Here is a 57072-nt window from a genome sequence, read left to right on the forward strand (position 1 = left end):
GGTCAGCGCCGCTTCCATCAGGATGTCCTTCACGCCAGCGGCGTCGGTCTGGCCGATCGGGCTGGCCGGGTCGATCTGGATCTCGAAGTGGATGCCGTTGTTCTTCAGCAGCACGGCGATCGGTGCGCTGGCTTCGCCCTGGAAGCCCTGCAGCTGAGCCGGGTTCTTCAGGCCAGTGGTGCTGCCGTCCTTCAGCGAGACGACCAGCTTGCCGCCTTCGATGCGGTAGCCGGTGGAGTCGACGTGCGAGCCGGTTTCCAGCGGAGCGGCTTCATTGAGGAAGTTGCGCGCGTAGGCGATGACCTTGTTGCCGCGGATCTCGTTGTAGCCCGGGCCCTTGGTAGCACCATCTTCTTCGGAGATGGCGTCGGTGCCGTACAGCGCGTCATACAGCGAGCCCCAGCGAGCGTTGGCCGCGTTCAGGGCGAAGCGCGCATTCATGATCGGCACCACCAGCTGCGGGCCGGCCATGCGGGCGATTTCTTCGTCGACGTTCTCGGTAGTGGCCTGGAAGTCTTCGGCTTCCGGCAACAGGTAGCCGATTTCCTGCAGGAAGGCCTTGTACGCCACGGCGTCGTGGGCCTGACCGGCGCGAGCCTGGTGCCAGACGTCGATCTTGGCCTGCAACTCGTCGCGCTTGGCCAGCAGGGCGCGGTTCTTCGGCGCCAGGTCGTGGATGACGCTGTCGGCGCCAGCCCAGAAGGCGGCGGCATCGACGCCGGTACCGGGAATCGCCTCGTTGTTCACGAAGTCGTACAGGACTTTGGCGACCTGCAGGCCACCGACTTGAACGCGCTCAGTCATTACTCGCCTCACTTGGTTCTTCTAATTTCGCCGGACGGTTTCGCTTTTGTAGTCCGAGGTCGCCGGATACTACATGAAGCGTCGGGGAAAATCAGTCCGCTGAAAGCGCAGGTTGCGTCGGCCTTGCGAGCATGCCGGTACAGGCGGTGCTGTCATCGCGAGTGGGGCCTGCTATACCTATTGGGCCGTCGCCATCGGGCGCGCGAATCCCGCCACAGGAGCAGTCCATGGATCACCTCGTTCTCACCGTCATTGCCAAAGATCAGCCCGGTCTGGTCGAACGACTGGCCAAGTGCATTGCCGATCATGGCGGCAACTGGCTGGAGAGCCGCATGTCGCGCATGGCCGGGCAGTTCGCCGGCATTCTGCGGGTGGCCGTGCCGGCAGACGCCCATGCCGAGCTGACTGCCGCGCTGGAAAGCCTGCAGACCCAGGGCATTCGCGTGTTGCTGGCCCACAGTGGCGCGGAGCCGACAACAAGCTGGCAGGAGATTCAGCTGGAGCTGGTCGGCAACGACCGGCCGGGCATCGTCCGCGACATCACCCACCTACTCGCCGAGCACGGCGTCAATCTGGAAAGCCTGGATACCGAGGTGCTGCCGGCGCCGATGAGCAGCGAACTGCTTTTCCGCGCCGAGTTGCGTCTGGCGGTGCCCAGCGAGCTGTCGCTGGAGCTGCTGCAGCAACGCCTGGAAACCCTTGCCGACGACCTGATGGTCGAGCTCAAGCTGCAGCCGGCCGAGCAGGTATAGTGCTCAGCCGGCGCTTTTGCGCATGATGCGCCAGGCGTCCAGGCTGTACACCGCAAGTCCGGCCCAGATGCAGAAGAAGGCCAGTTGCCGGTCGACCGGGAACGGCTCGCCGAACAGCTGCACGGCGAGGATCAGCAGCAGCGTCGGCGTCAGGTACTGCAGGAAGCCCAGGGTCGAATACGGCAGGTGGCGCGCGGCGGCGTTGAAGCCGAGCAGCGGGATCAGCGTCACCGGGCCGGCCGCCATCAGCCAGAGCGCGTCGGTGCTGGTCCAGAATGCAGGTTCCGTGCTCGTGCCGCTGCTGAACCAGAACAGCCAGACCAGCGCGACCGGCAGCAACATCCAGGTTTCCACCACCAGTCCGGGCAGCGCGGCCACCGGTGCCAGCTTGCGCAGCAGGCCGTAGCTGCCGAAGCTCAGGGCCAGCACCATGGAAATCCACGGGAATTCGCCGAGCATCAGCAACTGCAGGCTGACGCCGACGGTGGCCATCGCCACGGCCAGCCACTGCAGCGGGCGCAGCCGCTCACGCAGCACGATCATGCCGAGCAGCACATTGACCAGTGGATTGATGTAGTAGCCCAAGCTCGCCTCGACCATGCGGTCGTGGTTCACCGCCCAGACGTAGATCAGCCAGTTGGCGGCGATCAGCACGCTGGAGATGCCGAGCACGCCAAGCCGTCGCGGATGTGCCAGCAGTTCGCGCCACCAGCCGGGGTGGCGCCAGACCAGCAGCACCAGCGAACCGAACACTGCCGACCAGATCACCCGCTGGGTGACGATCTCCAGCGCGCCGTACTGCTCGAGCGCCTTGAAGTAGAGCGGGAACATGCCCCAGATGCTGAAGGTGGCCAGCCCCAGCAGATAACCCTTGCGCAGATTGGCGGTAGCCATGACTTCCTTCGTCGAGCAGCGGAGAGCCGGCCATTTTGCGCCTTTGGCCAGAGGAGAGAAAGGTTAGTCAGCTAACAGAGCGATCCCGCGCGACGGACTGTCCGATCGATCAACAAAGGGGAACACTCGGGCGCTTGCCCTCGTCTCATCTGCATCGCTAATCGAGACGGCAGCGCGCGGGTCAGCGCGAGCGGAGGACGGCAATGCGCTTGCACAATCAGGTCGCTCTGGTCACCGGCAGCACTCAGGGCATCGGCCGCGGCATCGCCGTGCGCCTGGCCGAGGAGGGTGCCGATATCGTCATCAACGGCCGCAAGGAGGACGACGAGGCCCGCGAAAGCCTGAAGCAGGTGCGCGCCCTCGGTCGACGGGTGTGCTTCATCGCCGCCGATGTCGGCGAGGTCGCGCAATGCCGCCGGCTGGTGCGCGAGAGCATCGCGCAGATGGGCAGGCTGGACATCCTGGTCAACAACGCCGGGGTGCAGAAGCACGCGGCGTTCCTCGAGGTACAGGAGGGGGACTACGACCAGGTTCTGGACGTCAACCTGCGCGGGCCGTTCTTCCTCGCCCAGGCCTTCGCCCAGTACCTGCGTGAGCAGGGTCGTGGCGGGCGCATCATCAACAACAGCTCGGTGCACGAGGAGTTGCCGCATCCCAACTTCACCGCCTACTGCGCGAGCAAGGGCGGGCTGAAGATGCTGATGCGCAACATCGCCATTGAGCTGGCGCCGCTGGGCATCACGGTGAACAACGTGGCGCCCGGCGCGGTGGAGACGCCGATCAACCGCGAGTTGATGAACCAGCCAGATAAGCTCGCAAACCTGCTGCAGAACATCCCAGCCGGCCGTCTCGGCCGCCCGCACGACGTCGCTGGAGTCGTCGCATTTCTCGCCTCACCGGATGCCGAATACATCACCGGGACTACACTGGTCGTCGATGGCGGCCTGCTATGGAACTACAGCGAGCAATGACCGATATCCCCCCGAGCCATCCGTTCAGTCATGACACCAGCGCCATCTCGCGGGCCGACACGCTCAGCCCCGCCGATCGCTACCAGGAGCTGTTCGTCGCCGTGCAGATGCAGCGGGTGTTTGCCGACAGCAAGACCTTCGTCGACTGCGCGCCGCGGCGCCATCCCGAAGCCATCCTCGAGGCCTACCGCGCCGGCTGCAACGAGCCCGGTTTCGATCTGTCCGCCTTCGTTCACGAGCATTTCAGCCTCTACGAGATGCCCGCCAGAGAGTTCGTCGCCAACCCCGACGACAGCCTGGCCGAGCACATCGACCGGCTCTGGCCGGTGCTGACCCGCCATCCGCGTGAACATCCGGCGCATTCCTCGCTGCTGCCGCTGCCGTACGACTACGTGGTACCAGGCGGGCGCTTTACCGAGCTGTACTACTGGGACTCCTATTTCACCATGCTCGGCCTGGACGAAAGCGGACACTGCGATCTGCTGCGCTCGATGGCAGACAATTTTGCCTACCTGATCGACACCTACGGCCACGTACCCAACGGCAACCGCACCTATTACCTGGGGCGCTCGCAGCCGCCGGTATTCGCCCTGATGACCGAGCTGTTCGAGGAAACCGGCGTCCACCGCGCCAGCGACTACCTGCCGCAACTGCGCAAGGAATATGCCTTCTGGATGGACGGCGCCGACTCGCTGCGCCCGGGCGAGACGCATCGACGCTGCGTCTGTCTGGCTGACGGGGTGGTGCTCAACCGCTACTGGGACGAGCGCGACACACCGCGCGAGGAGTCCTATCGCGAGGATGTCGAGACTGCGCGGGCCAGCTGTCGGCCGCGGCACGAGGTCTACCGCGATCTGCGCGCTGGCGCCGAGTCGGGCTGGGACTTCAGCTCGCGCTGGCTCGATGACGCCCACCGGCTGGCGACCATCCGTACCACCGGCATCCTGCCGATCGACCTCAACGCGCTGCTCTACAAGTTGGAGCGGCAGATCGCCGAGCTGTCGGCGGTGAAGGGCCAGCACAGCTGTGCCGAGACCTTTGCCCAGCGTGCCGAATCGCGCCGGGCGGCCATCGACCGATACCTGTGGAACCCGCGTTGCGGTGCCTATTTCGATTACGACTGGCAGCGTGGCCGGCCGCGCGACAACCTCACCGCCGCGACCCTCGCGCCTTTGTTCGTGCGCATGGCCGGCGCCGAGCAGGCTGCGGCGGTGGCGGCGACGGTACGTGAGCGCCTGCTGGCGCCGGGCGGCCTGGCCACTACCGAGATCAGCGGCAGCGGCGAGCAGTGGGACCGCCCCAATGGCTGGGCACCGCTGCAGTGGATGGCCATTCGTGGCCTGCAGCACTATGGCCATAAGGCCCTGGCGCTCGAGATCGAGGAGCGCTGGCTGACCATCGTCAGTCACCTGTTCGAGCGCGAGAACAAGCTGGTGGAAAAATACGTGCTGCGGCCCTGTACCGAGCACGCCGGCGGCGGCGAATACCCGTTGCAGGACGGCTTCGGCTGGACCAACGGCGTCACCCGCAAACTGATGCAGGAAGATCCCAATCACGAGGCCAACCGCTGTCGTGCGGGGCACTGTCGCAGCGCGCCGGCTTAACGCAGCTGGCAATCGCACGGGCGCTATTTCCACACGGATGCCATGGATCAATAGTTATCGTACAACTGCTGGGCTATGATAAGCGTCGCTTCCGCTTTCAGAGATTGCCGCCCATGGAAAACCAGAGCGCTCAACCGCGTGCCCGCCGCAAACATCGCAGTCTTGCCCAGGAGCTGGTCGCCGAACTGTCGCAGCAGATTCGTGATGGGGTGATCAAGCGTGGCGACAAGCTGCCGACCGAGTCGGCCATCATGCAGGCACAGGGCGTCAGCCGCACCGTGGTGCGCGAGGCGATCTCGCGGCTGCAGGCCTCGGGGCTGGTGGAAACACGGCACGGTATCGGCACGTTCGTGCTGGATACACCGAGCACCACCGGACTGCGCATCGACCCGGCGACCATCGGCACATTGCGCGATCTGCTGGCGATTCTCGAATTGCGCATCAGCCTGGAAGTGGAGTCGGCCGGTCTGGCCGCGCAGCGCCGCACGCCCGAGCAGCTGGCGGCCATGCGTGCCTTCCTCGATCAGCTGAACCAGAGCGCGGCGCACTCCAGCGATGCGGTGGCCTCGGACTTCCAGTTCCATCTGCAGATCGCCGAGGCCACCGGCAACCGCTACTTCACCGACATCATGAGTCACCTGGGCACCACCCTGATTCCACGCAGCCGGGTCAACTCCGCACGCCTGGCCCATGACGATCAGCAGCACTACCAGGCCCGCCTGGGCCGCGAGCATGAGCAGATCTACGAAGCCATCGCTCGGCAGGACCCGGAATCGGCCCGCGCCGCCATGCGTCTGCATCTGACCAACAGCCGCGAACGGCTGCGCCAGGCCCATGAGGAAGCTGAGGCGAGCACGGTCGGCTGACCGCCGCGCCTCGTCAGCCAGCTGCCGCGCCCGGCGGCGGGCGACGCTTCTACACGAACCCTAGCGGCGGTACGCCAGCAGCACGATGCCGCCGACCACGATCAGCCCGCCAACCACTTGCATGGTCCCGAGTACCTGCCCGAGGATCAGCCAGCCCAGCACCATGCCGGCCACCGGCTCCATGTTCATCACCGGCGCGTTACGTGCGATGTTCAGCCGCGGCATGCAGATGAACAGCGTCGAGAAGGCCGCACCATAGAGCAGCACCAGGCAGGCCAGGGCGATCCAGCCGGCAGTGGCGCTGGGCAGGTCGAGCCCGCCGGGAATCAGGCCGCTGCTGCCGAGCAGGGCGGAGGCGGTGAATACCACGATCAGCGTCAGCATGCTGCGCACCGAACCGGCCATGCTCGACAGCTTGTGTTCGGTCACCCACAGCGCCACCGCGAACACCGCGGCGGCCGTCAGGCTGAACAGGATGCCGGCGACCCATTGGCCATCCGGTGCCTCGGCGCTCAACAGGCGCGTCGGCACATCCAGCACCAGCACCAGGCCGAACAGGATCAGACCCATGATCGCCAGCGCCTGACGGGTCGGCCTTGGGCCGCCGAGGAGCCAGGTGAGCAGCGCCAGCAGGATCGGCGAGAGGTTCACCACCAGCAACGCCAGCGCCACCGGGATGCGCGCCACCGCCGAATAGATGCAGAAGCTCTGCACCGCGATCAGCAGGCCGAGCAGAAGCTGCCAGCGCCAGGTGGCCGGGCTCAGGCGCAGCGATTCACGCCGCCAGAACACCAGCGCCGCCAGCACCAGCAGCGTCACGCCGGCGCGGCAGAGCATGGCCAGCAGCAGGCCGGTGCCGTGATCGAAGGCGATCCGCGCGGCGATGTGGTTGGCCGCGAACGAACAGGCCAGGGTGGCCAGGACCAGTACAGCGATGTGGCGTGGAAACGGCGTGGCTAACATGGCAGGGCGATACGTCCTTAAACGAGGCGCTGCCCACAAGGCGGCTTTGCTTGGGCGAGTATCTCGGCAAACGATGCAGCGAAGCAGGCAGTGTGTGAGATCTTGCGAGCTAGAGCCCTACAAGGCAAAAACAGGCGAGGAAGCGGAGTTTACTTTTGTAAATGAGCGTTCCGAGCCTGTTTTTAACGCAGGAGGGCCGACGCGCAGCAGATCGTGAGCTGGATCAGAGCACTACGCTCGGCAGCCACAGCGAAATCATCGGGATATAGGTCACGGCCATCAGCACGGCGAACAGCGCCGCGTAGAACGGCAGCAGCGCCTTCACCGTGTTCTCGATGGTGACCTTGCCGATGGCGGCACCGACGAAGAGTACCGCACCGACCGGTGGTGTGATCAGCCCGATCCCCAGGTTGACCAGCATGATCATGCCGAAGTGCACCGGGTCGACGCCGAATGACGTCACCACCGGCAGCAGGATCGGCGTGAGGATCAGGATCAGCGGCGCCATGTCCATCAGCGTGCCCAGCACCAGCAGCATCGCGTTGACGCACAGGAGAATCACGTAGCGGTTGTCCGACAGGGTCAGGAACGCGGTGGTGATCTTCGCCGGAATCTGCATCAACGTCATGATGTAGCCGAAGCTGGCGGCGAAGGCGATCAGGATCATCACGATGGACAGCGTGCGCACCGTGCGGTGCAGCATCTTCGGCAGCTCGCGCCACTTGTAGTCGCGGTAGATGAACATGGTCACGAAGAAGGCCCACACCACCGCCACTGCGGCGGACTCGGTAGCGGTGAACACACCGGAGAGAATGCCACCAAGGATGATCACCATGGTCATCAGGCCCCAGAGCGCCTCGACGCAGATCTTCAGCGCCTGGCGCAGCGGCACCACTTCGCCCTTGGGGTAGTTGCGCTTGCGCGCGAACAGCAGGCAGAGCGTGGCCATGGCGGTGCTGAGCAGCAGGCCCGGGCCGATGCCGGCGACGAACAGCGCGGAGATCGACACGGTGCCGCCGGCCGCCAGCGAGTAGATCACCGAGTTGTGGCTGGGCGGAGTCAGCAGCGCCTGCACCGAGCCGCTGACGGTCACCGCGGTGGAGAACTCGCGCGGATAGCCCTTCTTTTCCATTTCCGGAATCAGCACCGAGCCCACCGAGGCGGTATCAGCCAGCGAGGAGCCGGAGATGGCGCCGAAGAAGGTCGAGGCGGTGATGTTGACCAGCGACAGCCCGCCGCGGACGAAGCCGACCAGCACCCCGGCGAAGGCGACCAGGCGGCGAGCCATGCCGCCTTCGGCCATGATCGCGCCAGCCAGAACGAAGAACGGAATGGCCAGCAGGGAGAATTTGTTCACACCGCCGGCGATCTGGATCATCACGGCGTGCAGGGGAATATCGATCCACCAGGCGCCGGCCAGGGTGGCCAGGCCGAGGGAGTAGGCTACCGGGACGCGTAGCAGGATAAGGACGATGAAACTGCCCAACAGGACGACGGCATCCATTACACGGACTCCTTGGACTCTTCGCGGGCTTCGTAATCGACGACCGGGCGCTTGCTCTGGTCGCCGTACAGCAGTTGCTCGATGACGAACAGCAGGGTGATGAAGCCGCCCAGCGGAATCGGCGCGTAGCTGACACCGACGCGCATCCAGGGCAGGGTGCTGAGGTACTGGTTCCAGGTGGCAATGCACAGCTTGTAGCCCCAGATCAGCATGAACAGGCTGATGGCCGCCATGGCCAGGCGCACGAACAGGATGATGAAGGGCTGGGCCATCGGCGGCAGGCGATCGCTGAGCACCTGCACGGCCATGTGCGCGCCGGCGCGGTAGCTGGCGGCGGCGCCGACGAAGGTGAACAGCACCATCAGCAGGATGGCGATGGGCTCGGGCCAGCCGAGGCCCTGGCCCAGTGCGTAACGGCTGAACACGCCCCAGGGGATGATCGTCGCCATGATCACGATCGCCAGGGCGGCAACGATGACGCAGGCACGATAGATGGCGTCATTGACGCCCAGAACCAGGTTTTTCATGAGATTCCACCGGTTGCATCGCGACGGCACGGGCCGTCGCGATGCGCTTGCACGAGGATTACTGAACGGCTTCGATGCGCTTGATCAGTTCGGCGTAAGGCGCGCCGTACTTCTCGCGAACCGGAGCAGTCGCATCGTAGAAGGGCTTCTTGTCGACCTCGATGAACTCGACACCCTCTTCCTTGAGCTTGGCTTCGCTGCTGGCGGTCTTCTCGTCCCACAGCTTGCGCTCTTCCATCTGCGCTTCCCTGGCGTACTTCTTGACGATGTCCTGCTGTTCCGGGGTGAGCTTGTTCCAGGTGGTCTTGGAGATCACGATCGGCTCGGGCAGGATCAGGTGCCCGGTCAACGAGTAGTGCTTGGCGGCCCGGAAGTGGTTGTGTTCGAGCATGGTCGGCGGGTTGTTCTCGGCGCCATCGACCACACCGCTCTGCAGTGCGCTGAAGATCTCGCCGGTGTCCATGGCCACGCCCTGGGCGCCCATGGCATTGAGGGTGTCGATGAACAGCGGGTTGCCCATGACGCGGATCTTCATGCCCTTGAGGTCTTCCAGCTCGCGAACCGGCTTCTTGGTATAGAGGTTGCGCACGCCGCCATCCATCCAGGCCAGGCCGACCATGTTGAATTCGGAGTTGGTGATCTTGTCGAGGATCTCCTGGCCGATCTCGCCGTCGATGACCTTGCGCATGTGTTCGTTGTCACGGAACACGAAGGGCATGTTGAACGCGTTCCCGTCCGGGACCACCGGGCCCAGGGTGCCGAGGCTGACGCGGGTCATCTGCACCGCACCGATTTGCACCTGCTCGACCACTTCCTTCTCCGAGCCGAGCACACCCCCGGCGAACATGCGGAACTTGAGTTCTCCGTTGGTGGCCTCTTCGATCTTCTTGCCCATGTTTTCCTGCGCGACCACCGTGGGGTAGCCGGCCGGGTGGATCTCGGCGATCTTCAGCGTCATCTCTGCATGGACGATGCCGGACAGGCAGAAGGCCAGGGGAAGGGCGGTAACGAGCAGCTTGTGTTTGAGGTTCATGACACTCTCCATCTTGTTTTTGTAGGTGTGCGGCGTTGCGAGTAGCGAGGTCGGGCAAGCGGCCCTTCCCTGGTTGTTCAGCTGAAAGCGGGTTCCTCCAGGCCGGCCACGCCGGGGTGGAGCGCGAAGACGCCGCCGGCCAGCGGCTGGTCGCTCAGATCGCCGCCGGGGCGGATCGAGGTGACGAACAGGGTGTCCAGGCGCGAGCCGCCGAAGGCGCACATGGTCGGTTTCTTCACCGGCACGGCGAGCGAGCGGTCCAGGCGGCCATCGGGGGTGAAACGGTGGATCAGCCCGGCGTCGTTGCCGCAGATCCAGTAGCAGCCGTCGGCATCCACCGCGGCGCCGTCGGGTCGGCCGGGGTGGTCGAGCATGTCGACGAACAGGCGTCGGCCGGTCGGCGTGCCGCTGTCCGTGTCGTAATCGAAGGCCCAGATCTTCTGCACGCTGGGGTGCGAATCGGACAGGTACATGGTTCGCCCGTCCGGGCTGAAGGCCAGGCCGTTGGGCACGATAAAGCCGTCCAGCTGCGGCACCAGCGGGCCGCGCGCAGCCTGGTCATCGAGCCGGTACAGCGCGCCGACCGGATGCCCGGCGGCCATGTCCAGCGCCATGCTGCCGGCCCAGAAGCGGCCCTGGCGGTCGCAGCGGCCATCGTTCATGCGCATCGCGGGCAACTGGTGATCGATGGTCGCCAACGGGCGGCTGTCGAGCCGGCCGTCCGGGCCTGTCTGCAGGGCGAAGAAGCCGCTCTCCATGCCGGCCACCCAGCCGTCGCCGTGGCGGGCGATGCAGGCCAGCATCTGCTCGCCCTGCCAGCGGGAAAGCTGGCCGTCGGCAGCGCTCCAGCGCAGCAGCTCGCGGTTGGGGATGTCGACCCAGTACAGCGCCTGTTCGGCGGCGACCCAGACCGGGCTTTCACCGGTGGCGCAGCGCAGGTCGGCGATGAGTTCAGCTTCACTGGCCATTGCGTTTCTCTTTGTTGTTGTACGCGGGCGAAGGGGGGCTATCAGTCGAAGGGGCCGGCCGCGACGAAGGCGCCGCCCTGATAGATGCCGGCCGGGTCGTCAGCGCTGTACGGCGGTTGCTGCTCGACCTTGTCGCGGAACGCTTCGGAGCTGTCCTGCGCTTGGAAGCCCAGGTGCGCCGCCAGATGGTTGTCCCACCACACGTCACGGTTGGCGGACATGCCGTAGACCACGGTATGGCCGACCGCTGGCGTGAACAGCGCACAGCGCATCAGCTCGGTGAGGTCGCGGAAACTGAGCCAGGTGCTCATCATCCGGCGGTTGGCCGGCTCGGGAAACGAGGAGCCGATGCGGATGCTGACGGTCTCGATGCCGTAGCGGTCGTAATAGAAATTCGCCATGTCCTCGCCGTAGGACTTGGACAGGCCGTAATAGCCGTCCGGGCGGCGGGGTGCGTGGGCATCCAGGGTTTCGGTCTGCGGGTAGAAGCCGATCACGTGGTTGGAGCTGGCGAAGACCACGCGCTTGATGCCATGCAGGCGCGCTGCTTCGTAGATGTGAAAGGTGCCGCGGATATTGGCGTCGAGGATCTCCTCGAACGGCCGCTCGACGGAGACACCGCCGAAGTGGGCGATGGCGTCGACACCTTCGCACAGGGCATGCACCGCCGCCTTGTCGGCGAGGTCGCACGGCACGACCTCCTCGTGCTCGCCGGCTGCCGGTGCCATCGGCGCGATATCGGACAGTCTGATGGTACGGGCGTAGGGCTGCAGCTTTTCGCGTAAGACCTTACCAAGGCCGCCTGCCGCTCCGGTGAGCAGAAGACGGCCAAGCGTGGGATTGGGAGTGGTAGTCATTGAGGTGCCTGTCATTATTGTTCTTTAGTCATCTGTTGTCATATGACATGTGCCAAATATCAGCATCTAGCTACGTGAATGTCAACACGCTTAAAGTCGTATCTGATGAGATATGTCGTGTGCCAGCGGCACTTGCGGTGAGTTGACCAGACTGAAACGCTGTCACAGAGCGCTTCGGAGGCGCGATGCACGAGATCGACAGAAGCGCGGCGGTGGCAGTAATATTTTTTGATGGTTGTATGATGACTATCCGGAAGCAAGGTTTGCGACAAGGCTGGCGCGCGGCCAGAACAATGCCGAAGCGCTGCTGCTGCTCACCGTAATGACTGCTAGGGAGACTGCAGAAGGGTGTCCTGAGCAGCCATGATCGGCCGCTGCCGCTCAGAACTGCCTGACCAGCGCAGCGGCGAGAATACCGGCGGCAATCGCTGGCAGCGGTTTCTTCAGCACCAGCATGGTCACTGCTGTGGCCAACAGCGCCAGACGGGCGCCGCTGTCGCCCTGCCATGCCATCGGCGCGACGATCGCCACCAGCACCGAACCGGACATGGCGGTGATGAACTGCCGGACGCGGTCGCTGATGGGCACGAAGGCCATGACGAACACGCCGCCCCAGCGCGTCGCCAGGGTCACCAGTGCCATGACCAGCACCACGATCAGCGCGCCGGCGCCCGTCGCATCAAGATTCACGCGCTTTCTCCTGCCACAGCAGCCCCATCGCGCCACCGGCCAGCGCGCCCACCACCACGTGGCTGTTCTCCGGCAGGTAGCAGAAGGCGAGCAGCGAGGCGGCGGCTGCCACGCTCCAGATCACCAGCATGCGCAGGTTCTTCTCGCCGCCGACCACCATCGCCAGCAGGAAACAACCCATCACCATGTCCAGCCCCAAGCGCTTCGGATCGCTGACGGCGCTGCCGAAATGGATGCCCAGCCAGCTGCCGACTACCCAGAACGACCAGAGCGCCAGGCCGCCACCGAGCAGCAGGCCGAAGCCGGGGCGGTTGCGGTTGAACGCCTGCATGGCCATCGCCCAGTTGGCGTCCGAGGCGACCAGCATCACCCCGTAACGCCGGCCCGGCGGCAGCTGGCGTAGCCAGGGGTAGAGCGTGGCGCCCATCAGCAGGTGGCGGGCGTTGATGGCGAACACCGTGACCATCAGGGTGAACAGCGGCACCTGAGTGCCCCACAGCTCCAACGCGGCGAACTGCGAGGCGCCGGCGAACACCAGCGCGCTCATCGTGAGGATCACCGAATCGTCCAATCCGGTCTGCACCGCGGCGAGGCCGAAGGCAGCACCGAACAGGGTGACGAAGATGGAGATCGGCGCGAGCTGGCGAAAACCGGTCCAGACCATGCGCCGGTCGACATGATGCAACTCGGTTTCTGTGTCGGTCATGCAAGTTCTCCAGTTGAGCGCACCGGACTGGCGGAGCTGTCCGTGCATTGCCCGGCCGGCCAGATTAAGACCAGTTCGATCGGCGCAACAGTTCAGTTGCGCACCAATCGGCCGGTACAGCGTAGGTGCAGCGGGCAGCATCGAGGCGAGCGAGCCGTTCAGGCGACACGGAGCGAGCGGCGGCCTGCCTGGTTTGCCTGCTGCAGCTAGATCGGCGGCAGGTTCTGGGCAGTATCGCCGGCCGCCTGGCGCACGGCATCGCGCGCCGCCTCCAGCGCCGGGTTGTCGTTGTCGTCGCGCCAGGCCAGGTGCAGCTCGGCGCAGATGCCCGGCGGGAGCGGCAGTTCGCGAAAGCAAACCTGCTGGAAGCGGATCGCGCTGGCCCCGCGTGGCACCAGTGCCAGGCCGAGGCCAGCGTTCACCAGCGAGAGGATGGTCAGCGTCGAGCCCAGCGACTGCACGTAGTCGGGCTGGATGCCGCTGGCCCGGAACAGCCCGGTGTGCAGCTCGTTGAACGGCTGCCAGGCGCCGTGGGCATAGAGGATGAACGGCTCGCCGTGGAGCATCGCCAGGGTCGGCGCCGGATGCTGCGCCAGCGGGTGCCCGACCGGCGCGGCCAGCACGAAGGGCTCACGCAGCAGGCATTCGCTGACCAGCCCCGGCTGCTGCAACGGCTCGCGCACCACCGCCAGGTCGACCCGGCGCGCGCGCAGTGCCTGCAGCTGCTCGAAGGTGGTGGTCTCCAGCAGGTTGATGGCCACGCCTGGCCGTTCGCGGCGCACCTGGGTGATGGCGCGCGGCAGGAAGTCGTAGACCGCGCTGGCAACGAAGCTGATGGTCAGCGAGCCGCTCTCGCCCAGTGCAGCCAGCCGCGCGCCTTGCGCCGCGCGGTGGGCCTGGTCGAGCAACGCCTGGGCCTCGACGAAGAAGGCGCGACCGGCGGCGGTGAGCGCCACCGAGCGCGTGCTGCGGGTGAACAGCGCGACGCCGAGCTGGTGTTCCAGCAACTGGATCTGCCGGCTCAGCGGCGGCTGGGTCATGTTCAGGCGCTCGGCGGCGCGACGGAAATTCAGTTCGCTGGCCAGGGTGGTGAAGCAGCGCAGCTGGGCGAGTTCGAACATTGATCCGTTCCTGGTATCAATCGAGTGCGTTAATGAATTGGACCGTATCAATCAGCCGGCGGATTATCCAGCGCATCCCCAGACTGGCGAGGCGGCGACACACGAATGAGCGACCTCTATGAAGCGGACCGCATCAGCTGGATCGGCCTGCGTGCTGTGGAGCTGCCGCTGCAGCGTCCGGTCAGTGACGCCAAGGTGCTTACCGGGCGACAGTTGCCCCTGGCGTCGGTCAGCCTGCTGTTCGTCGAGCTGCTGTCGCAGCAGGGGCATCACGGCCTCGGCTTCAGCTACAGCCTGCGCACCGGCGGGCCGGCGCAATATGCCCATGCCCGCGAGCTGGCGCCGCTGCTGCTGGGCGAAGATCCCAACGACATCGCCCGCCTGTGGAGCCGGCTGAGCTGGGCCAGCGCCTCGATCGGCCGCTGCGGCCTGGCGCTGCAGAGCATCGCCGCCTTCGACACCGCACTGTGGGACCTCAAGGCGCGCCGCGCCGGGTTGCCGCTGGCCAAGCTGCTCGGCGCCCAGCGCGATGCGGTGCCCTGCTACAACACCTCCGGTGGCTATCTGCAGGTGCCCATCGAGGAGGTCATCGAGCGCGCAGAGGCTTCGCTGGTGCGCGGCATCGGTGGCATCAAGCTCAAGGTCGGCCAGCCAAACCGGCGCGAGGACCTGCGCCGCGTGCGGGCGCTGCGCGAGGCGCTGGGGGCGGATGTGGCGCTGATGGTCGACGTCAACCAGCAATGGGACCGCACCACCGCGCTGCGCATGGGGCGCGCGCTGGAGGAGCTGGAGCTGGCGTGGATCGAGGAACCACTGGATGCCCACGATCTGGACGGTCATGCCGCCCTGGCCGCGCAGCTGGTCACCCCGGTCGGTAGCGGCGAGATGCTCGCCAGTGCGGCCGACGCCTGTGCCTTCGTCGAGCGCGGCGCGGTGGATGTAATCATGCACGACGCCCCGCGTATCGGCGGCATCACCCCGTTCCTGCAGGTGGCGGAGGCGGCGCGGCGACGTGGGCTGGTGCTGGCGCCGCATTTCGTCATGGAGTTGCATATCCACCTCGCGGCCGCCTACGAACACGTGGCCTGGGTCGAACACTTCGAATGGCTGGAGCCGCTGTTCGAGGAGCGGCTCGAGATCAGCGGGGGCTGCATCCAGGTGCCGACCCGGCTCGGACTGGGGCTGAGCCTCAGCGAGCGGGTGGCGGGCTGGACGCTGACAAGCGATGCGTTCGGTCGGCGCGGCTGAGCCAAGCCCCTCCTCCGGCCGGAAGAGGGGCGTCGGTTCAGGTACGCAGGGCCTGGGCGATGGCACCGCTGCGTGGCCGCACGGCGCTGTACAGCTGCCAGAGCACGAAGGCCAGGGCCAGGCCGAGGAAGGTCGCGGCGATGGGGTTGCTGACGAAGGCGGCGAAGTTGCCATCGGACAGCATCAGGCCGCGGCGCAGGTTGGTTTCGGCCATCGGCCCGAGGATGAAGCCGATGATGAAGGGCGCGACCGGCATCCCCGCCTTGACGAAGCCGTAGCCGAGCAGCCCGAACAGCAGGATCGACCAGACGTCGAACAGCCGGCTGGAGAGGCCGAACGCGCCGACCACACAGAGCACCAGGATGATCGGCAGGAGGATGTGCTTGGGCACGTCGAGCAGCTTGATGAACAGGCGCAGGCCGTAGAACTCCATGAACAGCATCATCACCGAGGCCACCAGCAGCGCGGCGAAGATGGTGTAGACCAGTGGCCCCTGGCTGACGAACAGCAGCGGCCCGGGCTGGATGCCGTGGATCAGGAAGCCGCCAAGCAGGATCGCCGTGGTGGTGTCGCCGGGGATGCCCAGGGTCATCAGCGGCATCATGGCACCGCCGATGCCGGCGTTGTTGGCGGTCTCGCTGGCGACCACGCCGCCGATGTTGCCCTTGCCATAGGTTTCCGGCTGCTTGGCGCGCTTCTTCGCGACGATGTAGGAGAGCAGGTTGGAGGTGCCGGCGCCGATGCCCGGCAGGATGCCCACCGCCAGGCCGATCAGGCCCGAGCGGCTGGCGTTGGGCAGCTCCTGGCGGAACTCCCTGAGCGAGAAGCCGAAGCCCTTGATGTGCTTCATGCTCACCGAGCCGACCTTGCTGCGCGCGGCGTGCCGCCCAGTTTCGGCGAGCTTGATGACCTCGGCGACGGCGAACATGCCGATCATCACCGTGAGCATGGAGAAGCCGCCGTTCAGTTCGCTGAGGCCGAAGGTGAAGCGGCGCACCGCCTCCACCGGCGCGATGCCGACGGTGGACACGGCGATGCCGAGGGTGCCGGCGAACAGACCCTTGACCATCGAGCCGGCCGACAGGGTGGCGATCAGCGTCAGGGAGAACACCGCGATGGCGAAGTATTCGTGCGGGCCGAAGCTCAGCGCCACCTTGGCCAGCTGCGGGGCGATGAACATCAGCGCGATGATGCTGAAGATGGTGCCGAGAAAGGAGAACACGATGCCGACGCCGAGGGCCTTCACGCCGAGGCCCTGCTCCATCAGCGGGCCGCCGTCGAACACCGTGGCGATGGACGATGGTGTGCCGGGTATCTTCAGCAGGATCGCTGAGATCAGGCCGCCGGATGTGGCGCCGATGAACAGGGCGACCAGCAGCGACAGGCCGGCCTGCGGACCCATGGTGAAGGTCAGCGGCAGGCACAGGGCGACCGCCATGGTCGCGGACAGACCGGGCACGGCGCCGAACACGATGCCGACGGCGACGCCGAGAAACATCAGGATCAGGATGTTGAGCGAGAAGACGGCACCGAAGCCTTGCTGCAGTAATTCGAGCATGGTCGATTCCTCAGAGGAAATTCAGCAGGCCGGCGGGCAGCAACAGGTCGAAGGCCTCGCGGAACAGCAGATAGATGACGATGGACGTGACCAGCGCGATGCCGGCATAGGGCAGATGACGGACCTTGCGATCCACCGGCGTCAGCACGATGAACTGCAGGTACAGGTAGAGCGTGGTCATGATGGGAAAGCCCACCGGTCCCAGCAGCACCACGTAGAGCAGGATCAGACCGAGGGTCTTGAGCACCGTGGCGGGTTCGATCACGGTGGGCGCGGGTTCGTCCTGCGTGGCGGCGCTGCTATCACTCGACGGCTGGGTTCTGCTGGCGAACGCGCTGACGACCTGGAAGACGCCGAGCAGGGAGAGCAGGGCGGCCAGCAGGAAGGGGACCGTGGCGGCATCGATGCCTTCGTGGCCGGGCAGCCGATAGGCCATCACCATGTAGGTGGCGCTGACGCCGAGCATGGCCACGCCGATGATCAGTTCTTTCTTGTTCGCAGTGGTCATGGCAAACCTCCGTACGCGAGGAGAGACAGCCAGCCGGCGTGGCCGGCTGGCGACACGTCAGGGATCAGTTCTTGGCCTGACGCAGCTCGTCCTTGAATTGCATGAAGTCCTCGCGGGTCTTGGCCAGGATCGCCTTGGCCTCGTCGGTGCCGTAGTAGGCCACTGGCTGCTTGAACTTCTTCAGGTCCTCGGCGTACTCGGGGATTTCGGTGATCTGCTTCATGACGTCGGCCATCTTCTTCACGATGGCCGGGTCGGTGCCCTTCGGGAAGGCCACCACGTAGGGCTTGTCCATGGTGATGTCCAGGCCCTGCTCCTTGAGCGTCGGCACGTCGCCGAGCAGCGGGTTGCGCTCGTCGTTGGGCTGGCCGAGGGCGACCATCTGCCCGCCGCTGACGTAGTCCTGCACCGAGCCGTAGGTGATCGCGCCCAGGTCCAGGCGGCCGCCGAGCATGCCCACCACGCGGTCGGACACGGTGCCGCCGTCGACCATCTTCAGCTTGATGTCGGTCAGCTTCTCCAGCATCAGCCCCTGCACGTGGGAGAAGCTGCCCATCTCGGTGCCATAGGTGATGCTGCCCGGTTCGGCCTTCGACTTGGCGATCAGGTCCTGCATGCTGGTCACGCCGGACTGCTTGGACGCGACGAACACCGTGCTCTTGTCGACGCCGGCGATGCAGGACACGTCGAAGGTCTCGTAGCTGTCCTCGGTGAGGCCGGCGACCTCGTTGACGATCAGCTGGCCCGGGTGGGTGAAGAGGATGGTGTTGCCGTCCGCCGCGGCGCCCTTGACTTGCTCGGCTGCCAGGGTGCCGCCGCCGCCGGCGATATTGGTCACCACCATGCTCTTGCCGGTGATCTGGTTGAAGTACTTGGCCATGGTGCGGGCATTGAAATCGGTGTCGCCGCCGGGGTTGGCGATCACTACCACCTGTACGGGGCGGGTCGGCCATTTCACCTCATCGGCAGAGAAGGCGCTGCTGCTGAAGGCCATTGCGGCGGATATCAGGGAGGCGCATATCGCTTTTTTCATTGTTCGATCTCCAGTGGTTGGGGTACTGCGGGTCAGACGGGTGCGCGTCCGAAGCTCGGCCGCTTGGGATGGTATTGCCAGCCCGGAATCAGGTACTGCATGGCCATGGCATCGTCGCGGGCGCCGCTGGCGACCTTCCTGTACAGCTCATGGGCGGCCATGATCCGGTCCATGTCCGGCTCGATGCCCAGGCCCGGGCGCTCGGGCACGTGGACCTGGCCGCCGACGATCTGCAGCGGCTCGCGGGTCAGGCGCTCCTGGCCCTCCTGCCAGATCCAGTGGGTGTCGATGGCGGTGATGCGCCCCGGCGCGGCGGCTGCGGCGTGGGTGAACATCGCCAGCGAGACATCGAAGTGGTTGTTCGAGTGCGAGCCCCAGGTCAGGCCGAACTGGTCGCACATCTGTGCCAGGCGCACCGAGCCCTGCATGGTCCAGAAGTGCGGGTCGGCCAGCGGGATGTCGACCGATTCCAGGCGCAGCGAGTGGCCCATCTGCCGCCAGTCGGTGGCGGCCATGTTGGTCGCAGTGGGAATGCCGGTGGCGCGCTTGAACTCGGCCATGATCTCGCGGCCGGAATAGCCGTTTTCCGGGCCGCAGGGGTCCTCGGCGTAGGCGAGCAGGTGGCCCTGGCCCTTGCACAGGGCGATGGCCTCGTCCAGCGACCAGGCGCCGTTGGGATCGAGGGTGACGCGGGCATCGGGGAAGCGCGCCTTGATCGCGGCTATCGCCTGCATCTCCTCCGCGCCGCGCATCACGCCGCCCTTGAGCTTGAAGTCGGCGAAGCCGTAGCGCGCTGCGGCGGCCTCGGCCAGACGGGCGATCGCATCAGGGGTCAGCGCCTGCTGATGGCGCAGGTGGTACCAATCCTCACCGGTGCTGGCCAGGTAGGGCAGGTCGGTGCGCTGGCGATCACCTATATAGAAGAGGTAGGCCAGCATCGGCACCGCGTCACGTTGCTGACCGCTGCCGAGCAGCTCGGCCACCGGCACGTCCAGGTGCTGGCCGAGCAGGTCGAGCAGCGCGGCCTCGACCGCGGTGATCACGTTGTCCATACGCAGGTTGATCTCGTGCGGCTGGCGCAGCACGGCGGCCTCGGCTTCGGAGGTCACCTCGTGGCGGGTTGCCTGCGGGGTGCCGGCGGCGTTGCCGGCAATGGCGCTGCGCAGGCTGTTGAGCGTGCGGTTGTAGAGGCCGATCGGCTGGTCGATGACCAGCGGCCGGCAGCGCTCCAGCGCCTGGCGGATGCCTTCGCCACCCGGTACTTCGCCGATGCCGGTGTTACCGGAATCGTCGGTAAGCAGCACCAGGTTGCGGGTGAAGTAGGGGGCGTGTGCGCCGCAGAGGTTGAGCAACATGCTGTCGTGGCCGGCCACCGGAATGACCTGCATGCTCTGGACGCGGGGCGTTGCACGGGCCTGCAGGTTCATCGTGCACGACCTCCGTGGCCGAGGCTGCCGGTCAGCAGGCTTGCGGCGGCTTGCCGTGCGGGTGCGGCGGTACGGCGGCGGGTGGCGTCGGCAGCCGATGGCTGCGCAGGGATCGGGCGGTTGCGGCACATGTCCGGGGCCTCGCTATTGTTATTGTGGTCATAGGTCGTCGTACGACATGTAGGATTTTTTACAGCCCGCTCTGGCGCCTGTCAAACGAAATCGTCATCGCTCGCGGGGGCAGCTGACTGGCAGGTCATGTCGCGTGGAGGGACACGCTCTACAGTTAATGCGCAGCTAATGCGAAGGCTCTGGCAGTGGAGCGGAGCAAGCTTTCGGTCAGCTTTCAAGGCATGAAAAAATGCGAAGAAAAAACGGTTGGACTATTTGTAGTTGTACGATAACGTATCTCAAGGCTGATGCCCTTGTACCTCCACAACACGCATTCAGGATGTCGAATAATGAATCCACAAGAATTGAAGGCCATCCTCTCTTCCGGCCTGCTGTCGTTCCCGGTCACCGACTTCGACGCGCAGGGCGACTTCAACCGCGCCGGCTACGTCAAGCGCCTGGAGTGGCTCGGCCCGTACGGCGCCTCGGCGCTGTTCGCTGCCGGCGGCACCGGTGAGTTCTTCTCGCTGGAGCCACGCGAGTACAGCGAGATCATCAAGACCGCCGTCGATACCTGCGCCGGCACCGTACCGATCCTCGCCGGCGTCGGTGGTCCGACCCGCCTCGCCATCCAGATGGCTCAGGAGGCCGAGCGCCTGGGCGCCAAGGGGCTGCTGCTGCTGCCGCACTACCTCACCGAAGCCAGCCAGGAAGGCGTGGCCGCACATGTCGAGCAGGTCTGCAAGTCGGTCAACATCGGAGTGGTGGTGTACAACCGCAACGTCTGCCGCCTGACCGCGACGCACCTGGAGCAGCTGGCCGAGCGCTGCCCGAACCTGATCGGCTACAAGGACGGCCTGGGCGATATCGAGCTTATGGTGTCGATCCGGCGCCGCCTCGGCGACCGCTTCAGCTACCTCGGCGGCCTGCCGACCGCGGAAGTCTATGCCGCGGCCTACAAGGCACTGGGCGTGCCGGTGTATTCCTCGGCGGTGTTCAACTTCATCCCGAAGACCGCCATGGATTTCTACAAGGCCATCGCCCGTGAGGATCATGAAACCGTCGGCAAGCTGATCGACGATTTCTTTCTGCCGTACCTGGAGATCCGCAATCGCTGCAAGGGTTATGCGGTCAGCATCGTCAAGGCCGGCGCCCGAATTTCCGGCTACGACGCCGGCCCGGTCCGCGCGCCACTGACCGAGCTGAAGCCCGACGAGTACGAGCGCCTCGCGGTGCTGATCGAACAGCAGGGCGCGCAGTAAGCGCGGCCTTTTCCGACCTCCTGGCGCCGCTGTGCCGCACGGTCGCGCCGGGCATCACCAGAGGACAGTTTGCATGGCTGACGTACAACGCTACGACAACTACATCGACGGCCAGTGGGTCGCCTCGGATCGCTACCAGGCCAACACCAATCCGTCCGACCTGTCGGACGTGATCGGCGAATACGCCCAGGCCGATGCCGCCCAGGTCGAGCAGGCCATCGCCGCCGCCCGCCGCGCCTTCCCGGCCTGGGCCAGCTTCGGCATCCAGGCGCGCGCCGATGCGCTGGAAAAGGTCGGCCTGGAAATCCTCGCCCGCCGCGAAGAGCTCGGCACGCTGCTGGCCCGCGAGGAGGGCAAGACCCTGCCGGAAGCCATCGGCGAAGTCGCCCGTGCCGGCAATATCTTCAAGTTCTTCGCCGGCGAGTGCCTGCGCCAGGCTGGCGAGACGCTGCAGTCGGTGCGCCCCGGAGTCGGCGTCGAGGTCACCCGCGAACCGCTGGGCGTGATCGGCCTGATCACCCCCTGGAACTTCCCCATCGCCATCCCCGCCTGGAAGATCGCTCCGGCGCTGGCCTTCGGCAACTGCGTGGTGATCAAACCGGCCGATCTGGTACCGGGCTGCGCCTGGGCCATCGCCGAGATCATCTCCCGGGCGGGCTTCCCGGCCGGCGTGTTCAATCTGGTGATGGGCCGCGGTCGTGAAGTCGGTGAGGCCATCGTCAATGCCAAGGATGTCGACGCCGTGAGCTTCACCGGTTCGGTTGGTGTCGGTCGCGGTATCGCCCAGGCCTGCGTGGCGCGAGGCGCCAAGGTGCAGCTGGAAATGGGCGGCAAGAACCCGCAGATCGTGCTGGACGATGCCGACCTCAACGTTGCCATCGAGCTGTGCACCCAGAGCGCGTTTTATTCGACCGGCCAGCGCTGTACGGCGTCGAGCCGCATCATCGTCACCGAAGGCATCTACGACCGCTTCGTCGAGGCGATGGTCGAGCGTATCAAGAAGATCAAGGTCGGCCCGGCGCTGGAGCAGGGCGTCGACGTCGGCCCCGTGGTGTCCGAGGCGCAGCTGGAGCAGGACCTGCGTTACATCGAGATCGGCAAGCAGGAGGGCGCGCGCCTGGCCTGCGGCGGCGAGCGGGTGAAGTGCGGCAGCGACGGCTACTTCCTGGCGCCGACGCTGTTCGTCGACAGCAACCCGAACATGCGCATCAGCCGCGAGGAAATCTTCGGCCCGGTGGCCAACGTGGTGAAGGTCAAGGATTACGACGAGGCGCTGGCCATGGCCAACGACACCGAGTTCGGCCTGTCCGCCGGTATCTGCACCACCTCGCTGAAATACGCCAACCACTTCAAGCGCCACGCCCAGGCCGGCATGGTGATGATCAACCTGCCCACCGCCGGGGTGGATTACCACGTGCCGTTCGGCGGCCGCAAAGGCTCGTCCTATGGCCCGCGCGAACAGGGTCGCTACGCCCAGGAGTTCTACACCACGGTGAAGACCACCTATATCGGCTGATGTTGAAAGCCGGCCGAAAGGTCCGGCCGCAAGACTGCGTCACGGCGCCCCCGGTGGGCGCCGCATCCCCACAAGAACAACAGAGGGACACCCATGACCACCGCCATGTCGGGCACGCCCCGCATCACCGAACTCACCGTCGTGCCCGTCGCCGGGCAGGACAGCATGCTGATGAACCTCAGCGGCGCCCATGGGCCCTGGTTCACCCGCAACATCCTCATCCTCAAGGACAGCGCCGGCCACGTCGGCGTCGGCGAAGTGCCGGGCGGCGAAGCCATCCGCCAGACCCTCGACGATGCGCGTGCCCTGCTGGTCGGCGAACCGATCGGCCAGTACAACGCGCTGCTCGGCAAGGTGCGCCGCGCCTTCGCCGACCGTGACGCCGGCGGCCGCGGCCTGCAGACCTTCGACCTGCGCATCGCCATTCACGCCGTCACCGCGCTGGAGTCGGCGCTGCTCGACCTGCTCGGCCAGCACCTCGAGGTGCCGGTCGCCGCCCTGCTCGGCGAAGGCCAGCAGCGTGACGAAGTGGAAATGCTCGGCTACCTGTTCTTCATCGGCGATCGCAACCGGACCGACCTCGGCTACCGCGACGAATCCAACTCCGACGACGCCTGGTTTCGCGTGCGCAACGAGGAGGCCATGACACCGGAGCGCATCGTCCGCCAGGCCGAGGCGGCCTACGAGCGCTACGGCTTCAAGGACTTCAAGCTCAAGGGCGGCGTGCTGCGCGGCGAAGAGGAAGTCGAGGCGATCCGCGCTCTGGCCCAGCGCTTCCCCGACGCCCGCGTGACGCTTGACCCCAACGGCGCCTGGTCGCTGGACGAAGCCATCGGCCTGTGCCGCGACCTGCACGGCGTGCTGGCCTATGCCGAAGACCCCTGCGGTGCCGAGAACGGCTATTCCGGCCGCGAGGTGATGGCCGAATTCCGCCGCGCCACCGGTCTGCCCACCGCGACCAACATGATCGCCACCGACTGGCGGCAGATGAGCCACGCGGTGTGCCTGCACTCGGTGGACATTCCGCTGGCAGACCCGCACTTCTGGACCATGGCCGGCTCCGTGCGCGTGGCGCAGATGTGCGCCGACTTCGGCCTGACCTGGGGCTCGCACTCGAACAACCACTTCGACATTTCCCTGGCGATGTTCACTCACGTGGCGGCCGCCGCGCCGGGTCGCGTCACCGCCATCGACACCCACTGGATCTGGCAGGACGGCCAGCACCTGACCCGCGAGCCGCTGAAGATCGTCGGCGGCAAGGTCGCGGTGCCGCAGAAGCCGGGGCTGGGCGTCGAGCTGGACTGGGATGCCCTGGAGCAGGCGCATGCCCACTACCAGGAGAAAGGCCTGGGTGCCCGCGATGACGCCATCGCCATGCAGTACCTGATCCCCAACTGGACCTTCAACAACAAGAAGCCCTGCATGGTGCGCTGAGCCACTTGCCGGGCGGGAGTCGGATGGCTTCGGCCATCCACCCTACGGGTCCGTGCCGGATGGGAAACTCGCACGGTGGGCTAAAGCCCACCCTACAGAGCCGGCAACACCGTAGGGTGGGCTTCAGCCCACCAGCGGCCTGCCGGTAAGCCGCGTGCTTGGCGGGGCGACACCAGCGAAACGACGTCAGAACAACAACCGGACCCTAACCGGAGCAGACATGAGCGAAACCGTGCAACTGATTCCCCACCAGGATTCCCCGCGCTGCATCCGCCTGAACGAGGCGGACAACGTCGCCGTGGTGGTCAATGACGGCGGCGTGCCGGTCGGTGCGCAGTTCGAGGGCGGGCTGGTTACGGTCGAGGCCGTTCCGCAGAGCCACAAGGTCGCGCTGGTGGACATCGGTGAAGGCGAGCCGGTGCGCCGCTACGGACAGATCATCGGTTATGCCCTCGAGCCCCTGCGCCGTGGCAGCTGGGTCAAGGAAACTCAGTTGCGGATGCCCAGCGCACCGCCGCTGGACAGCCTGCCGCGCGCCACCGCTGTGCCGCCCGGGCTCGACCCGCTCGAGGGCTACACCTTCGAGGGTTACCGCAACGCCGACGGCACCGTGGGCACGCGCAACATCCTCGGCATCAGCACCACGGTGCAGTGCGTCACCGGCGTGCTGGAGCACGCGGTCAAGCGCATCCGCGACGAGCTGCTGCCCAAGTACCCGAATGTCGACGACGTCGTGGCGCTGACCCACAGCTATGGCTGCGGCGTGGCGATCAATGCGCGCGATGCGTATATCCCGATTCGCACCGTGCGCAACCTGGCGCGCAACCCGAACCTGGGCGGCGAGGCGCTGGTCATCAGTCTCGGCTGCGAAAAGCTGCAGGCCGAGCAGGTGATGCACGAGGGCGATCCCTCGGTGGACCTGTGTGACCCCTGGCTGTACCGCCTGCAGGAGTCGAACAGCGGCTTCGGCGAGATGATCGAGCAGATCATGGCTCTGGCCGAAACGCGGCTGAAGAAGCTCGACCAGCGCCGCCGCGAAACGGTGCCGGCCAGCGAGCTGATCCTCGGCATGCAGTGCGGCGGCAGCGACGCCTTCTCCGGCATTACCGCCAATCCGGCGCTGGGCTATGCGGCGGACCTGCTGGTGCGCGCCGGCGCCACGGTGATGTTCTCGGAGAACACCGAGGTGCGCGATGCGGTGTATATGCTCACCGCCCGCGCCGAAACGCCGGAGGTCGCCGATGCGCTGATCGCCGAGATGGACTGGTACGACCGCTACCTGGAGCGCGGCGCCGCCGACCGCAGCGCCAACACCACGCCGGGCAACAAGAAGGGCGGGTTGTCGAACATCGTCGAGAAGTCCCTGGGCTCCATCGTCAAATCCGGCAGCGGCGCCATCAACGGCGTGGTCGGGCCGGGCGAGCGGGTTGCGCGAAAGGGCCTGATCTTCTGCGCCACCCCGGCGTCGGACTTCGTCTGCGGCACGCTGCAGCTGGCCGCCGGGATGAACCTGCACGTGTTCACCACCGGCCGCGGTACGCCCTACGGCCTGGCCATGGCGCCGGTGATCAAGGTGGCGACGCGCACTGAACTGGCCGAGCGCTGGCCGGACCTGATCGACATCGATGCCGGGCGCATCGCCAGTGGGCGGGCGAGCATCGAGGCGCTCGGCTGGGAACTGTTCCACTACTACCTGGACGTCGCCAGCGGTCGCAAGCAGACCTGGGCTGAGCGCCATCGGCTGCACAATGACCTGGTGCTGTTCAACCCGGCGCCCATCACCTGACGAGCATCGCTGTATCGCTTCACGCCTACCGAATGAGGAGAGCTTCATGCCCTATCTGCTGCAGGTCGCGCCGCTGTCGGCACGGCTCGACCGTGAACTGGCCGACCGCTACGACGTCCTGCCGTTGTGGCAGGCCGATGTTGCCGAGCGCCTGGATGAGGTGGCGGGCTGCATCGAGGTGGTGGTCACCGGTTCGCGCTTCGGCTGCTCGGCCGAGCTGATGGCGCGGCTGCCGGCGCTCAGGGCCATCGTCAGTTTCGGCGTCGGCTACGACCCCATCGATGTGCCTGCCGCGCAGGCCCGCGGCATCGCCATCAGCAACACGCCGGAGGTGCTCAACGACTGCGTCGCCGATCTGGCCATGGGCCTGATCATCGACGGCCGCCGGCAGCTGAGCCGCGCCGATCGCTTCGTCCGCGCCGGCGGCTGGCTGAACGGCAACCTGCCGCTGGCGCGTCGGGTCAGCGGCAGCCGGCTGGGCATTCTCGGTCTCGGCCGCATCGGCCTGGCGGTGGCCCGCCGCGCCGAGGGTTTCGCCATGCCGGTGCGTTACCACAACCGCCGGCCACTCACCGACTGCCCTTACGAGTACGCCGCCAGCCTGGTCGAGCTGGCGCGCTGGGCCGACGTGCTGCTGCTGACCTGCGTCGGCGGCCCGCAGACCCGCGGCCTGGTGAACCGCGACGTGCTCGAGGCGCTTGGCCCGGACGGCCTGCTGGTGAACGTCGCGCGCGGTTCGGTGGTGGACGAGCCGGCGCTGGTCGAGGCGCTGCAGGCCGGCCGCCTCGGCGGTGCCGCGCTGGACGTGTTCGCCGACGAGCCGCGAGTGCCCGAGGCGCTGCTGGGCATGGACAACGTGGTGCTGCTGCCGCACATCGGCAGCGCCACCCGGGAAACCCGCGCCGCCATGGAAGACCTGGTATTGGCCAACCTGCAGCGCTTCCTCGCCGAGGGGCAGCTGGTGACGCCGGTCTGACCGGTGTCAGCGGCGTACACGGCGGTTGTCACAAGCTTCCGTCGTGATTACTTGACCGCTCGCTGCGTGCACCCCGAACGCCACAAGCGCTCTGGTGCCGCGGCACATTTCTGGAAGGGCGAAAGCCATGGCTTGCTTCGATGAGTTGCATCTCCGCCGTGCCGGTTTGCAGCTGTCGGTGTGTCCCGCGCTGGGCGGCGCGATCACCCGCTTTGCCCTCGACGGCTTCGATCTGCTGCGGCCCTGGGATGGCAGCGAGCAGGTGCGGCGCACGGGCTGCTTCGTGCTGGCGCCGTACTCCAACCGGATCGTCGACGGCTGTTTCGACTTCGACGGCAGCTCCTATCAACTGCGGCGCAACTCCCCCGATCACGCCCTGCCGATCCATGGTGTGGCCTGGAAGCGGGCCTGGCAGCTGGACGAGCAGGGCGCCGACCAGCTGCGGCTGAGCCTCGCGCATGATCCGAGCGAGGGCGATAGCGCCGCGGACTGGCCGTTCGCCTTCCACCTCAGCCAGCGGCTGCAGCTCGTCGACGATGGCCTGGCGCTGGAGCTGCGGCTGCACAACCGCGACAGCCGGCCAATGCCTGCCGGACTCGGCTGGCACCCGTACTTTCCGCGGCATGCAGGCGTGGAGCTGCAATTCGCCGCCGAGGCGGTCTGGCTGGCCGACGAGCAGCAGCTGCCGCTGCGCCAGGCAACCATTGCGCCGGTCTGGGATTTCCGCCAGTTGCGCGCTGTGGGCGAGCCGGGGCTGGACAACAATTTCACCGGCTGGGACGGCCAGGCTCGGCTCCGCTGGCCGGAGCAGCGGCTGAGCCTGGCGATAGAAGCCGGGCCCGGGTTGCCACATTTGGTCGTTTACACCCCGCCGGCGCTCCAGGGTTTCATCGCCGTGGAGCCGGTATCCCACGCCAATGCCGCGCTGAATCGGGGTAAAGACGAGTTGGAAATCCTCGCACCTGGGCAGGTCATGGTGCGCCACTGCCGGCTGCGCATCAGCTCGGACTGCTGAGCCTCTAGCGGCAGTAACAATACCCGGACGGTTAGCGGTGATTGGCGCGATCCCCGGCCGCAGAACGCCGAAGCCGCGGAAACAGCAAAACAAATCTTCTAAATGAAAACATTTATCAATATCATGCGCATCCTCAATCCATAACAAGGTCATAACGGTCATGAGTGATGCTGTCGCTTCGCCTCCTTTTTCCCTGCGCCCTCTGGTGCTGGCCCTGCCTCTGGTCGCCTGCTTCGCTGTCCAGGCTCAGGAGGCGGTCGAACTCGAAGCGCAACAGATCACTGCGCCACGCGAAGCCGAGGAGGGCGACGGCCCGGTAGAAGGTTACGTGGCCAAGCGCAGCGTCAGCGCGACCAAGACCGACACGCCGATCATCGAAATCCCACAGTCGATCAGCGTGATCACCGCCGACCGCATCCGTGATCAGGGCTCGCTGACCATTCAGGATTCTTTGCGCTATGTCGCCGGCATGCGTGGCGAGGCCTATGGTCTGGACAGTCGCGGCGACTTCGCGCTGATCCGCGGCGTCGCGCCGACGCTTTTCCTTGATGGCCTGCAGCAGAGCGTCGGCCACTACACGAACTCACGCACCGATCCGTTCACCCTGGAGCGCGTCGAGGTGATCAAGGGGCCGTCATCCATGCTCTACGGGCAGAGTTCGGTCGGCGGCCTGCTCAATTTCGTCAGCAAGCGCCCGCAGGCGGAACAGAAGAATGAGCTGCAGCTGCAGTACGGCAGCTTCGACCGCAAGCAGATCGCCTTCGACAGCACCGGCCCGCTGGATGAAGACGGCACGTTGCTCTACCGCGTGGTGGCGATCCAGCGTGACAGCCAGACCCAGGTCGATCACACCAAGGACAATCGTCTGGTGTTCATGCCGTCATTGACCTGGCGCCCGAACGAACAGTTCGAATGGACGCTGATGGCCAACGTGCAGAAAGACGACAGCGGCACCACCAGTTCCTTCCTGCCGCACCGCGGCACGGTGCTCGGCGCGCCCTACGGCGAGATTGGCAGCGAGCGCTTCGTCAGCGAACCCGGCTTCGACGAATATGACACCGAGCAGAAAGCACTGACCTCGCAGATGACCTGGCGTGTCGACGACACCTGGACGCTGCGGCAGAACCTGCGCTGGCAGAAGAGCAAGGTCAGCTACCAGACCATGTATGGCTGGCCGCCGGTGCTCGGTGCCGACGACCGCACGGTCAATCGTGTCTATTACGTCTCCAAGCCTGAGGTGACCATCTGGAGCGCCGACCATCAGGCCGAATCGCGCTTCGATACCGGCCCGCTGCAGCACACCGCGCTGGTCGGCGTCGACTACCGGCATGCGGTCACCGATAGCAAGACCGCTCGCGGAAACGCCACCCCGCTGGACCTCTACGATCCGGTCTACGGCACCTTCGATCCATCCGGCATCACGCTTTCCGATGTCCCGCAGCAGCGCGTTGCCCAGCAGGGCCTCTATGTCCAGGACCAGATCCGTCTCGACAAGTGGCTGGCAACCCTGGGCCTGCGCAAGGACTGGGCCGACACGCGTGTCGAGCAGGGCACCCGGCAGAAGGATGACGCGGTCACCGGTCGCGTTGGTCTGACCTATCTGTTCGACAATGGCGTGGCGCCCTACATCAGCTACAGCGAGTCCTTCACGCCGATCATCGGGCTGGATAACTTCACTCAGCAGTCCTACAAGCCGCTCGAGGGCGAGCAGTGGGAGCTCGGGGTGAAGTACCAGCCGGCAGGCAGCAACACGCTGCTCACCGCAGCGGTGTTCGATCTGCGCGAGAAGAATCGCCAGATGCCGAACCCGGCGAATCCGCTCAGCACCATCCAGGCCGGCGAAGCGCGGGTCAAGGGGCTGGAGCTGGAAGGGCTGGTGGAGATGAACTCCAACTGGGATCTGATCAGCACCTACACCTACCTCGACAGCGAAGTGGTCAAGGGGCCGACTGCCCAGCAGGGCAAGCGCATCGCCAGTGTGCCCGAGCACATGGCCTCGCTGTGGTCGCAGCACCGCTTCAGCATCGCCGGCATTCCCGGCTTCAGCGCCGGTGCCGGTGTGCGCTACGTCGGTGCCAGCTGGGATGGCACCGACAGCCTGAAGACGCCGTCGACCACGCTGTTCGACGCCATGCTCGGCTACGCCTACCAGGACTGGGCGTTCACCCTCAACGCCACCAACCTGGAAGACGAGACCTACTACACCACATGCCTGTCGCGTGGCGACTGCTTCACCGGCAACCGCCGCACCGTGGTAGCGACCGCTAGTTACAGCTTCTGACCACCGCCAGGGCGCCTGGCGCCCACAGGCTAAACGATGGAGGGATACCCACGGTGAGCCGCAATGCATCCATGAATCGCTGGCAGATCGCTTCACGCGTACTGGCGGCGCTGGTCGGCGGCTATGCCGTGGCGTACGCGGTGACCGCCTTTCTGGCGGTTTACCTGCCGCTGGCACGGCCTGATCGGGTGGTGTTTTCCAGCCTGGCCAGCTTTGCCGTGTGGACGGCGGTGGCGATCTACGTGTTCGCCGCTCGCAGTGCTAGCCGCATCTGGCTGTTGATCGTCGGTGTGACCGCGCTGCTGTGCCTGGCCGCGTTCCTTTCCGGCGACTGGAGGGTTCGTCCATGAGACTGCGCCAAAGCATGGCCGGCCTGCACACTTGGGGCGGCTTGCTGCCGAGCTGGCTGCTGTTCGTGATCATCTTCGCCGGCACGGTGGCCTGCTTCGACAAGGAGCTCACCCGCTGGATGCGCCCCGCGCTGCATGATGGCGTGGTGTCCAGCCTCGGAGCGGACGATGTGCGTGGCTGGTTGCAGCAGAACGTCAGCGACGAGCTGCATGCCTTCTGGATGCACGGCCCGACCGAGCGTGAACCGTACTGGCGACTGGGCTGGGAAGTCGACGCCACCAAGACCATCCACAACGTCGCGTTCGACCCGCGCAGTGCGCAGGCCGAGCCGATGCCGGAAACGCTGGGTGGCGAGTTTTTCTTCAAACTGCACTACAACCTGCACGCCGGCGACATCGGCATGTATATCGTTGGCCTGGCCGGCATGTTCATGCTCGTCGCGCTGGTGTCGGGGGTGATCATTCACCGGCGCATCTTCAAGGACTTCTTCACCCTGCGGCCCAAGGCCAACGGTCAGCGAGCCTGGCTCGATGCGCACAATCTGTTCGGCGTGGTCGGTTTTCCGTTTCATCTGGTGTTGGCCTACACCGGCGTGGCGATCTTCGTCGCGTCCTACATGCCGGCCGCCGCGCAGGTGAGTTATTCCGGCAACGTCATGCAGTACTTCGGCGAGGTGATGGGCAGCTTCGAGCGTGAAGAGGTGGGCCAGCCGCCGCCGGCTCCGGTGTCCCTCGATGCGCTGATCGCCGAATCGCAGCGGCAGTGGGGCGGAGGCGAGGCAGGCTGGGTCAGCGTGCATCATCCCGATGATGCCTCGGCAGTGGTGGATGTCCGTCGCCGGGATCGTTCCCGGATTGGCTCGCCGCAGGACACCCTGAGTTATGACGCCGGCACCGGCGAGCTGCTCAACCGCCAGGACGCATCCACCGGCTACCGCGCCTATCTCTGGCTGGCCGGTCTGCACATGGCGCAGTTCGGCGGCACGCTGGTGCGCCTGCTCTATCTGCTGATGGGGCTTGCCGGTTGCGCCATGCTGGTCGGTGGTCTGCAGGTTTGGCTGGCCAAGCGCGAACAGCGCGGCGACCGCAGCGTGATCTGGGTGCGCGCGCTGAACGCCTCGGTGTTCGCCGGCTTGCCACTGGCCAGCCTGGCGCTGCTGTGGGGCAACCGGCTGATCCCGGCCGGTTACAGCGAGCGTGCCGTGGCCGAAGGCTGGGTGTTCGCTGGTGCCTGGCTGCTGGTTGCGTTCTGGGCAATGCTGCGGCGTCAGCAGGGGCGGCGTTTGCTGCGCGGACAACTGCTGCTCGGCGCGCTGCTTGCGCTCGGCCTGCCGATCATCAACGGGCTGACTACCGGCGGTCATCTGCTGGCCAGCATCGGGCGCGGCGACTGGGCGCTGGCTTCGGTGGACCTGTTCCTGATCGTCGCCGGGCTGATCTGTGCTGCCTGCGCCTGGCGCTTGAGGGGCGTGCCCGCACCGGCTGTCGCACGCCGCCGCGCGCCGCGTGTGCAGGAGGCATGAACATGCTGCTATCGGCTTTCGCGTTGAGTTATCTGGGCATGGTGCTGCTCTGCCTGGGCATGCTTCGACATCGTGGCGAGCTGCTGCGCGCTAATCGGCGCGTCCCTGCTGTCATGCTCTTGCGTGCGCTCGCGGCGGCCTGCTTCGGTGCGGCGCTGTGGGCGAGCGTCGCCAGCCTGGGTGGGGAGATCGGTGCGGTGGTCTGGCTCTGCCTGGTGATGCTCGCCGGGGTTGCACTGGCAATGCTGCTGGCCTGGCGTGCGCGCTGGGTGCTGCCGCTGGTTCCGCTGCTGACGGCCGGCGCGGTGCTGTCGGGCCTCTGGTAACGAGCAGATGTCCTTGTGGCGGGCAAAAAAAGACCCGCCTAGGCGGGCCAAAGAAGTTATCGCAACCGGAGCGAGGAGGGTTGCGTACTGCCCTACCGCTTACAGCAGAGACAACGGGTAGTTGAAGATCAGCCGGTTCTCGTCGAACTCGGTAGCGCTGAAGTCGCGGCGGATGCTGGAGTTGCGCCACTTGATGTTGAGGCTCTTGAACGGCCCGCTCTGCACCGTGTAGGCCAGTTCCGATTCGCGCCCCCATTCCTTGCCATCGTCCACGCCGCCGGCTTCGATCTGATCGCCGCTGATGTAACGGTTCATGATGGTCAGACCCGGAACGCCCATGCCGGCGAAGTTGTAGTCATGGCGCAGCTGCCAGGAACGCTCGTTGGCATTGTCGTAGCTGGAGTTGAACGAGTCGTTGGCGAGGGTGCCGCCGCTGGTGCCGTTGACGCGCATCCAGCCGTTGTCGCCGCTGACCTTCTGCAGGCCGACGTAGAAGGTGTTGCCGCCGACCTGCAGGCCGAACAGGCCGGAGTAGGTCTTGTTGTCGAGGTCGCCGGCCAGCGCGCTGCCTTCTTCCTTGCCGGTGAAGTAGCCTAGGTTGGCGGTCAGTGCCACGCCTTCGCCGAGCGGCTGGGTGTGCAGCAGCTGGAAGTAGTTCTGCTGGTAGATGTCTTCCAGGCGTGCATGCCAGGCGCCGACCTTGGTCTTCGCGCCGAGCTCGTATTCGCCGCCGACGAAGTTGAAACGGTCGGAACTCGCGCCGCCGTAGAACATATCCTCCATGCTGCCGTCGTCGCGCGGGCTGTTCTGCCGCATCTGGCCGCCGTAGAGCGACAGGCCCTTGATTTCCTTGGAGGTGATCATGCCGCCCTGGAAGGTCTGCGGCAGCGAACGGCCATCGTCCGAACGCAGGATCGGCAGTACCACCATCCATTCACCGACGCGCACCTCGGTTTCGGAGAACTTGGCCTTCGCCGCGACTGCCAGGCGAGAGAAGTCATCCGCCGGATGCCGATCGCCCGGTGCGCCGTGAACCGGCAGCAGGCCGGTGCCATAGGTGCCGCCACCGCCATCGAGCTTGACCGCCAGCATGCCCAAGGCGTCGACGCCAAAACCCACCGGGCCGGGCGTATAGCCGGACTGGAAATTGAGGATGAAGCTCTGCGTCCACTCTTCACCCTTGCTCTGCGGGTAGTCGGTGTCGACGAAGTTGCGGTTGATGTAGAAGTTGCGCAGGTTCAGTGAAAGCGTCGAATCGTCGATGAAGCCTTCGGCTTGCGCGCCGGTGCTGACGCCGAGCGATACGAGGGTCATGCAGCCGCCGAGAAACAGCGCAGCGGAAGAGGGTGTGCCTGGGGTCATTATTGTTGTGCTCCCTTGCTTGATGGGCCGCCCCGGTGTGGCCACCGTTGGGGCGGTGGTCTATGCCTGATCGGCAAGTCTAATGACGTCAGTTGTCATATGACTGCAGGGATTATGACTATGCTCGCGTCGTTGTCAATGCCGCTGAAAGTCGAGGGTGTCCCGCATGCACACACCGCTATCTCAGGCTGTAAGCCGAATTCTAGGCGACAGGAGGAGATTTTTAGCGCGTCGAGGAAGCACAGGCGCCGCTCGTGCAGCGCCTAGGAAATCCTCACGGTTTTGGTGGTGGTCGTATGACTCAGGGGCGCCGGTAGGGAGAGCCAGTGATGGGTGACAAATCGAATGTGCCCTTCTCAACGAAGCGCTGGGTACCGAACAGGCCGCCGGCGAGTTTGCCGCGCAACACATAGGGCACTTCGTCGAGGCCGATGTGCTCGGCCAGCCCCAGCGCCTGGCGCGCGGCGGAGAAGGCGGAGATCGTCACCGGCACTTCGAGCACGCTCTCGCCGAAGCGCGGCACCGTGCCGCGCTGGTCGCTGACACCACTGGCCAGTCGCCGGCCGTTGACCTCTAGGTCCAGCGCGACGCCGCTGTAGTCGATGGCGCCCTCGTTGGGGTTCTGCAGGCGCAGCTTGACCAGGAAGCGCACCTCCAGTCCCTCGCCCTGCAGCGGTTGAATACCGGCGACCTGGACATTGAGCGGATCGCGCGGCGAAAGGGCAGCGCAGGCGCCCAGAGCCGATGCAAGCAGAATGATCAGCAGCAGGCGCAGCGGGTGGTGGAACGTGGAAGATGTGTGCACTCAGGGTTTCCTGTCGAGGTTCTTGATGCCCTGCAGCAGCTCGATGGGCAGCGGGAAAACGATGGTCGAACTCTTGTCACCGGCGATGCTGCTCAGCGTCTGCATATAGCGCAGCTGCATGGCGCCCGATTGCCGGCCGAGCATCTCGGCGGCCTGCATCAACTTCTCCGACGCCTGCAGTTCGCCCTCCGCATGAATGACCTTCGCCCGCCGCTCGCGTTCCGCTTCGGCCTGCCGCGCGATGGCCCGGATCATCGATTCGTCGAGGTCGACGTGCTTGATCTCGACGTTCGCCACCTTGATCCCCCAGGCGTCGGTCTGCGCATCGAGCACCTGCTGGATGTCGCTGTTGAGCTGTTCGCGTTCGGCCAGCATGTCATCCAGCTCGTGCTTGCCGAGCACTGCACGCAGCGTGGTTTGCGCCAGCTGGCTGGTGGCCGAATGGTAATCCTCGACCTGGATGATCGCCTTCTGCGCGTCCAGCACGCGGTAGTAGACCACCGCATTGACCTTCACCGAGACGTTGTCGCGGGAGATCACGTCCTGGGTCGGCACGTCGAGCACCAGCGTGCGCAGATCGACCCGCACCATCTGCTGGATGCCGGGAATCACCAGGATCAAGCCCGGCCCCTTGACCTTCCAGAAACGTCCGAGCATGAACACCACGCCACGCTCGTATTCGCGCAGGATGCGGAACGTCGACGCCAGCAGGCCGAACAGCAGCACCAGCAACACCAGAAAACTCATTTCATAGCCCATGGTTCAGCTCCTCTCGATGGGTGGATGGCTGTGCAGCGACTTCCAGCTGCAGTCCGTGCCGCGCGATCACGCGTACCTGCTGGCCGGCCGCCAGTGGCGTGGCGCTGTGCACCTGCCAGTTCTCGCCCTGCAGATGCAGCCAGGCGCTGTGCGGATCCTGTGTCGAGACCGAGCTGATCGGCGCGACGCTGCCGATCAGCTCGCTGTCGCCGCCGACCAGGCGCTGGCGTCGCGCCTTCAGCGCCATGGCAACGATGGCGAACACCAGCAGCGCACTGGTGAGGGCAAGGGTGATGATCAATGCCAGCGGAATGCCGAAGCCGGGCACTTCGGTGTCGATCAGGATCACCGCGCCAGCGACGAACGCGGCCACGCCGCCGATGCCGAGCACGCCGAAGCTCGGCAGAAACGCTTCGGCGACCATGAAGGCGATGCCGAGCAGGATCAGCGCCACGCCGGCGTAGTTCACTGGCAGCAGCTGCAGCGAATACAGCGCGAGGATCAGACAGATGCCGCCGAGCACGCCGCCGGCGCCGATGCCGGGGTTGGAGAATTCGAGGATCAGACCGTAGATGCCGATCATCATCAGGATCAGTGCCACGCTGGGGTTGGTGATCACCGCCAGCAGGCGTACCCGCCAGTCCGGCGCGTGCTCGATCAACTGCGCGTCAGCCGTGTGCAGCGTGACTTCGGTATCCGGGACGGCGAGCGTCTTGCCGTCGAGCTGGCGCAGCAGGTCGGCGACGTCGCGCGCCAGGTAGTCGATCACCTTCTGCTCCAGCGCTTCGCTGGCCGACAGGCTGACCGCCTCGCGCACCGCCTGCTCGGCCCACTCGGCATTGCGTCCGCGCAGCTGGGCGAGGCCGCGGATATAGGCCGCCGCGTCGTTGACCTGTTTGCGGCTCATGGCATCGCCGGGTGCCTTGGTTTGCTCGTCCCGCTCGCCTTGCGGCTGCTCGGGCGGCGCGCCGGGCATGCCACCGATCTGCACCGGTGTCGCCGCGCCGAGGTTGGTGCCCGGCGCCATCGCCGCGACATGGCTGGCGTAGAGCATGTAGGTGCCGGCACTGGCCGCGCGGGCGCCGCTGGGGGTGACGTAGGTGGCGACCGGGATGGGGCTGGCGAGGATCGCCTTGATGATGGCGCGCATCGAGGTGTCCAGTCCGCCGGGAGTGTCCAGTTCCAGCACCACCAGCTGCGCGCCCTCGTCGCGGGCGTGTTGCAGGCCACGCAGGATGTAGTCGGCACTCGCCGGACCGATGGCGCCATCGACCCGCAGCAGCGTCACCGGTGCGGCGGCGCTCGCACTCTGGACCGCCAGCAGGAGCAGCATGGCCAGCAGCCAGTGGGCGGAATGGCGAGGCATGACAGGCGTCCTCTTGTGCGAACGGGCACCCGGCGTGCCCCTGTTCAGCGTAGACCACCGGCTGTTACCGGGTTGCGGCGGACAGAGTTCGCATCCCGGCGGGCTGAACTCCGGCGCGCGGCACGGCCTCTGACGACATAGAGCCGGCGATCCTGTCGGCTCGTCGAGCGAGGAGTGCCCATGCGCGTCCATCACCTGAACTGCGGTTGCATGTGCCCGCTCGGCGGCGCCTTGTTCGATGGCTTCAGCAAGGGGCTGACGGCGCAGCTGGTCTGCCATTGCCTGCTGCTGGAAACCGACCAGCACGGGCTGGTGCTGGTGGATACCGGTTTCGGCACCGAAGACGTGCGGCGCCCGGGTGATCGCCTCAGCCGGTTCTTCCGCGTGCTCAACAACATCCAGCTGGAGCCGCGCTACACCGCGCTGGAGCAGCTGCGCCAGCTCGGGTTTGACGCCGGGGACGTGCGTCATATCGTGCTCACCCATCTGGATTTCGACCACGCCGGCGGCCTGTCGGACTTTCCCGCGGCACAGGTGCACGTGCTGCAGCGCGAGATGGATGCCGCCCGGGCGACACGCAGCTTCATCGGCCACAACCGCTACCGTCACCGGCAGTGGGACGAAGTGCGCAACTGGCAGTTCTACGAGCCGGGCGGCGACCTCTGGTTCGGCTTCCAGGCCGTTCGCGAGTTGCGCGGGCTGCCGCCGGAAATCCAGCTGATCCCGCTGACGGGGCATACCCATGGTCACTCCGGGGTCGCCGTGCAGACCGACAGCGGCTGGCTGCTGCATGCCGGCGATGCCTACTTCTATCGTGACGAGGTCGGCCGCAACGAGCGCCACTGCACGCCCGGGCTGCGCTTCTACCAGCGCATGATGGAAGTTGACCGCAGCGCGCGCCTGGCCAACCAGCACCGGCTGTGGACGCTGTCGCTGGAGCACCGCGACGAGGTCACGCTGTTCTGCAGCCACGACGCGCAGGAGCTGGCGCGCATGCAGCGCGGTGCGCACTGATGGCGGCGCCACGCAGCCGGGCGGTGGAACGGATGATGGCCGCCGTACGCTGGACCGGCCTCGGCGCCTGTTCGCTGGCCGCGCTCGGCTATGCGGCGATCGGCAACTACAGCATGACCGGTGCCATGCTGGCGCTGACCGTGCTCTCCTGGATCAACATCCGCCGCAAACGCGAGCCGCGCCCGTAACGACAGCTCAGCGCCGGCGACGGCCGAGCAACAGGCCAACGCCGAGCGCCAACAGCGCACCGGCGCCAACGGCCAGTCCGCTGGCGGTCGCCGCACTGAGCGATACGGCCCGGGGTACGGCCTGCTCGGTGAAACGCCCGTCGGTCCGATGCAGACCCGCTACCGGCTCGAACAGGTTGTCGGGTCGCTCGGACGGGGCAGGCTCTGCGGTCAGCTGACCATCCCAGGCCTGACGGGCGAGCATTCGATCGAGCAGGCCGGGCATCAGCTGCGTACCCAGGATCGCCTTGAAACTGGCGGCACCCAGCCAGAGTTCCCGTGGCGCGCTCCTGGCCGCACGCAGGATGGCGCGGGCCGCGACGTCCGGCGTGTGGATCGGCGGCACCGGCTGCGCGCGCCGGCTCATCCGGTTGCGCGCCCAGTCGAACTGCGGCGTGTTGTGCGCCGGCAACTGCACCATGCTCAGGCGAATGGCGCTCTTGTCGTGAATCAGCTCGCAGCGCAGAGAATCGATGAAGCCGCGGATGGCGAACTTGGCGCCGCAATAGGCCGACTGCAGCGGAATCGCACGATAGGCCAGCGCCGAGCCGACCTGGACGATGGTGCCGCGGTTGCGTGGGCGCATGCAGCGCAGCGCAGCGAGAATGCCGTGCACGCTACCGAGATAGGTGACCTCGGTGACGCGGGCGATCTCCTCTGCGCTGAGCGTGGCGACCGGTCCGAACACGGTGGCCATTGCGGCATTCACCCAGACCTCGATGGGCCCCAGTTCCGCCTCGATGCGCGTCGCCGCGGCGTCCAGCGCAGCCGCGTCGGCGACATCGACGGACATGGCCAGCACCTGCGCGCCCGACGCTTCGATCTGCAGCCTCGTTTCGTGCAGCCCCTGCTCGCCACGGGCGATCAATGCCACGCGGTAACCGGCCCTGGCGAAGGCCTCGGCGGTCGCGCGGCCGACACCGGCGGTCGCACCGCAGATCACCGCAATTGGTTCGGCCATGGGATCCCCCTGTCGTCAGTTAACCGCCGGTACGTTGGCCGGCTCTGTAAGCGACCTGCCGCAGCGCCGGCGAGTTCCTGCTCACGACGGACGCATTTTCCGAGCGATCCGCTCGGCTATCGACCAATGGCCAATAGCGATTACGTCTTTAGTCTGAGATTGTTAGCAGGCTAAGCGAAAGCCTGGCGTTGCCCCTTGGTCCAAAAGGCGAAGTGGCACGACGCGGCAGCCACCGCAGGTGGGGCTGCGTCCTTTCCTCTGTGCATCGATCAGATGCCCTCGGCGACTTATCCGGTCGCCTTCGGATCGTGGCTCCGCTGCCCCGGCAGCGGACTTGCCCGGCGGCAGCGCGAAGGAACCGGTCGACACCGATCAGGTCGATTCAGGTAAGCCAAGTTTGGCGACCTCTGACCTGACGGAGACCATGATGGACCTCATCCGCATCATCCTTGCGATTCTGCTGCCGCCGCTGGGCGTATTTCTCCAGGTGGGCTTTGCCGGTGCGTTCTGGCTGAACATCCTGCTCACCCTGCTGGGCTACATCCCGGGCATCATCCATGCGGTCTGGGTCATCGCCCGCCGCTGACGAGCCCCGGCCCGGATGGTCGGGCCATTTTGAACTCCCTCTCCTGGCCGTGTAGAGTCGCCGTCCCGGCGCTATGGAACCTATTGCGCGGGAAACACTCAAGAAAACGCCGTTAACGAGTGCGATCAGGCGGTAGCCATGCCTGCCGCCGGCAATCCTTGCTTGCGTTCGCCCGTCCCGGGTACACGGAAAGGAAACCAGATGAGCGAGTCCTTCATCGACCAGAACAATTTCAGGCGGATCCTCAACCGCAACGTGGCGGTGCCCCTGGGGTTCGGTTTTCTCAGCGCCTTCTTCTTCAGCGCCATCGTCTATTACCTGCTGAGCGTGGGCCAATGGGTCGAGCGCTCGGTTCAAGGCGTCGCCTATGCGCACGAGGCGCAGAAGATGCTCAACGACATCGAATCCTCGATGCGTGGCTATCTGATCGCCGGCCAGGAGCGGTTCCTCGAGCCCTACGAGCGCGAGCGGCCGTTGTTCGAGGAGCAGTTGGTACTGATGCGCAAGTACTCGGCGGAAGATGCCGAGCAGCTCGAACGCGTCGAACGCATCGCGATGCTGCACAGCCAATGGCTGGCCTTTGCCGAGGACCTGATCGGCCAGCGCGGTCAGGGGCTTTCGGTCATCGAGGACGTGCAGAGCAAACGTGGGCTCGAGTTGAAGGAGGATCAGCGCCGGCTGCTCAACGATTTCATCGCCCGCGAGCGCCAGCTGCGCAGCGAGCGTACCGATGTCTCGGAGGTCATCACCACCGCGCTGATCGGGGGGTTCCTGCTGTTCAGCCTGATCTTCAGCGGCCTGCTGGTCTACCTTGGTCGACGCGACCTGACCTCGCTGTCGGAAAGCTACTCGGAGTCGCTGCAGCGCCAGCAGTCCCATGCCGAGGCGCTGGAGCAACAGGCCTGGTACCGCACCGGGCAGACCCAGCTCAGCGACTCCATCATCGGCGAGCTGGCGCTGCCGGCTCTCGGTCAGGGGGTGCTTAATTTCCTTGCCCGATACATCGATGCTGCCGTCGGCGCGCTCTACGTGGTGCAGGACGGCAAGCTGCAGCGCGTCGCCGAGTATGCCTACGATCCGGAGCATCTGCAGAGCGCGCGGACCCTGGAAGTCGGCTCCGGACTGGTCGGCCAGGCCGCGCTGGAGCGCCGGGTGATGGCGGTCGAGGACCTGCCGGCGGACTACCTCAAGGTGACCTCGGCGCTGGGCGGCACCCGGCCGCGTTCGGTGCTCATCGTGCCGGTGGAAGACAGCGGCCTGCTCAACGGCGTGATCGAACTGGGCTTCCTGCGACCGCTGCGCGAGCAGGACAGCGAGCTGTTGCGGCGCATCGTGCCCAGCATCGGCTCGGCGATCGAGGCGGCGCGCTATCGCCAGCGCCTACAGAAGGTGCTGGCCGAAACCCAGCAGCTCAACGAGGAGCTGCAGGTGCAGCAGGAAGAGCTGCGTGCCGCCAATGAAGAGCTGGAAGAACAGTCGAACGCCCTGCGCGAGTCGCAATCGCACCTGGAAGAACAGCAGGCCGAGCTGGAGCAGACCAACGAGCAGCTGGCCGAGCAGACCGAAACCCTCGCGCGTCAGCGCGACGAGATGGACGAGAAGAACCAGCGCCTGAACGAGGCCCAGCTGATGCTCGAGCAGCGCGCCGACGAACTGCAGCGCGCCAGCCGCTACAAGTCCGAGTTCCTCGCCAACATGTCCCACGAGTTGCGCACGCCGCTGAACAGCTCGCTGATCCTGGCCAAGCTGTTGGCCGACAACCCCGACGGCAATCTCAGTGACGATCAGGTACAGTTCGCGCGCTCCATCTATTCGGCGGGCAACGACCTGCTCACGCTGATCAACGACATTCTCGACATCTCCAAGGTGGAGGCCGGCAAGCTCGAGGTGCACCCCGAGCTGACCGTGCTCGCGCGACTGGTCGATGGGGTGAAGAACCTGTTCCTGCCTCAGGCCATGGAGCGATCGCTGCAATTCGAGGTCGAGCTGGCCGATGATCTGCCGGTCAGCCTGTTCAGCGATCGGCAGCGTCTGGAGCAGATTCTCAAGAATCTGCTGGCGAATGCCTTCAAGTTCACCGAGAAGGGCTCGGTGACGCTGCGGGTGGAAAAGCGCGGCGAAGACCAGCTGGCATTCGCCGTGCGCGACACTGGCATCGGGATTGCGCCGGAGCAGCAGGCCGCCATCTTCGAAGCGTTCCGTCAGGCCGACGGCACCACCAATCGCCGCTATGGCGGCACCGGCCTGGGACTGTCGATCTCACGCGAACTGGCCAATCTGCTCGGTGGCGAGATCGAGGTGCAGAGCAGGCCGGGGGCGGGCAGCACCTTCACTCTGGTGGTGCCGGAACACTACAGTGAGCCGCGCCCCACCACGCCTGCCAGCGTGCCGGTGGCGGCGCCTGTGGTCGCGCTCGAGCCTCCGGCGCCTCCTGCCGCCGTCGAGCGAGACCTGCTGCAGCGTGCCGCGGCTCCCCGCCAGTGGCTGCCGGACGACCGTGACGAGCTGCCGTTCGAGGCGCGCTGCGTACTGGTGATCGAGGACGAGCCGCAGTTCGCGCGCATCCTCTACGACCTCGCCCACGAGCTGAACTACAGCTGCCTGCTGGCGCAGAACGCCGACGACGGCTTCGATACCGCCGTGCAGTACAAGCCCGACGCGATCCTGCTCGACATGCGCCTGCCGGATCACTCCGGGCTGACCGTGCTCGAACGCCTCAAGGAAAATCCCGCCACTCGGCATATCCCGGTGCACGTGGTATCGGTAGAGGACCGCAAGGAAGCGGCGCTGCAGATGGGCGCGGTGGGCTACGCAATGAAGCCGACCACCCGTGAGGAGCTCAAGGACGTGTTCAGCCGTCTGGAAGCCAAACTGGCGCAGAAGGTCAAACGCATCCTGCTGGTCGAGGACGACGCACGTCAGCGCGAGAGCGTGTCGCGGCTGATCGAGGACGTCGATATCGAGATCACCGCTGTCGAGTTCGGCGAGCAGGCGCTCGAGCTGCTGCGCAGCACCGTGTTCGACTGCATGATCATCGACCTCAAGCTGCCGGACATGGACGGCAGCGAGCTGCTCGAACGCATGGCCCGCGAGGACATCTGCTCCTTCCCGCCGGTGATCGTCTACACCGGGCGCAACCTGACCCGTGACGAGGAGGCGGCGCTGCTCAAGTATTCGCGTTCGATCATCATCAAGGGCGCGCGCTCGCCGGAGCGCCTGCTCGACGAGGTCACGCTGTTCCTGCACAAGGTCGAGTCGGACATGCCGCCGGAGCGGCAGAAGATGCTGAAAAGTGCGCGCAGCCGCGAGAAGGCCTTCGAGGGCCGCAAGATCCTGGTGGTCGATGACGACGTGCGCAACGTCTTCGCCCTGACCAGCGCGCTGGAGCAGAAGGGCGCACTGGTGGAAATTGCCCGCAATGGCCTGGAGGCCATCGACAGGCTGCAGCACGACGGCACCATCGACCTGGTGCTGATGGACATCATGATGCCGGAGATGGATGGCTTCACCGCCATGCAGGAAATCCGCAAGGACTCCCGCTTCGCCAAGCTGCCGATCATCGCGGTGACCGCCAAGGCGATGAAGGACGATCAGGATCGTTGCCTGCGTGCCGGTGCCAACGACTACCTGGCCAAGCCCATCGACCTAGATCGGCTGTTCTCGCTGATCCGTGTCTGGCTGCCGAAAGTGGAGCTGCTGTGACATGCCCGACCGCAATGTCGAGATCGAACTCAAGCTGCTGATCGAGGCCATCTACCTCAAGTACAGCTACGACTTCCGCGACTATTCCGGCGCTTCGCTCAAGCGCCGGGTATTGCTCGCGTTGAAGCAGCTGCAGTGCGAGAGCATCTCCGAACTACAGCGCAAGATTCTCTACGATCCGCAGGCGTTCATGGACCTGCTGCAGTACCTCACCATTCCGGTCAGCGAGATGTTTCGCGACCCGAGCTACTACCGGTCGCTGCGCGAGCACGTGGTGCCGGTGCTGCGCACCTATCCGTCGCTGAAGATCTGGGTCGCCGGCTGCAGCACCGGCGAGGAGGTCTACTCGATGGCCATCCTGCTCAAGGAAGAAGGGCTGCTCGAGCGTTCAATCATCTACGCCACCGACATCAACCCGCGCTCGCTGGAACAGGCGCGTCAGGGCATCTTCGCCATCGATCACCTGCGTCAGTACACCGCCAATTACCAGCAGGCCGGCGGCACCCGCAGCTTTTCCGACTACTACACCGCCGCCTACGACTCGGCGATCATGGACAAGTCGCTGAAAGAAAAGGTTACCTTTGCCGACCATAGCCTGGCGACCGATAGCGTATTTTCCGAGACACAGCTGATTTCTTGCCGAAATGTGCTGATCTACTTCAATAAACCGCTGCAGGATCGGGCGTTCGGCCTGTTCCACGAGTCGCTCTGCCACCGGGGTTTCCTTGGCCTTGGCAGCAAGGAGACCGTCGAGTTCTCGGCCTTTGCCGGTCTCTACGAGCCATTCGACAAATCGGAAAGGATCTTCCGCAAGCTATGAGCAGCGAGCAGGCTATCTTGCGCAGCAAACGGCAGCCGCCCATCGAGGCCGTGGTGATCGGTGCCTCGGCTGGCGGGTTGGAGGCGCTCGGCATGCTGCTCGACGATCTGCCGGCCAACTTCCGCCTGCCGATTCTGGTGGTGCAGCACGTTCCGGCCAACGGCCCGACCCACCTGGCCGAAATCTTCGGCCGCCGGACCCGGTTGCGAGTGAAGGAGGCCGACGACAAGGACGCCGTAAGTGGCGCCACCCTGTACTTCGCGGCGCCCGGCTATCACCTGCTGGTCGAGCGCGATCGCAGCCTGTCGCTGAGCCAGGACGATGCGGTGCATTTCTCGCGGCCGTCCATCGACGTACTGTTCGAGTCCGCCGCCGATGCATGGGGCGCGCAACTCGCCGGGTTGCTGCTCACCGGTGCCAATGAGGACGGCGCCGCGGGACTCGAGGCGATCCATCGTTGTGGTGGCCTGACCGTTGTCCAGGACCCAGCCGAAGCGGCGGTACCGACCATGCCGCGTGCCGCGCTCCAGCGCTTCGCGCCGGATTTCATCTTGCCCCTGCGCGACATCCACCGATTGTTGCGAGAACTGGAGTGACCATGCCCGACCATACCGACGAGGTGAATCTGCTGATCGTCGATGACCTGCCGGAGAACCTGCTGGCCCTGGATGCGCTGCTGCAGGCGCCGGGCGTCAGGGTGTACCAGGCCGAGTCGGCCGAACAGGCGCTCGAACTGCTTCTGCGGCACGAGTTCGCCCTGGCCATTCTCGATGTGCAGATGCCGGGCATGGACGGCTTCCAGCTGGCCGAGCTGATGCGCGGCACCGAGCGCACCAAGCAGATCCCCATCGTCTTCGTCAGCGCCGCTGGACGCGAACTCAACTATGCCTTCAAGGGCTACGAGAGCGGCGCGGTGGATTTCATGCACAAGCCGCTGGACGCCCATGCGGTGCGCAGCAAGGTCAGTGTGTTCGTCGACCTGTATCGCGGACGCAAGCGTCTGGCTCGCCAGCTCGATGCGCTGGAGCGCAGTCGCCGTGAGCAGGAAGTGCTGCTCGACGAACTGCGCAGCACCAAGGCCGAGCTGGAGAATGCGGTGCGCATGCGCGATGACTTCATGTCGATCGTCTCCCACGAGCTGAAGACCCCGCTCAACACCCTGATTCTCGAGGTGCAGCTGCGCAAGCTGCAGCTCGGTCGCAACAACCTTGAGGCCTTTAGCGAAGAGCGCCTGCGCAACATGGTGGACAAGGACGAGCGGCAGATTCAGAGCCTGATCCGGCTGATCGACGACATGCTCGACGTGTCGCGAATCCGTACCGGCAAACTGTCGATCCGCCCGGCTCAGATCGATCTGGCGCAACTGGTGGGCAACGTCGTGGAGAGTTTTGCAGCGCAGATGGAAGCCTGCGGCTGCGAACTGCGGCTGGAGCGAAACGAGCCGATCATCGGCGTCTGGGATGCCTTCCGTATCGAACAGGTACTAGCCAACCTGCTGACCAATGCGATGCGCTACGGTGCCGGCAAGCCGGTGCATGTCAGTGTTGCGTCCTGTGCGGAGGGTGCGTGCATCGAGGTGCGTGACCACGGCATCGGCATCAGCCCGCAGAGTCTGGAGCGCATCTTCTGCCAGTTCGAGCGTGCCGAGGGGAGCGAAAGCAGTGCCGGACTCGGGCTTGGCCTGTTCATCGCCGACCAGATCGTCAGGGCGCACAACGGCCGCATCCAGGTTCACAGCGAGGAAGGTCAGGGCTCGCGGTTCCGCGTGCTGCTGCCATTGGGCAAGTAGCGCAGCGACGGCACTCCAGCGGGCGATAGGCTCGGTCCATCACGGGCCGCGCACCTCAGGACGAGCAGCTGATTTCCAGGTGCTTGCCCCATTCCGGCGGGCGCTCGGCGTAGCGCTGCATGCCGGGCTGCTCATCGAACGGTCGGCTGAGTACCTGGTGCAATTCGCGCACCGGCCCGTAGTCGCCTTTCTCCGCCGCCTCGATGGCCTGCTGCGCCAGGTAGTTGCGCAGGATGTACTTCGGATTGACCGCCTGCATGCGCGCCTGGCGCTCGGCCGGCGCGCTGCCCTCGCGTGCGGTGCGCGCGCAATAGTCCGCCGCCCAGGCATCGAAGCCCGGCAGATCGACGAAGTCCTCGCGCAGGCGGCGGACCGCCTGTTCGGCAGGACTCTCGCTGAGTTCGCGGAAGAAGTTCGTGTAATCCACGGCACTGGCCTGCATCAGTTGCAGCAGACGGCGCACCAGTGCCTCGTCATCCGCTTCGGCCGCGGCGAAGCCCAGGCGTCGGCGCATCAGGTCGAGCCATTCGGCTTCGTACAGCGGCAGGAACAGCTCCATGGCTTCACGCAGCAGCCTGACCTCGACGAAGGGCGTCAGCGCCTGGGCCAGCGCCGCCAGATTCCAGTGAGCGATGGGCACCTGGTTCTCGAAGGAGTAGCGGCCGGTATCGTCGGAGTGGTTGCAGATGAACCGCGCGTCGAAATCGTCGAGGAAGGCATAGGGGCCGAAATCGAAGGTGATACCCAGGATCGACATGTTGTCGGTGTTCATCACCCCGTGGCAGAAGCCGTAGGCCTGCCAGCGGGCGATCAGCGCCGCGGTGCGTTCGAGCACTTCGCGGAAGAAGGCGTGGAATGGTTCGGGGTGTTCCAGCAGGTCGGGAAAATGGGCCTCGATGACATGCTCGAGCAGCTGCTTCAGCTCGGCATGCTGGCGGGTGTAGTAGAAGAATTCGAAATGGCCGAAGCGCACGTGGCTGGGCGCCAGGCGCAGCAGCATGGCGCCGCGTTCCGGTCGTTCGCGGTAGACCGTGGTGTCTGAGCCGGTCACGCAGAGCGCGCGGGAGCTGGGGATGCCCAGCGCGTGCAGATGCTCGCTGGCGAGGAACTCGCGGATCGACGAGCGCAGCACGGCACGGCCATCGCCCATGCGCGAGTAGGGCGTCTTGCCGGCACCCTTGAGGTGCAGGTCCCAGTGCTCGCCCGCTTCGTTGACCACCTCACCGAGCAGTAGGCCGCGGCCGTCGCCGAGCTGCGGGTTGTAGCTGCCGAACTGATGACCGGAATAGACCATCGCCCGCGGCTCGGCGGTCGACCAGATCTTGTGCCCGGAGAACAGCTCGGCGAACAGCGGCTGCTCGGCCTCGGCCGGGTCCAGGTCAAGCAGGGCCATGGCCGCCGCGCTGACGACCACCAGGCGCGGTGCCTCGAGTGGTTGTGGCGGCACCTCGGTGGAGAACGTATCGCCAAGACGGGCGAAGCGGTTGTCGAAGGTCAGTTGGGTCAGGGTCTTCAAGATCCCTCCGGCGCGGCATGCAGGCAAGAATAGCCCGGCAATTGCCGGGCGTGTTCAGGTGGTTGGAGGCTGCGATCCGTCTGGGCGTTCCTCAGCCGCGATCGTCGGTCTCCGACTTCGGCGTATCGCCGGCCGGTTTCGGCGTGGTGCTGAGCTGCAACTGCTGGCCGGCGAAGTTCTTGAGGAACACATCGACCTGGCGGAAGGCGATGTTGATGCCGGCCTTGGCGAACTCGCGGTCGATGAAGCGGTTGATCTCGTCGGTGGCCGGGTTGCGGTCGCCGAGATCGCGCACATGGATGCGCAGCTCATGGTCCAGCGTGCTCTCGCCAAAGGTAAGGAAGAACACCTGCGGCTCCGGCTCCTTGAGCACCCGCGGATTATCCTGGGCGGCCTTGTAGAGCAGCTCCTTGACCTTTTCCAGATCCGAGCCATAGGCCACGCCGACCTTCACCGTCACCCGGGTGACGGTGTCGCTCAGCGACCAGTTGATCAGCTGGCCGGTAATGAAGGTCTTGTTCGGGACGATGATGTCCTTGCGGTCGAAGTCGGTGATGGTGGTGGCGCGGATGCGAATCCGGCTGACCGTGCCGGACAGGTTGCCGATGGTCACCACGTCGCCGATCCGTACCGGACGTTCGAAGAGGATGATCAGGCCGGAGATGAAGTTGGCGAAAATTTCCTGCAGGCCGAAACCCAGGCCCACCGAGAGCGCCGCCACCAGCCATTGCAGTTTGTCCCAACTGACGCCGAGGGTGGACAGCGTGGCAACGATGCCGAACCCGGCCAGCGCATAGGACAGCAGCGTGGTGGTGGCGTAGGCACTGCCCTGGGCCAGCCGCAGCTTGGACAGCACCATGACTTCCAGCAGACCCGGCAGGTTGCGTGCCAGGGCCACGGTGATGGCGATGATCAGCAGCGCGCCGAGCAGGTTGTTCAGGCTGATCGCCGCGGTGGTGAGCGTCTCGCCGCTGCCGGTGGTGTATTCGTAGAGGGTGATGTTGTCCAGGTAGGACACCACCGAGATCAGGTCCGACCAGACCCAGTACAGCGCCACCAGGAACACGCCGAACATGGTCAGGCGAGTCAGGCGCAGCGACTGCTGGTTGACCTGCTCGATGTCCAGCCCCGGTTCGCCCTGGGTTTCCACCGTGTCGCTGCCCTCATCGACTTGCGTCTGGCGTTTGGCCAGCGCGCGCTTGTAGGCCAGGCGCCGCGCAGCCACTGTCAGCCCGCGGATCAGCGCGGCTTCGACGACGATCCAGATCATCAGCAGGTAGAGGGTGTCGATCAGCCGGTCGGTCAGCTTCAGTGCCGTGTAGTAGTAGCCAAAGCCGACTGCGACGATCAATGCGATCGGCAGCACGCTGAACAGCAGCCCGATCGTCAGCCGCAGCGGCGGGGCGTTCTGGCTCGACGGGCCCTTGAGCAGCAGGCGATTGAGGCGCCAGCTCATCAACGCGAAGCAGGTCAGCACCACCAGAATGCCGAGAACGTCATCGGCCAGCCGCGCCGGTTGATGTTCGGCGACGCTGACCACGGCGACCAGGGCCATGACGATCAGCCCCAGTCGGCGGATCTCGTCACGCAGGAAGGCCACCTGCGGCCGTGACCAGCCGAAATGCAGCTCGGCTACACGCCCCGGCGAGAGCATGCGGTAGGCGCTGTAGAACACCAGCCAGGCCTGCGCCATTTCAAAAAGGGCGGCACCGAGGACGTAGTTCTGTCCGCGCGCGTCCATCTGCAGCAGGTAGCCGCATAGCGTCAGGAACAAGGCGCCGGGCAATGCCAGCAGCAGGTTGAGCAGCAGCGCCAGTGGGGTGTGCAGCTGGCTATCGTTGCGGAAGTGACCGATTTCTTCGCTCAGCGAGCTGAGCTTGGCCTCGATCTTCCGACGCCACCAGAGCAGGGCGGCGATCAACAGCAGCAGCGGCAGGAAGAACAACGGGCGCTCCTTGAGCCCTGCCCCCAGTTCCTGCAGCGCGGACAGCCAGGGCATCGCCGCGAGCTGATTCTTCAAGCGCTGGGCGGCGCCCTGCAGCCAGTCGAAGTCCAGCGGCTTGTTGCTGGGAATCCAGAACATCTGCTCGTCGAGGGTATTGCTGAGCGCGCTGGCGGTGTCCTGCAGCTGCTTCTGGTTCAGCTGCAGGGTGATGGATGCGTTGAGCAGGGCGTCCAGTTCGCGGTTCAGACGGTCGAGCAGCTCGCTGCGGGTGGTCGCCAGCTCCAGCAGAGTGCGCCGCAGTTCCGGTGTGACCTCCTCTTCGTTCTGCTGGGCGAGCAGCTGCTCGACGTAGGCGGCGGCATTGCCTGCGGCTTCACGGCGCTGGTTCAGCTCGAACTGATAGAGGCGGATATCGGCGATCTCGTCGGCGAGATTCTTGTCCAGCTGCAGGCTCGGCAGCGCCTGCTTCTGCTGATAGAGAATGCGCGACAGCAGCAGGCTGCCTTCGAGCACGGCGATCTGCTCCTCCAGTGCCTGATCGGTCTGGTTGAGCGTGTCGAGCTGCTGGCGGGTCTGCAGGTTCTGCTGGTTCAGACGGTTGAGGCGCTCGGTGGCCCGCAGCAGGTAGTCGGAGAGCTTGAGGTTCTCGGCGCTTTCGGCTGCGAGCAGTTTGTCCGACCCGGCCTGCTGCACCCGTGCCGAGAACTCCGCCACGGTCTGTTCCGATTCGGCCCTGCGCTTCTCGTTGATCAGGGTCTGCAGCGCCTGGGTTTCTTCCTCCGCACGCCGAATGCGCTCGGCGAGCAGATCACGGCGAGCCTTGCCGAGGTCCTGCAGCAGGCTGTTGCCGGCCAGCTCCTGACGACGCAGCTCGATCTGTGCCTCGAGCGAGGCGATCTCGGCATTGAGCAGCGCGCGGCGCTCCTCGCTCAGCGGCTTGCCGGATTCACGGCCACTCTTGAGCAGGTTGTTGATCTCCTGAATGCGTGTCTGCGCCGTACCGATCTGCGCCTGAGCGCGTTCGGGGCGGGTCTGCGCCGAGATGATCATGCTGTTGGCCGAGCTGTATTGCTTCTGCCATTCCGCCAGTTCCTCGACCCGCGCGCTCAGGCGCTGCTCGAGCGCATCCACCGACTGGCTGGCATAGCGCTTGGCAGGGTCCTCGTCCGGGCTGGCCTTGAGCTTGACCAATTCGCGCTGGGCTTCGGCGATCTCCTTCGGCGCCTGCGTCAGTTGCGTCTTCAGCTCGTCGAGGCGGGCCTTGCTGGTTTCGGTCTGCTCGACCATGCGTAGGGTTTGTTCGCCCAGCGATTGTTGGGCGGGCTTCGCTTCGCCTTCGGCACTGGACGGCGTGCCAGTGAGGCTGTCCAGCGATTGGGCATGCAAAGGGGCGACGATCAGGCAGAGCGTCGAGAGCAACAGCGTGCGCAGAAGTGACATGAGGGCAGTGACGTAGCGGATGACCGGAAAGAGCGGAAGTCTACGGACTGTGCCGGCCCAGCGCGAGTACCCGACAGTCGACCGGCAGATGAGCGGTGAGGCCGCGTCAGCCGGCGGCTGTACTGGCATCAGAACATCAGTTGCGGGCCGGGCTTGTCACCTTCGGGAAACTTCAGGCCGACCTTGCGCACTTCGCCAGCTTCCATGGCCGCCACGGTCCAGGTCAGGCCGTTCCATTCGACCTGATCACCCACCACCGGGCGACCACCGACCTCCTCGGCCATGAAGGAGCCGATGGTCTGCTCGCCATCCACCTCGCCGAGCTTGAGCCCGTAGAGCGCGGCGATGGCGCTGAGCTGGGCGTCGGCTTCGAGGATGAAGTCGCCGAAGAAGCGCAGGTCCTGGCCGCGCTTGGGCGCCTGGCTGAACAGCTTGCCGAGGGCCGGCAGGTCTTCGTCATGGCCGATCACGCAGAGGATGTCGTTCACCTGCAGACGGGTGCTGCCCGACGGGTGCAGCAGCTCCTTGCCGCGGAACAGCGCAGCAATGCGAGTACCGGGCGGCATCTTCAACTCGCGCAGGGCGGCGCCGACGCACCATTTGCTGGCACTCAGGCGGTAGACGAACATCTCCCACTGGCTGGTGGTGTGCACCTGCAGCCCGGTGCGCGAGACCGGCATCGGCGATGGCGGGACCTCCACCTTGGCCTTCTTCGCCGCCCAGGGCAGCGTCGAGCCCTGCAGCAGCAACGACACCAGCACGATGAAGAACGCCACGTTGAAGAACAGCTGGGCGTTCTCCAGCCCGGCCATCAGCGGGAACACCGCGAGGATCACCGGCACCGCGCCGCGCAGGCCGATCCAGGAGATGAACAGGCGCTCGCGCAGGTGGAAGCTGCGAAACGGCAGCAGGCTGACGAACACCGCCAGCGGCCGGGCGAAGAGGATCATCCACAGCGACAGCGCCAGTGCCGGCAGGGCGATGGGCAGCAGCTCGCTGGGCGTGAGCAGCAGACCGAGCACGAGGAACATGCCGATCTGGCTGAGCCAGGCCAGACCGTCGAACATGTGCAGGATGCCGTGGCGGTTGCGGATCGGGCGGTTGCCCAGCAGCAGGCCGCAGACGTAGATCGCCAGGATGCCGCTGCCGCCGATGGCGCCGGACAGGGCGAAGATCATCAGGCCGCCGGCCACCGCCAGCAGTGGATAGAGGCCGTCGGCCACCGACAGACGGTTGATCAACTGCAGCAGCAGCCAGCCACCGAGCAGGCCGAGCACGGTGCCGATGCCGAACTGCTGCAGCAGGCTGAGCAGGAAATCCCAGCCGAACGTGGTCTGCCCGGCGAGCAGCATGTCGATCAGCGCGACGGTGAGGAACATCGCCATCGGATCGTTGCTGCCCGATTCGATCTCAAGGGTCGAGCCGACCCGTTCGTTGAGGCCCTTGCCGTTGAGCAGATTGAACACCACCGCGGCATCGGTGGAGCCGACGATTGCACCGATCAGCAGGCCCTGCAGCAGCGGCAGGTCGAACAGCCAGGCGGCGGCCAGTCCGGTCAGGCCGGAGGTGATGGCGACGCCCAGGGTGGCCAGGGAAAAGGCAGGTTTCAGCGCGACGCGGAAGGTCGCGGTGCGCGTGCGCATGCCGCCATCGAGCAGGATCACCGCCAGCGCCAGGTTGCTGATGACGAAGGCGAGCTGGTAGTCCTCGAAGACGATGCCGCCGATGCCGTCGACGCCGGCGAGCATGCCCACGGCGAGGAAGATGACCAGAATCGGTACGCCGAGGCGATTCGACAGCGAACTCATCAGGATGCTGGCAGCAACCAACAAGGCACCGATAAAAAACAGGTGGTTGATGTTGCCGACGTCCAAATGCGCTCTCCCCGGTCATTGCGGCCCCATGCAGGGGGCATGCCAGCGATTCTAACCTGATGATTTGACGGGCTGTCAAAAAAACGCCCCGCATCGTGCGGGGCGCTGTAACAGGATTTCTAGCGGCTTAGAACCAGGCGTCCTGCATGCCCAGGCAGGTGTCGTCGCGGGCTTCGAGAATGGCAAGCTCATGGGCGCAGCCCGGTACCTCCCAGCTCAGGAAATAGCGTGCCGCCTGCAGCTTGCCACGGTAGAAGTCGGCATCCGCCGGATTGCCCTCGGCCAGCCCGCGCTCGGCGCGCAGCGCCTGTTCCAGCCAGCGCCAGCCGACCACGGCATGGCCGAAGACCTTCAGGTACAGCGCCGAGTTGGCCAGCGCCTGGTTCACCTTGCCGGCTGCCAGATCGCCGAGCAGCGCCTGGGTCACGCTGGTGAGGCGGGCGATGTGCTGCTCCAGCGGCTGGCGCAGTGCGCTCAGCGAGTCGTATTCGGCGGCGTGTGCGCAGCTGGCCTGGATCAACCCGAGCAGCTGACGCAGGCCGGCGCCCTTGTTCTGCATCAGCTTGCGGCCGAGCAGGTCCAGCGACTGGATACCGTGAGTGCCTTCATGGATCGGGTTGAGGCGGTTGTCGCGGTAGTACTGCTCCACTGGGTACTCGCGGGTGTAGCCGTGGCCGCCGAGGATCTGGATCGCCAGTTCGTTGGCCTTCAGGCAGAACTCCGATGGCCAGGACTTGACGATGGGGGTGAGCAGGTCGAGCAATTCCGCCGCACTGCGCCGCGCCTCCTCGCTTTCCGCGGTGTGCTCGTCGTCCACCAGGCGTGCCGAATACAGGCCGAGATCGAAAGCGCCTTCGACGTAAGCCTTCTGCATCAGCAGCATGCGCTTGACGTCGGTGTGTTCGATGATCGGTACCTGGGTCGACGCCGGGTCCTTGCCGTCCGGCAGGCGGCCCTGCGGACGCTCGCGGGCGTAGTTCAGCGAATAGAGGTAGCCGGCATAGCCGAGCATGATCGCGCCCATGCCGACGCCAATGCGCGCCTCGTTCATCATCTGGAACATGTAGGCCAGGCCCTTGTGCGGCTCGCCTACCAGATAGCCGACGCAGTTGCCGTTGTCGCCGAAGTTCAGCGCGGTACTGGTGGTGCCGCGCCAACCCATCTTGTGGAACAGGCCGGCCAGCAGCACGTCGTTGCGCTCGCCCAGCGAGCCGTCGTCGTTGACCAGGAACTTCGGCACGATGAACAGGCTGATGCCCTTCACCCCGGGCGGCGCGTCCGGCAGCTTGGCCAGCACCATGTGCACGATGTTTTCCGACAGCGGGTGATCGCCGCCGGAAATGAAGATCTTGTTGCCCTTCAGGCGATAGCTGCCGTCACCGGCCGGTTCGGCGCGGGTGCGGATGTCCGACAGCGACGAGCCGGCATGCGGCTCGGTGAGTGCCATGGTGCCAAAGAAGCGGCCCTCGAGCATCGGCTGCAGGAAGCGCTGCTTCTGCTCGTCGGAGCCGAAGGCCTCGATCAGGTGCGAGGCGCCCATGCTCAGCATTGGGTAGGAGCTGGTGGCGATGTTGGCCGACTGGAAATGCGCGAAGCAGGCCCGCGACAGCAGATTTGGCAGCTGCATGCCGCCGTCGTCGAAGCTGCGCTGCGCGTTGTGAAAGCCCGCCTCGATGAAGGCGTCCACGGCCGGCTTGACCTCGGGAATCAGCACCGCTTCGCCGTTGACGTACTGCGGCTCGTGCTCGTCGGACTTGCGGTTGTGCGGTGCGAAGTATTTCTCGGCGATGGTACGTGCGGTGCCGAGGGCGGCATCGAAGGTTTCGCGGCTGTGCTCGGCGAAGCGCTCGCGGCGGGTCAGGGCTTCGGCGTCGAGCACTTCGTAGAGTTCGAAAGCCAGGTTGCGCGGGCAGAGCAGGGTCTCGGTCATGGTCAACCTCCATTTTTATCGACCCGAGTCTAAGGACCGCGGTTTTCCATTGCCTAGCTCCATCCATTGCACTGATGGAGCGTCAACACGGTCGCCCTCGTCAGCTAGCCGAGCAGCTGGCGCATCAGCGAGGCGAGCTCGCCTTCGGCCAGCCCGGCGGCCTGCAGGTGCGCCAGTGCCGCTTCGCGGTGCGTCGCCAGTTGCTGGCGCGCGGCCTGCGGACCGAGCAGCGAGACCACCGTGGCCTTGGCCCGATCCTGCTGGCAATCCTTGCCGGTCTGCTCGGGGCTGAGGCCGTCGGCGATGTCGTCGAGCAGCTGGAAGGCCAGGCCCAGTTCGACGGCGAAACCGTGAAGATGCCGCATCAGCGTTCGATCGGCCCCGACCAGCAGCCCGGCCAGGGTCAGCGCAGCGCTAAACAGGGAGCCGGTCTTCAATTGGTTGGTGGTGGTGGCTGCATCGAGTGGGTGAGCCTGTTGCTGCGCACCGTGCAGGTCGCGGAACTGCCCTCGCACCAGGCCCTGCGCACCGACGGCGCGAGCCAGGATGGCGACCGCTTCGTTGCGCTGTCTGGGCGTCAGGCCCGGCGCGGTGGCGGTGATGCCGTAGGCGTGGCTGAGCAGGGCCACCGAGGCGAGTACGGCGACGTCTTCGCCGAAACGCAGGTGCAGAGTCGGCTGGCCGCGGCGCAGGCTGGCGTTATCCATGCAGGGCATGTCGTCGAGAAACAGCGACGCGGCATGGATCATCTCCAGCGCACAGGCCGGATCCAGGCCGATGGTCGGGTCGCTGCCCAGGTCGCCGAGCGCCAGCAGGAGCAAGAGCGGCCGCAAGCGCTTGCCGGGTGCCAGGGTGCCCTCGCGAAGCGCGAGCGTGACCGTGTCCAGCTCCGATTCGGGAAACGGCAGGCGCAGCGCCAGGCGCTCGTCGACTTGCCGGCGCAGGCGCAGCAGGCTGTCGCATGACGGGAGCGGGAGGCTGGTATTCGGCGTTTGCATGGCGCGGCCCTCGCTGGCGTCCCGGCACGAGCCAGGATGGCGGATATGTTGTACAACCTGATGGACGGTTTGACAGAAACTTGTACAAGTCGTGCCATCGCATAGCACTTTTTTCAGGTCATCACGTCCAATGAAGTCATTCCGGGGAGCCGATTCCATGAGCAAGCAATCGCTGGTCAGCCGCAAGAACGATCATCTGGACATCGTCCTCGATCCCGGGCGCGCGGCGAGCGCAGCAGGGAACGGTTTCGCTGCCTTCCGCTTTGAGCACTGCGCCCTGCCCGAGTTGCACCTGGACCAGATCGACCTGCGCAGTCAGCTGTTCGGGCGGCCGCTACAGGCACCGCTGCTGATCAGCTCCATGACCGGTGGCGCGGCGCGCTCGGCGGCGATCAACGCGCATCTGGCCGAGGCCGCTCAGCAGCTGGGCATCGCCATGGCTGTCGGTTCGCAGCGGGTGGCGCTGGAAACTGCGGGCGACCAGGGGCTCACCGGTCAGCTGCGCCAGCTGGCGCCGGACATCCTGCTGCTGGCGAACTTCGGCGCCGCCCAGCTGGTTCGGGGCTATGGCGTGGACGAGGCGCGGCGGGCGGTGGAGATGATCGAAGGCGATGCGCTGATCGTGCACCTCAACCCGCTGCAGGAGGCCGTGCAGGCCGGCGGCGATCGGGACTGGCGCGGCGTGCTGCAGGCGATCGAGGCACTGGCCGCGCGCCTGCCGGTGCCGGTGGTGATCAAGGAAGTCGGCGCGGGTATATCCGCAGCGGTGGCCCGGCGACTGATCGATGCCGGGGTGGCCGCCATCGATGTGGCTGGTGCCGGCGGCACCAGTTGGGCTGCGGTGGAGGCCGCGCGGGCGGCAGACGCCAGCCAGCAGGCCGTCGCCCAGGCCTTCGCCGACTGGGGCATACCCACGGCGCAAGCACTGCTGGCGGTGCGAGAGGCCTGCCCAAACACGCCGCTGATCGCCTCCGGCGGTATCCGCGATGGCGTCGAGGCGGCCAAGGCGATCCGCCTGGGCGCCGATCTGGTGGGGCAGGCGGCCGGCGTGTTGCAGGCGGCGATGCACAGCAGCGAGGCGGTGGTCAGCCATTTCGAGGTGCTGATCGAGCAGTTGCGCATCGCCTGCTTCTGCACCGGCTCGACCGATCTCGCCGCGCTGCGACAGGCCCGGCTGCTGCAGCTGTCCGCCTGCTGATGCCCGGCCAGGCGCGCCGATGACACATTTTGCGGCAATTGTGCCGCCCTTCCTCAGCCATCTGCGGGCGTTCGAGGCGATCGCCTGGCAGCTGCAGCAACATGGCCACCGTGTGACCTTTATCCAGCAGGCCGATGTCGGCGCGCTGCTGGACCTGCCCGCGGCG

49 protein-coding genes (2 of these 49 only partly in view) are annotated in these 57072 nt (G+C 65.8%); 24 read left to right on the forward strand and 25 right to left on the reverse strand.

Annotated features, from left to right (window positions below):
* On the reverse strand, positions 1 to 804 hold the beginning of the coding sequence (locus tag ACX1DW_RS19165) for a malate synthase G (protein ID WP_458992153.1). Its footprint begins 1377 nt before the window's first position; the window shows 804 of its 2181 coding nt (coding positions 1–804); it begins with the start codon at positions 802 to 804; the stop codon falls past the left edge of the window.
* A 227-nt stretch (positions 805 to 1031) separates the two neighbouring features.
* Between ACX1DW_RS19165 and ACX1DW_RS19170 the strand changes: the two genes are divergently transcribed.
* A complete protein-coding gene (locus ACX1DW_RS19170) occupies positions 1032 to 1556 on the forward strand; it encodes a glycine cleavage system transcriptional repressor (RefSeq protein ID WP_208216922.1) in 525 nt (174 codons plus the stop codon).
* A 3-nt stretch (positions 1557 to 1559) separates the two neighbouring features.
* On the opposite strand, the gene rarD is transcribed toward ACX1DW_RS19170, so the two are convergent.
* Positions 1560 to 2450, reverse strand: coding sequence for an EamA family transporter RarD (gene rarD / locus ACX1DW_RS19175; RefSeq protein WP_458992154.1), 891 nt, complete (start codon positions 2448 to 2450; stop codon positions 1560 to 1562).
* Positions 2451 to 2653: 203 nt separating this feature from the next.
* Here rarD and ACX1DW_RS19180 point away from each other — a divergent pair, with 203 nt between their 5' ends.
* From ACX1DW_RS19180 to ACX1DW_RS19190, 3 genes are all read left to right on the forward strand, one after another.
* Positions 2654 to 3421, forward strand: a complete 768-nt coding sequence (locus tag ACX1DW_RS19180) for an SDR family NAD(P)-dependent oxidoreductase (RefSeq protein WP_458992155.1) — start codon at positions 2654 to 2656, stop codon at positions 3419 to 3421.
* On the forward strand, positions 3418 to 5025 hold the full coding sequence (treF, locus tag ACX1DW_RS19185) for an alpha,alpha-trehalase TreF (protein WP_458992156.1): 1608 nt from the start codon (positions 3418 to 3420) through the stop codon (positions 5023 to 5025). Before ACX1DW_RS19180 ends, treF begins: the two co-directional genes overlap by 4 nt.
* 113 nt (positions 5026 to 5138) lie before the next feature.
* Positions 5139 to 5891, forward strand: a complete 753-nt coding sequence (locus tag ACX1DW_RS19190; RefSeq protein ID WP_133455430.1) for a FadR/GntR family transcriptional regulator — start codon at positions 5139 to 5141, stop codon at positions 5889 to 5891.
* 60 nt (positions 5892 to 5951) lie between these two features.
* Here ACX1DW_RS19190 and ACX1DW_RS19195 read toward each other — a convergent pair whose 3' ends face one another.
* From ACX1DW_RS19195 to ACX1DW_RS19235, 9 genes are all read right to left on the reverse strand, one after another.
* Entirely contained in the window at positions 5952 to 6854 is a 903-nt protein-coding gene (locus ACX1DW_RS19195) for an EamA family transporter (RefSeq protein ID WP_458992157.1), read from the reverse strand.
* Between the two features lie 223 nt (positions 6855 to 7077).
* A complete protein-coding gene (locus tag ACX1DW_RS19200; RefSeq protein WP_458992158.1) occupies positions 7078 to 8358 on the reverse strand; it encodes a TRAP transporter large permease in 1281 nt (426 codons plus the stop codon).
* Complete coding sequence (locus tag ACX1DW_RS19205; protein ID WP_243605691.1) at positions 8358 to 8885, reverse strand: TRAP transporter small permease; 528 nt, start codon at positions 8883 to 8885, stop codon at positions 8358 to 8360. Before ACX1DW_RS19205 ends, ACX1DW_RS19200 begins: the two co-directional genes overlap by 1 nt.
* A gap of 58 nt (positions 8886 to 8943) precedes the next feature.
* A complete protein-coding gene (locus tag ACX1DW_RS19210) occupies positions 8944 to 9918 on the reverse strand; it encodes a TRAP transporter substrate-binding protein (RefSeq protein ID WP_458992159.1) in 975 nt (324 codons plus the stop codon).
* Between the two features lie 77 nt (positions 9919 to 9995).
* The gene (locus ACX1DW_RS19215) at positions 9996 to 10886 is read right to left on the reverse strand and encodes an SMP-30/gluconolactonase/LRE family protein (protein WP_458992160.1); all 891 of its coding nucleotides are present in this window, start codon (positions 10884 to 10886) and stop codon (positions 9996 to 9998) included.
* Between the two features lie 41 nt (positions 10887 to 10927).
* Positions 10928 to 11743 carry an NAD-dependent epimerase/dehydratase family protein gene (locus tag ACX1DW_RS19220; RefSeq protein ID WP_133455436.1) on the reverse strand — a complete coding sequence of 272 codons (816 nt, stop codon included), beginning with the start codon at positions 11741 to 11743 and terminating at the stop codon, positions 10928 to 10930.
* Between the two features lie 381 nt (positions 11744 to 12124).
* The gene (locus ACX1DW_RS19225; RefSeq protein ID WP_133455437.1) at positions 12125 to 12433 is read right to left on the reverse strand and encodes an AzlD family protein; all 309 of its coding nucleotides are present in this window, start codon (positions 12431 to 12433) and stop codon (positions 12125 to 12127) included.
* Positions 12423 to 13139 carry an AzlC family ABC transporter permease gene (locus tag ACX1DW_RS19230; RefSeq protein WP_458992161.1) on the reverse strand — a complete coding sequence of 239 codons (717 nt, stop codon included), beginning with the start codon at positions 13137 to 13139 and terminating at the stop codon, positions 12423 to 12425. Before ACX1DW_RS19230 ends, ACX1DW_RS19225 begins: the two co-directional genes overlap by 11 nt.
* Before the next feature lie 206 nt (positions 13140 to 13345).
* Complete coding sequence (locus ACX1DW_RS19235; RefSeq protein WP_458992162.1) at positions 13346 to 14260, reverse strand: LysR family transcriptional regulator; 915 nt, start codon at positions 14258 to 14260, stop codon at positions 13346 to 13348.
* Positions 14261 to 14365: 105 nt separating this feature from the next.
* Between ACX1DW_RS19235 and ACX1DW_RS19240 the strand changes: the two genes are divergently transcribed.
* Positions 14366 to 15508, forward strand: coding sequence for an L-talarate/galactarate dehydratase (locus tag ACX1DW_RS19240; protein ID WP_458992163.1), 1143 nt, complete (start codon positions 14366 to 14368; stop codon positions 15506 to 15508).
* A 37-nt stretch (positions 15509 to 15545) separates the two neighbouring features.
* On the opposite strand, the gene ACX1DW_RS19245 is transcribed toward ACX1DW_RS19240, so the two are convergent.
* The 4 genes from ACX1DW_RS19245 to ACX1DW_RS19260 all read right to left on the reverse strand — a co-directional run bounded on the left by ACX1DW_RS19245 (position 15546) and on the right by ACX1DW_RS19260 (position 20034).
* Complete coding sequence (locus ACX1DW_RS19245; protein WP_019405485.1) at positions 15546 to 17066, reverse strand: tripartite tricarboxylate transporter permease; 1521 nt, start codon at positions 17064 to 17066, stop codon at positions 15546 to 15548.
* 10 nt (positions 17067 to 17076) lie between these two features.
* The gene (locus ACX1DW_RS19250) at positions 17077 to 17574 is read right to left on the reverse strand and encodes a tripartite tricarboxylate transporter TctB family protein (RefSeq protein WP_458992164.1); all 498 of its coding nucleotides are present in this window, start codon (positions 17572 to 17574) and stop codon (positions 17077 to 17079) included.
* A 64-nt stretch (positions 17575 to 17638) separates the two neighbouring features.
* Positions 17639 to 18607 carry a tripartite tricarboxylate transporter substrate binding protein gene (locus tag ACX1DW_RS19255; RefSeq protein WP_458992165.1) on the reverse strand — a complete coding sequence of 323 codons (969 nt, stop codon included), beginning with the start codon at positions 18605 to 18607 and terminating at the stop codon, positions 17639 to 17641.
* A 32-nt stretch (positions 18608 to 18639) separates the two neighbouring features.
* Positions 18640 to 20034: an enolase C-terminal domain-like protein gene (locus ACX1DW_RS19260; RefSeq protein WP_458992166.1), complete on the reverse strand. Its 1395-nt coding sequence runs from the start codon at positions 20032 to 20034 to the stop codon at positions 18640 to 18642.
* Between the two features lie 461 nt (positions 20035 to 20495).
* On the opposite strand from ACX1DW_RS19260, the gene kdgD reads away from it, so the two are divergent.
* The 10 genes from kdgD to ACX1DW_RS19310 all read left to right on the forward strand — a co-directional run bounded on the left by kdgD (position 20496) and on the right by ACX1DW_RS19310 (position 32614).
* Positions 20496 to 21407 carry a 5-dehydro-4-deoxyglucarate dehydratase gene (gene kdgD / locus ACX1DW_RS19265; protein WP_110778895.1) on the forward strand — a complete coding sequence of 304 codons (912 nt, stop codon included), beginning with the start codon at positions 20496 to 20498 and terminating at the stop codon, positions 21405 to 21407.
* 73 nt (positions 21408 to 21480) lie between these two features.
* A complete protein-coding gene (locus ACX1DW_RS19270; RefSeq protein WP_458992167.1) occupies positions 21481 to 22923 on the forward strand; it encodes an aldehyde dehydrogenase family protein in 1443 nt (480 codons plus the stop codon).
* A 93-nt stretch (positions 22924 to 23016) separates the two neighbouring features.
* Positions 23017 to 24357: a glucarate dehydratase gene (gene gudD, locus ACX1DW_RS19275; RefSeq protein WP_061372899.1), complete on the forward strand. Its 1341-nt coding sequence runs from the start codon at positions 23017 to 23019 to the stop codon at positions 24355 to 24357.
* A gap of 232 nt (positions 24358 to 24589) precedes the next feature.
* Positions 24590 to 26143, forward strand: a complete 1554-nt coding sequence (garD, locus tag ACX1DW_RS19280) for a galactarate dehydratase (protein WP_458993420.1) — start codon at positions 24590 to 24592, stop codon at positions 26141 to 26143.
* Positions 26144 to 26189: 46 nt separating this feature from the next.
* Complete coding sequence (locus ACX1DW_RS19285) at positions 26190 to 27119, forward strand: 2-hydroxyacid dehydrogenase (RefSeq protein ID WP_458992168.1); 930 nt, start codon at positions 26190 to 26192, stop codon at positions 27117 to 27119.
* Between the two features lie 127 nt (positions 27120 to 27246).
* Entirely contained in the window at positions 27247 to 28134 is an 888-nt protein-coding gene (locus ACX1DW_RS19290; RefSeq protein ID WP_156245041.1) for an aldose 1-epimerase, read from the forward strand.
* A 160-nt stretch (positions 28135 to 28294) separates the two neighbouring features.
* Complete coding sequence (locus ACX1DW_RS19295; protein ID WP_458992169.1) at positions 28295 to 30415, forward strand: TonB-dependent siderophore receptor; 2121 nt, start codon at positions 28295 to 28297, stop codon at positions 30413 to 30415.
* A gap of 53 nt (positions 30416 to 30468) precedes the next feature.
* On the forward strand, positions 30469 to 30765 hold the full coding sequence (locus tag ACX1DW_RS19300; RefSeq protein ID WP_110778901.1) for a DUF3649 domain-containing protein: 297 nt from the start codon (positions 30469 to 30471) through the stop codon (positions 30763 to 30765).
* Positions 30762 to 32288 (forward strand): PepSY-associated TM helix domain-containing protein, encoded by a 1527-nt coding sequence (locus ACX1DW_RS19305; protein WP_458992170.1) that lies wholly within the window; start codon positions 30762 to 30764, stop codon positions 32286 to 32288. The genes ACX1DW_RS19300 and ACX1DW_RS19305 overlap by 4 nt, the downstream gene beginning before the upstream one ends.
* 2 nt (positions 32289 to 32290) lie before the next feature.
* Positions 32291 to 32614, forward strand: a complete 324-nt coding sequence (locus ACX1DW_RS19310) for a DUF3325 domain-containing protein (RefSeq protein WP_200630379.1) — start codon at positions 32291 to 32293, stop codon at positions 32612 to 32614.
* Between the two features lie 99 nt (positions 32615 to 32713).
* Here ACX1DW_RS19310 and ACX1DW_RS19315 read toward each other — a convergent pair whose 3' ends face one another.
* From ACX1DW_RS19315 to ACX1DW_RS19330, 4 genes are all read right to left on the reverse strand, one after another.
* On the reverse strand, positions 32714 to 33976 hold the full coding sequence (locus ACX1DW_RS19315) for an OprD family porin (protein ID WP_110778904.1): 1263 nt from the start codon (positions 33974 to 33976) through the stop codon (positions 32714 to 32716).
* Between the two features lie 301 nt (positions 33977 to 34277).
* A complete protein-coding gene (locus tag ACX1DW_RS19320; protein ID WP_458992171.1) occupies positions 34278 to 34781 on the reverse strand; it encodes an LEA/WHy family protein in 504 nt (167 codons plus the stop codon).
* The gene (locus ACX1DW_RS19325; RefSeq protein WP_110778906.1) at positions 34782 to 35540 is read right to left on the reverse strand and encodes a slipin family protein; all 759 of its coding nucleotides are present in this window, start codon (positions 35538 to 35540) and stop codon (positions 34782 to 34784) included.
* Positions 35530 to 36906, reverse strand: coding sequence for an NfeD family protein (locus ACX1DW_RS19330; protein ID WP_458992172.1), 1377 nt, complete (start codon positions 36904 to 36906; stop codon positions 35530 to 35532). Before ACX1DW_RS19330 ends, ACX1DW_RS19325 begins: the two co-directional genes overlap by 11 nt.
* A gap of 180 nt (positions 36907 to 37086) precedes the next feature.
* Between ACX1DW_RS19330 and ACX1DW_RS19335 the strand changes: the two genes are divergently transcribed.
* A complete protein-coding gene (locus ACX1DW_RS19335) occupies positions 37087 to 37920 on the forward strand; it encodes an MBL fold metallo-hydrolase (protein WP_208216901.1) in 834 nt (277 codons plus the stop codon).
* Positions 37920 to 38108: a hypothetical protein gene (locus tag ACX1DW_RS19340; protein ID WP_458992173.1), complete on the forward strand. Its 189-nt coding sequence runs from the start codon at positions 37920 to 37922 to the stop codon at positions 38106 to 38108. Before ACX1DW_RS19335 ends, ACX1DW_RS19340 begins: the two co-directional genes overlap by 1 nt.
* A 7-nt stretch (positions 38109 to 38115) precedes the next feature.
* On the opposite strand, the gene ACX1DW_RS19345 is transcribed toward ACX1DW_RS19340, so the two are convergent.
* Positions 38116 to 39108, reverse strand: coding sequence for an SDR family oxidoreductase (locus ACX1DW_RS19345; protein ID WP_458992174.1), 993 nt, complete (start codon positions 39106 to 39108; stop codon positions 38116 to 38118).
* A 427-nt stretch (positions 39109 to 39535) separates the two neighbouring features.
* Here ACX1DW_RS19345 and ACX1DW_RS19350 point away from each other — a divergent pair, with 427 nt between their 5' ends.
* The 5 genes from ACX1DW_RS19350 to ACX1DW_RS19370 all read left to right on the forward strand — a co-directional run bounded on the left by ACX1DW_RS19350 (position 39536) and on the right by ACX1DW_RS19370 (position 46005).
* Positions 39536 to 39694, forward strand: coding sequence for a YqaE/Pmp3 family membrane protein (locus ACX1DW_RS19350; protein WP_073865913.1), 159 nt, complete (start codon positions 39536 to 39538; stop codon positions 39692 to 39694).
* Positions 39695 to 39895: 201 nt separating this feature from the next.
* Complete coding sequence (locus tag ACX1DW_RS19355; RefSeq protein ID WP_458992175.1) at positions 39896 to 43396, forward strand: response regulator; 3501 nt, start codon at positions 39896 to 39898, stop codon at positions 43394 to 43396.
* Position 43397: 1 nt separating this feature from the next.
* Entirely contained in the window at positions 43398 to 44216 is an 819-nt protein-coding gene (locus tag ACX1DW_RS19360; RefSeq protein WP_458992176.1) for a CheR family methyltransferase, read from the forward strand.
* Positions 44213 to 44812 carry a chemotaxis protein CheB gene (locus ACX1DW_RS19365; RefSeq protein WP_063540764.1) on the forward strand — a complete coding sequence of 200 codons (600 nt, stop codon included), beginning with the start codon at positions 44213 to 44215 and terminating at the stop codon, positions 44810 to 44812. Before ACX1DW_RS19360 ends, ACX1DW_RS19365 begins: the two co-directional genes overlap by 4 nt.
* 2 nt (positions 44813 to 44814) lie before the next feature.
* Entirely contained in the window at positions 44815 to 46005 is a 1191-nt protein-coding gene (locus ACX1DW_RS19370; protein WP_133455464.1) for a hybrid sensor histidine kinase/response regulator, read from the forward strand.
* A 55-nt stretch (positions 46006 to 46060) separates the two neighbouring features.
* Here the strand turns inward: ACX1DW_RS19370 and selO are convergent, their stop codons facing one another.
* The 5 genes from selO to ACX1DW_RS19395 form a co-directional block, all read right to left on the reverse strand.
* Complete coding sequence (gene selO, locus ACX1DW_RS19375) at positions 46061 to 47521, reverse strand: protein adenylyltransferase SelO (RefSeq protein ID WP_458992177.1); 1461 nt, start codon at positions 47519 to 47521, stop codon at positions 46061 to 46063.
* A 91-nt stretch (positions 47522 to 47612) separates the two neighbouring features.
* On the reverse strand, positions 47613 to 50906 hold the full coding sequence (mscK, locus tag ACX1DW_RS19380) for a mechanosensitive channel MscK (RefSeq protein WP_458992178.1): 3294 nt from the start codon (positions 50904 to 50906) through the stop codon (positions 47613 to 47615).
* 128 nt (positions 50907 to 51034) lie between these two features.
* Positions 51035 to 52780: a potassium/proton antiporter gene (locus tag ACX1DW_RS19385; RefSeq protein WP_458992179.1), complete on the reverse strand. Its 1746-nt coding sequence runs from the start codon at positions 52778 to 52780 to the stop codon at positions 51035 to 51037.
* A 127-nt stretch (positions 52781 to 52907) separates the two neighbouring features.
* Positions 52908 to 54710, reverse strand: coding sequence for an acyl-CoA dehydrogenase (locus ACX1DW_RS19390; RefSeq protein ID WP_458992180.1), 1803 nt, complete (start codon positions 54708 to 54710; stop codon positions 52908 to 52910).
* A gap of 104 nt (positions 54711 to 54814) precedes the next feature.
* Entirely contained in the window at positions 54815 to 55708 is an 894-nt protein-coding gene (locus tag ACX1DW_RS19395; RefSeq protein WP_110778917.1) for a polyprenyl synthetase family protein, read from the reverse strand.
* 157 nt (positions 55709 to 55865) lie between these two features.
* Here ACX1DW_RS19395 and fni point away from each other — a divergent pair, with 157 nt between their 5' ends.
* Entirely contained in the window at positions 55866 to 56906 is a 1041-nt protein-coding gene (gene fni, locus ACX1DW_RS19400; RefSeq protein WP_458992181.1) for a type 2 isopentenyl-diphosphate Delta-isomerase, read from the forward strand.
* Between the two features lie 19 nt (positions 56907 to 56925).
* Positions 56926 to 57072: the 5' end (the start) of a glycosyltransferase gene (locus ACX1DW_RS19405; RefSeq protein WP_458992182.1), read on the forward strand. Its footprint extends 1140 nt past the window's final position; only the first 147 of its 1287 coding nucleotides appear in the window; the start codon lies at positions 56926 to 56928; its stop codon lies off the right edge, out of view.

Source organism: Stutzerimonas sp. KH-1, from assembly GCF_054483855.1.

Excerpts from the sequence above, each read along its gene's own strand:
- ACX1DW_RS19170 (WP_208216922.1), top strand. The coding sequence starts at position 1,032 with ATGGATCACCTCGTTCTCACCGTCATTGCCAAAGATCAGCCCGGTCTG.
- rarD (WP_458992154.1), bottom strand. The coding sequence starts at position 2,450 with ATGGCTACCGCCAATCTGCGCAAGGGTTATCTGCTGGGGCTGGCCACC.
- ACX1DW_RS19180 (WP_458992155.1), top strand. The coding sequence starts at position 2,654 with ATGCGCTTGCACAATCAGGTCGCTCTGGTCACCGGCAGCACTCAGGGC.
- treF (WP_458992156.1), top strand. The coding sequence starts at position 3,418 with ATGACCGATATCCCCCCGAGCCATCCGTTCAGTCATGACACCAGCGCC.
- ACX1DW_RS19190 (WP_133455430.1), top strand. The coding sequence starts at position 5,139 with ATGGAAAACCAGAGCGCTCAACCGCGTGCCCGCCGCAAACATCGCAGT.
- ACX1DW_RS19195 (WP_458992157.1), bottom strand. The coding sequence starts at position 6,854 with ATGTTAGCCACGCCGTTTCCACGCCACATCGCTGTACTGGTCCTGGCC.
- ACX1DW_RS19200 (WP_458992158.1), bottom strand. The coding sequence starts at position 8,358 with ATGGATGCCGTCGTCCTGTTGGGCAGTTTCATCGTCCTTATCCTGCTA.
- ACX1DW_RS19205 (WP_243605691.1), bottom strand. The coding sequence starts at position 8,885 with ATGAAAAACCTGGTTCTGGGCGTCAATGACGCCATCTATCGTGCCTGC.
- ACX1DW_RS19210 (WP_458992159.1), bottom strand. The coding sequence starts at position 9,918 with ATGAACCTCAAACACAAGCTGCTCGTTACCGCCCTTCCCCTGGCCTTC.
- ACX1DW_RS19215 (WP_458992160.1), bottom strand. The coding sequence starts at position 10,886 with ATGGCCAGTGAAGCTGAACTCATCGCCGACCTGCGCTGCGCCACCGGT.
- ACX1DW_RS19220 (WP_133455436.1), bottom strand. The coding sequence starts at position 11,743 with ATGACTACCACTCCCAATCCCACGCTTGGCCGTCTTCTGCTCACCGGA.
- ACX1DW_RS19230 (WP_458992161.1), bottom strand. The coding sequence starts at position 13,139 with ATGACCGACACAGAAACCGAGTTGCATCATGTCGACCGGCGCATGGTC.
- ACX1DW_RS19235 (WP_458992162.1), bottom strand. The coding sequence starts at position 14,260 with ATGTTCGAACTCGCCCAGCTGCGCTGCTTCACCACCCTGGCCAGCGAA.
- ACX1DW_RS19240 (WP_458992163.1), top strand. The coding sequence starts at position 14,366 with ATGAGCGACCTCTATGAAGCGGACCGCATCAGCTGGATCGGCCTGCGT.
- ACX1DW_RS19245 (WP_019405485.1), bottom strand. The coding sequence starts at position 17,066 with ATGCTCGAATTACTGCAGCAAGGCTTCGGTGCCGTCTTCTCGCTCAAC.
- ACX1DW_RS19250 (WP_458992164.1), bottom strand. The coding sequence starts at position 17,574 with ATGACCACTGCGAACAAGAAAGAACTGATCATCGGCGTGGCCATGCTC.
- ACX1DW_RS19255 (WP_458992165.1), bottom strand. The coding sequence starts at position 18,607 with ATGAAAAAAGCGATATGCGCCTCCCTGATATCCGCCGCAATGGCCTTC.
- ACX1DW_RS19260 (WP_458992166.1), bottom strand. The coding sequence starts at position 20,034 with ATGAACCTGCAGGCCCGTGCAACGCCCCGCGTCCAGAGCATGCAGGTC.
- kdgD (WP_110778895.1), top strand. The coding sequence starts at position 20,496 with ATGAATCCACAAGAATTGAAGGCCATCCTCTCTTCCGGCCTGCTGTCG.
- ACX1DW_RS19270 (WP_458992167.1), top strand. The coding sequence starts at position 21,481 with ATGGCTGACGTACAACGCTACGACAACTACATCGACGGCCAGTGGGTC.
- gudD (WP_061372899.1), top strand. The coding sequence starts at position 23,017 with ATGACCACCGCCATGTCGGGCACGCCCCGCATCACCGAACTCACCGTC.
- ACX1DW_RS19285 (WP_458992168.1), top strand. The coding sequence starts at position 26,190 with ATGCCCTATCTGCTGCAGGTCGCGCCGCTGTCGGCACGGCTCGACCGT.
- ACX1DW_RS19290 (WP_156245041.1), top strand. The coding sequence starts at position 27,247 with ATGGCTTGCTTCGATGAGTTGCATCTCCGCCGTGCCGGTTTGCAGCTG.
- ACX1DW_RS19295 (WP_458992169.1), top strand. The coding sequence starts at position 28,295 with ATGAGTGATGCTGTCGCTTCGCCTCCTTTTTCCCTGCGCCCTCTGGTG.
- ACX1DW_RS19305 (WP_458992170.1), top strand. The coding sequence starts at position 30,762 with ATGAGACTGCGCCAAAGCATGGCCGGCCTGCACACTTGGGGCGGCTTG.
- ACX1DW_RS19310 (WP_200630379.1), top strand. The coding sequence starts at position 32,291 with ATGCTGCTATCGGCTTTCGCGTTGAGTTATCTGGGCATGGTGCTGCTC.
- ACX1DW_RS19315 (WP_110778904.1), bottom strand. The coding sequence starts at position 33,976 with ATGACCCCAGGCACACCCTCTTCCGCTGCGCTGTTTCTCGGCGGCTGC.
- ACX1DW_RS19325 (WP_110778906.1), bottom strand. The coding sequence starts at position 35,540 with ATGGGCTATGAAATGAGTTTTCTGGTGTTGCTGGTGCTGCTGTTCGGC.
- ACX1DW_RS19330 (WP_458992172.1), bottom strand. The coding sequence starts at position 36,906 with ATGCCTCGCCATTCCGCCCACTGGCTGCTGGCCATGCTGCTCCTGCTG.
- ACX1DW_RS19335 (WP_208216901.1), top strand. The coding sequence starts at position 37,087 with ATGCGCGTCCATCACCTGAACTGCGGTTGCATGTGCCCGCTCGGCGGC.
- ACX1DW_RS19340 (WP_458992173.1), top strand. The coding sequence starts at position 37,920 with ATGGCGGCGCCACGCAGCCGGGCGGTGGAACGGATGATGGCCGCCGTA.
- ACX1DW_RS19345 (WP_458992174.1), bottom strand. The coding sequence starts at position 39,108 with ATGGCCGAACCAATTGCGGTGATCTGCGGTGCGACCGCCGGTGTCGGC.
- ACX1DW_RS19350 (WP_073865913.1), top strand. The coding sequence starts at position 39,536 with ATGGACCTCATCCGCATCATCCTTGCGATTCTGCTGCCGCCGCTGGGC.
- ACX1DW_RS19355 (WP_458992175.1), top strand. The coding sequence starts at position 39,896 with ATGAGCGAGTCCTTCATCGACCAGAACAATTTCAGGCGGATCCTCAAC.
- ACX1DW_RS19360 (WP_458992176.1), top strand. The coding sequence starts at position 43,398 with ATGCCCGACCGCAATGTCGAGATCGAACTCAAGCTGCTGATCGAGGCC.
- ACX1DW_RS19365 (WP_063540764.1), top strand. The coding sequence starts at position 44,213 with ATGAGCAGCGAGCAGGCTATCTTGCGCAGCAAACGGCAGCCGCCCATC.
- ACX1DW_RS19370 (WP_133455464.1), top strand. The coding sequence starts at position 44,815 with ATGCCCGACCATACCGACGAGGTGAATCTGCTGATCGTCGATGACCTG.
- mscK (WP_458992178.1), bottom strand. The coding sequence starts at position 50,906 with ATGTCACTTCTGCGCACGCTGTTGCTCTCGACGCTCTGCCTGATCGTC.
- ACX1DW_RS19390 (WP_458992180.1), bottom strand. The coding sequence starts at position 54,710 with ATGACCGAGACCCTGCTCTGCCCGCGCAACCTGGCTTTCGAACTCTAC.
- ACX1DW_RS19395 (WP_110778917.1), bottom strand. The coding sequence starts at position 55,708 with ATGCAAACGCCGAATACCAGCCTCCCGCTCCCGTCATGCGACAGCCTG.
- fni (WP_458992181.1), top strand. The coding sequence starts at position 55,866 with ATGAGCAAGCAATCGCTGGTCAGCCGCAAGAACGATCATCTGGACATC.